The 57,671-nt window shown below is 70.9% G+C and carries 49 protein-coding genes (1 of these 49 running past the window's edge); 34 read left to right on the plus strand and 15 right to left on the minus strand.

What is annotated here, in order from left to right; genetic code table 11:
- Positions 1–505: 505 nt before the first annotated feature.
- Both ACWGIS_RS07475 and ACWGIS_RS07480 read left to right on the plus strand, forming a co-directional pair.
- The gene (locus ACWGIS_RS07475) at positions 506–1,117 is read left to right on the plus strand and encodes a LuxR C-terminal-related transcriptional regulator (protein WP_453361440.1); all 612 of its coding nucleotides are present in this window, start codon (positions 506–508) and stop codon (positions 1,115–1,117) included.
- A gap of 86 nt (positions 1,118–1,203) precedes the next feature.
- Complete coding sequence (locus ACWGIS_RS07480; protein ID WP_453361441.1) at positions 1,204–1,863, plus strand: response regulator transcription factor; 660 nt, start codon at positions 1,204–1,206, stop codon at positions 1,861–1,863.
- A 266-nt stretch (positions 1,864–2,129) separates the two neighbouring features.
- Here ACWGIS_RS07480 and ACWGIS_RS07485 read toward each other — a convergent pair whose 3' ends face one another.
- The 3 genes from ACWGIS_RS07485 to ACWGIS_RS07495 all read right to left on the minus strand — a co-directional run bounded on the left by ACWGIS_RS07485 (position 2,130) and on the right by ACWGIS_RS07495 (position 4,030).
- Positions 2,130–2,870 (minus strand): Type 1 glutamine amidotransferase-like domain-containing protein, encoded by a 741-nt coding sequence (locus ACWGIS_RS07485; protein WP_453361442.1) that lies wholly within the window; start codon positions 2,868–2,870, stop codon positions 2,130–2,132.
- A gap of 133 nt (positions 2,871–3,003) precedes the next feature.
- Positions 3,004–3,786: a 4'-phosphopantetheinyl transferase family protein gene (locus ACWGIS_RS07490; protein ID WP_453361443.1), complete on the minus strand. Its 783-nt coding sequence runs from the start codon at positions 3,784–3,786 to the stop codon at positions 3,004–3,006.
- Positions 3,779–4,030 carry an MbtH family protein gene (locus ACWGIS_RS07495; RefSeq protein ID WP_453361444.1) on the minus strand — a complete coding sequence of 84 codons (252 nt, stop codon included), beginning with the start codon at positions 4,028–4,030 and terminating at the stop codon, positions 3,779–3,781. The genes ACWGIS_RS07490 and ACWGIS_RS07495 overlap by 8 nt, the downstream gene beginning before the upstream one ends.
- 257 nt (positions 4,031–4,287) lie before the next feature.
- Between ACWGIS_RS07495 and ACWGIS_RS07500 the strand changes: the two genes are divergently transcribed.
- The 5 genes from ACWGIS_RS07500 to ACWGIS_RS07520 all read left to right on the plus strand — a co-directional run bounded on the left by ACWGIS_RS07500 (position 4,288) and on the right by ACWGIS_RS07520 (position 11,761).
- Complete coding sequence (locus tag ACWGIS_RS07500) at positions 4,288–6,612, plus strand: lantibiotic dehydratase (protein ID WP_453361445.1); 2,325 nt, start codon at positions 4,288–4,290, stop codon at positions 6,610–6,612.
- A complete protein-coding gene (locus ACWGIS_RS07505; protein ID WP_453361446.1) occupies positions 6,612–8,102 on the plus strand; it encodes an amino acid adenylation domain-containing protein in 1,491 nt (496 codons plus the stop codon). Before ACWGIS_RS07500 ends, ACWGIS_RS07505 begins: the two co-directional genes overlap by 1 nt.
- On the plus strand, positions 8,099–9,133 hold the full coding sequence (locus tag ACWGIS_RS07510; protein WP_453361447.1) for a threonine ammonia-lyase: 1,035 nt from the start codon (positions 8,099–8,101) through the stop codon (positions 9,131–9,133). The genes ACWGIS_RS07505 and ACWGIS_RS07510 overlap by 4 nt, the downstream gene beginning before the upstream one ends.
- A complete protein-coding gene (locus ACWGIS_RS07515; protein ID WP_453361448.1) occupies positions 9,130–9,396 on the plus strand; it encodes an acyl carrier protein in 267 nt (88 codons plus the stop codon). The genes ACWGIS_RS07510 and ACWGIS_RS07515 overlap by 4 nt, the downstream gene beginning before the upstream one ends.
- Before the next feature lie 64 nt (positions 9,397–9,460).
- Complete coding sequence (locus tag ACWGIS_RS07520; RefSeq protein ID WP_453361449.1) at positions 9,461–11,761, plus strand: lantibiotic dehydratase; 2,301 nt, start codon at positions 9,461–9,463, stop codon at positions 11,759–11,761.
- A 61-nt stretch (positions 11,762–11,822) separates the two neighbouring features.
- Here the strand turns inward: ACWGIS_RS07520 and ACWGIS_RS07525 are convergent, their stop codons facing one another.
- Complete coding sequence (locus ACWGIS_RS07525; RefSeq protein WP_453361450.1) at positions 11,823–12,734, minus strand: ArsR/SmtB family transcription factor; 912 nt, start codon at positions 12,732–12,734, stop codon at positions 11,823–11,825.
- A gap of 367 nt (positions 12,735–13,101) precedes the next feature.
- Between ACWGIS_RS07525 and ACWGIS_RS07530 the strand changes: the two genes are divergently transcribed.
- From ACWGIS_RS07530 to ACWGIS_RS07540, 3 genes are all read left to right on the plus strand, one after another.
- Positions 13,102–13,530: a hypothetical protein gene (locus ACWGIS_RS07530; protein WP_453361451.1), complete on the plus strand. Its 429-nt coding sequence runs from the start codon at positions 13,102–13,104 to the stop codon at positions 13,528–13,530.
- Positions 13,531–13,878: 348 nt separating this feature from the next.
- Entirely contained in the window at positions 13,879–14,844 is a 966-nt protein-coding gene (locus ACWGIS_RS07535) for a hypothetical protein (protein WP_453361452.1), read from the plus strand.
- A 108-nt stretch (positions 14,845–14,952) separates the two neighbouring features.
- On the plus strand, positions 14,953–15,417 hold the full coding sequence (locus ACWGIS_RS07540; protein WP_453361453.1) for a hypothetical protein: 465 nt from the start codon (positions 14,953–14,955) through the stop codon (positions 15,415–15,417).
- 411 nt (positions 15,418–15,828) lie between these two features.
- Here ACWGIS_RS07540 and ACWGIS_RS07545 read toward each other — a convergent pair whose 3' ends face one another.
- Positions 15,829–16,494 (minus strand): DUF2637 domain-containing protein, encoded by a 666-nt coding sequence (locus ACWGIS_RS07545; RefSeq protein ID WP_453361454.1) that lies wholly within the window; start codon positions 16,492–16,494, stop codon positions 15,829–15,831.
- 1,661 nt (positions 16,495–18,155) lie between these two features.
- On the opposite strand from ACWGIS_RS07545, the gene ACWGIS_RS07550 reads away from it, so the two are divergent.
- From ACWGIS_RS07550 to ACWGIS_RS07565, 4 genes are all read left to right on the plus strand, one after another.
- Complete coding sequence (locus ACWGIS_RS07550; protein ID WP_453361601.1) at positions 18,156–18,863, plus strand: universal stress protein; 708 nt, start codon at positions 18,156–18,158, stop codon at positions 18,861–18,863.
- 162 nt (positions 18,864–19,025) lie between these two features.
- Positions 19,026–21,395, plus strand: a complete 2,370-nt coding sequence (locus ACWGIS_RS07555) for a glycoside hydrolase family 65 protein (RefSeq protein WP_453361455.1) — start codon at positions 19,026–19,028, stop codon at positions 21,393–21,395.
- A 155-nt stretch (positions 21,396–21,550) separates the two neighbouring features.
- Positions 21,551–22,471 (plus strand): universal stress protein, encoded by a 921-nt coding sequence (locus ACWGIS_RS07560; protein WP_453361456.1) that lies wholly within the window; start codon positions 21,551–21,553, stop codon positions 22,469–22,471.
- 170 nt (positions 22,472–22,641) lie between these two features.
- On the plus strand, positions 22,642–22,872 hold the full coding sequence (locus ACWGIS_RS07565) for a hypothetical protein (RefSeq protein ID WP_453361602.1): 231 nt from the start codon (positions 22,642–22,644) through the stop codon (positions 22,870–22,872).
- A 15-nt stretch (positions 22,873–22,887) separates the two neighbouring features.
- On the opposite strand, the gene ACWGIS_RS07570 is transcribed toward ACWGIS_RS07565, so the two are convergent.
- The 6 genes from ACWGIS_RS07570 to ppdK all read right to left on the minus strand — a co-directional run bounded on the left by ACWGIS_RS07570 (position 22,888) and on the right by ppdK (position 30,953).
- Positions 22,888–23,268, minus strand: a complete 381-nt coding sequence (locus ACWGIS_RS07570; RefSeq protein ID WP_453361457.1) for a hypothetical protein — start codon at positions 23,266–23,268, stop codon at positions 22,888–22,890.
- Positions 23,265–23,930 carry a DUF4389 domain-containing protein gene (locus tag ACWGIS_RS07575; RefSeq protein WP_453361458.1) on the minus strand — a complete coding sequence of 222 codons (666 nt, stop codon included), beginning with the start codon at positions 23,928–23,930 and terminating at the stop codon, positions 23,265–23,267. The genes ACWGIS_RS07570 and ACWGIS_RS07575 overlap by 4 nt, the downstream gene beginning before the upstream one ends.
- Before the next feature lie 189 nt (positions 23,931–24,119).
- Positions 24,120–26,783, minus strand: coding sequence for a bifunctional acetaldehyde-CoA/alcohol dehydrogenase (gene adhE, locus ACWGIS_RS07580; RefSeq protein ID WP_453361459.1), 2,664 nt, complete (start codon positions 26,781–26,783; stop codon positions 24,120–24,122).
- Positions 26,784–27,006: 223 nt separating this feature from the next.
- Entirely contained in the window at positions 27,007–27,624 is a 618-nt protein-coding gene (locus tag ACWGIS_RS07585) for a CBS domain-containing protein (RefSeq protein WP_453361603.1), read from the minus strand.
- A gap of 122 nt (positions 27,625–27,746) precedes the next feature.
- Complete coding sequence (locus ACWGIS_RS07590; protein WP_453361460.1) at positions 27,747–28,127, minus strand: hypothetical protein; 381 nt, start codon at positions 28,125–28,127, stop codon at positions 27,747–27,749.
- Positions 28,128–28,256: 129 nt separating this feature from the next.
- The gene (gene ppdK / locus ACWGIS_RS07595; RefSeq protein WP_453361461.1) at positions 28,257–30,953 is read right to left on the minus strand and encodes a pyruvate, phosphate dikinase; all 2,697 of its coding nucleotides are present in this window, start codon (positions 30,951–30,953) and stop codon (positions 28,257–28,259) included.
- 231 nt (positions 30,954–31,184) lie between these two features.
- Between ppdK and ACWGIS_RS07600 the strand changes: the two genes are divergently transcribed.
- From ACWGIS_RS07600 to ACWGIS_RS07625, 6 genes are all read left to right on the plus strand, one after another.
- On the plus strand, positions 31,185–32,129 hold the full coding sequence (locus tag ACWGIS_RS07600) for a universal stress protein (protein WP_453361462.1): 945 nt from the start codon (positions 31,185–31,187) through the stop codon (positions 32,127–32,129).
- 143 nt (positions 32,130–32,272) lie between these two features.
- The gene (gene pflB, locus ACWGIS_RS07605) at positions 32,273–34,531 is read left to right on the plus strand and encodes a formate C-acetyltransferase (RefSeq protein WP_453361463.1); all 2,259 of its coding nucleotides are present in this window, start codon (positions 32,273–32,275) and stop codon (positions 34,529–34,531) included.
- 17 nt (positions 34,532–34,548) lie between these two features.
- Positions 34,549–35,289 carry a pyruvate formate-lyase-activating protein gene (pflA, locus tag ACWGIS_RS07610; RefSeq protein ID WP_453361464.1) on the plus strand — a complete coding sequence of 247 codons (741 nt, stop codon included), beginning with the start codon at positions 34,549–34,551 and terminating at the stop codon, positions 35,287–35,289.
- A 93-nt stretch (positions 35,290–35,382) separates the two neighbouring features.
- Complete coding sequence (locus ACWGIS_RS07615; RefSeq protein ID WP_453361465.1) at positions 35,383–36,081, plus strand: response regulator; 699 nt, start codon at positions 35,383–35,385, stop codon at positions 36,079–36,081.
- A 165-nt stretch (positions 36,082–36,246) separates the two neighbouring features.
- Entirely contained in the window at positions 36,247–37,272 is a 1,026-nt protein-coding gene (gene gap / locus ACWGIS_RS07620) for a type I glyceraldehyde-3-phosphate dehydrogenase (protein ID WP_453361466.1), read from the plus strand.
- 121 nt (positions 37,273–37,393) lie between these two features.
- Positions 37,394–39,127: a sensor histidine kinase gene (locus ACWGIS_RS07625; protein WP_453361467.1), complete on the plus strand. Its 1,734-nt coding sequence runs from the start codon at positions 37,394–37,396 to the stop codon at positions 39,125–39,127.
- A gap of 16 nt (positions 39,128–39,143) precedes the next feature.
- On the opposite strand, the gene ACWGIS_RS07630 is transcribed toward ACWGIS_RS07625, so the two are convergent.
- A complete protein-coding gene (locus ACWGIS_RS07630; protein ID WP_453361468.1) occupies positions 39,144–40,127 on the minus strand; it encodes an Acg family FMN-binding oxidoreductase in 984 nt (327 codons plus the stop codon).
- A 343-nt stretch (positions 40,128–40,470) separates the two neighbouring features.
- Between ACWGIS_RS07630 and ACWGIS_RS07635 the strand changes: the two genes are divergently transcribed.
- The 9 genes from ACWGIS_RS07635 to ACWGIS_RS07675 all read left to right on the plus strand — a co-directional run bounded on the left by ACWGIS_RS07635 (position 40,471) and on the right by ACWGIS_RS07675 (position 49,349).
- Complete coding sequence (locus ACWGIS_RS07635; RefSeq protein ID WP_453361604.1) at positions 40,471–41,376, plus strand: universal stress protein; 906 nt, start codon at positions 40,471–40,473, stop codon at positions 41,374–41,376.
- A 27-nt stretch (positions 41,377–41,403) separates the two neighbouring features.
- Complete coding sequence (gene adhP / locus ACWGIS_RS07640) at positions 41,404–42,426, plus strand: alcohol dehydrogenase AdhP (RefSeq protein ID WP_453361469.1); 1,023 nt, start codon at positions 41,404–41,406, stop codon at positions 42,424–42,426.
- Positions 42,427–42,431: 5 nt separating this feature from the next.
- The gene (locus ACWGIS_RS07645; RefSeq protein WP_453361470.1) at positions 42,432–43,295 is read left to right on the plus strand and encodes a universal stress protein; all 864 of its coding nucleotides are present in this window, start codon (positions 42,432–42,434) and stop codon (positions 43,293–43,295) included.
- 151 nt (positions 43,296–43,446) lie between these two features.
- The gene (locus ACWGIS_RS07650; protein ID WP_453361471.1) at positions 43,447–46,143 is read left to right on the plus strand and encodes a bifunctional acetate--CoA ligase family protein/GNAT family N-acetyltransferase; all 2,697 of its coding nucleotides are present in this window, start codon (positions 43,447–43,449) and stop codon (positions 46,141–46,143) included.
- A gap of 12 nt (positions 46,144–46,155) precedes the next feature.
- Positions 46,156–46,521: a BON domain-containing protein gene (locus ACWGIS_RS07655; RefSeq protein ID WP_453361472.1), complete on the plus strand. Its 366-nt coding sequence runs from the start codon at positions 46,156–46,158 to the stop codon at positions 46,519–46,521.
- A gap of 16 nt (positions 46,522–46,537) precedes the next feature.
- Complete coding sequence (locus tag ACWGIS_RS07660; RefSeq protein WP_453361473.1) at positions 46,538–47,044, plus strand: flavodoxin domain-containing protein; 507 nt, start codon at positions 46,538–46,540, stop codon at positions 47,042–47,044.
- 366 nt (positions 47,045–47,410) lie between these two features.
- Positions 47,411–47,635: a hypothetical protein gene (locus ACWGIS_RS07665; protein ID WP_453361474.1), complete on the plus strand. Its 225-nt coding sequence runs from the start codon at positions 47,411–47,413 to the stop codon at positions 47,633–47,635.
- On the plus strand, positions 47,632–48,519 hold the full coding sequence (locus ACWGIS_RS07670) for an XRE family transcriptional regulator (protein ID WP_453361475.1): 888 nt from the start codon (positions 47,632–47,634) through the stop codon (positions 48,517–48,519). The genes ACWGIS_RS07665 and ACWGIS_RS07670 overlap by 4 nt, the downstream gene beginning before the upstream one ends.
- Positions 48,520–48,530: 11 nt before the next feature.
- A complete protein-coding gene (locus tag ACWGIS_RS07675; RefSeq protein WP_453361476.1) occupies positions 48,531–49,349 on the plus strand; it encodes a DUF6207 family protein in 819 nt (272 codons plus the stop codon).
- Between the two features lie 482 nt (positions 49,350–49,831).
- Here ACWGIS_RS07675 and ACWGIS_RS07680 read toward each other — a convergent pair whose 3' ends face one another.
- A complete protein-coding gene (locus ACWGIS_RS07680; protein WP_453361477.1) occupies positions 49,832–52,396 on the minus strand; it encodes an ABC transporter permease in 2,565 nt (854 codons plus the stop codon).
- A gap of 51 nt (positions 52,397–52,447) precedes the next feature.
- Positions 52,448–53,218: an ABC transporter ATP-binding protein gene (locus ACWGIS_RS07685; RefSeq protein ID WP_453361478.1), complete on the minus strand. Its 771-nt coding sequence runs from the start codon at positions 53,216–53,218 to the stop codon at positions 52,448–52,450.
- A gap of 245 nt (positions 53,219–53,463) precedes the next feature.
- Between ACWGIS_RS07685 and ACWGIS_RS07690 the strand changes: the two genes are divergently transcribed.
- From ACWGIS_RS07690 to ACWGIS_RS07710, 5 genes are all read left to right on the plus strand, one after another.
- Positions 53,464–53,832, plus strand: coding sequence for a PaaI family thioesterase (locus ACWGIS_RS07690; protein WP_453361479.1), 369 nt, complete (start codon positions 53,464–53,466; stop codon positions 53,830–53,832).
- 185 nt (positions 53,833–54,017) lie between these two features.
- On the plus strand, positions 54,018–54,494 hold the full coding sequence (locus tag ACWGIS_RS07695; protein ID WP_453361480.1) for a hypothetical protein: 477 nt from the start codon (positions 54,018–54,020) through the stop codon (positions 54,492–54,494).
- A 369-nt stretch (positions 54,495–54,863) separates the two neighbouring features.
- On the plus strand, positions 54,864–55,658 hold the full coding sequence (gene uppS / locus ACWGIS_RS07700; RefSeq protein ID WP_453361481.1) for a polyprenyl diphosphate synthase: 795 nt from the start codon (positions 54,864–54,866) through the stop codon (positions 55,656–55,658).
- A gap of 137 nt (positions 55,659–55,795) precedes the next feature.
- Entirely contained in the window at positions 55,796–56,401 is a 606-nt protein-coding gene (locus tag ACWGIS_RS07705; protein WP_453361482.1) for an ABC transporter ATP-binding protein, read from the plus strand.
- A gap of 5 nt (positions 56,402–56,406) precedes the next feature.
- Positions 56,407–57,231 carry an ABC transporter permease gene (locus ACWGIS_RS07710; RefSeq protein ID WP_453361483.1) on the plus strand — a complete coding sequence of 275 codons (825 nt, stop codon included), beginning with the start codon at positions 56,407–56,409 and terminating at the stop codon, positions 57,229–57,231.
- A 109-nt stretch (positions 57,232–57,340) separates the two neighbouring features.
- Here the strand turns inward: ACWGIS_RS07710 and ACWGIS_RS07715 are convergent, their stop codons facing one another.
- A protein-coding gene (locus ACWGIS_RS07715; protein WP_453361484.1) for a polyprenyl synthetase family protein crosses the window boundary here: on the minus strand, positions 57,341–57,671 show its 3' portion. It continues 758 nt past the right edge of the window; 331 of the gene's 1,089 nt are visible here — the last part of the coding sequence; its start codon lies off the right edge, out of view — the gene reads right to left on this strand; the stop codon is at positions 57,341–57,343.

A 57,671-nucleotide genomic window follows, 5' to 3' on the forward strand; every position in this document is an offset into this window, starting at 1 on the left:
ATCGGTGGGGGAAGGCCCGCGCAGGACGCCGCCGGGCGGATGAAATCGCAGGTGAGAGGGACTACCCAGGCGGCTCGAACAGGGCTCGCGGGTGCAGGACACACGCGGACGCAAAGGCGGGTAGGACCTGTTGCACCCCCTCTCCACCGCCTCGCATCCCCATGTTCCGGGTGCGTACCCCCCTCTCCGCGGGCCGCGTTCCGCCTTTCTGCGGGTCGCCCCCGGGCGCACCCCCATCCGCGCGGCGGACGACCCCCACACCCGCCGCCCGTGCGGCCCTCCCGTACGGGCAGGGCACCGCCCGACTCCTCCGTACCGGCTGCGGGCCGCCCGTACGCCGGGCCGGTGGTGGGGGCCGTACGGGAGCCGCGGAGACCGTCGTGCACGAAAGGTGGGGACCGGCTACCGATGTCCGCCCCGCGCCGCGGCGGCCAAGGTGAGGTGCAGTACCCCGGACCGCCCGCAGCACTCATGACCGGGCGGAAGACCTATCAAGGAGCAGCAGATGGGAGCACCCGTACCCGTCGGAGTGGTCGCACTCGACCCGGTGCTGGAGGCCGGCACCCGCAGTACCCTGCTCAGCTGTCCGGAGCTGGCCGTGTGCGAGCCCGACGACGCCCGGGTAGCCGTCCTGACCGTGGACCGGCTCGGCCCGGAGGAACTCGACATGGTGCGCGTCGCCCGCGGCTACCGCCTGCGTCCCGCCGTCGTTCTGGTGGCCGGCGCCCTCGCGTCCGGTGACGCCCTGCACGCCCTCGCCGCCGGTGCCCGCGGCCTGCTCCTGCGCCGGGAGGCCGACGCCTCCCGTCTGCACCACGCGGTGCTGGCAGCGGACCGGGACGACTGCACCCTGCCCCCCGAACTGCTGGAGCAGTTCGCGGACGACCAGGCGAACACCCGCCCGCAGAGCGGCGGTTGGGCCGGAGGCACGCTGTCCGACCGGGAACGCTCGGTGCTGCGGCTGGTCGCCGACGGGCACGAGACGGCGGAGATCGCCCAGCAACTGGCCTATTCGCCACGGACGGTGACGACCGTCGTCCACGACATCACCCAGCGGTTCCGGCTCCGCAACCGGGCCCACGCGGTCGCCTACGCGCTCCGGGCGGGTCTGCTGTGACGGCCACCCTGGTCGAAGCGCCCCCGGCGCCCGCTGCCGCCTCCGGGCCTCTCGCGCCCCCTGCGCCGGCCCCGCCCACTGCCGCCGTGATCGAACCGTCCCCGACGCCCGCTGCCGCCTCCGAGCCCCTTACGTCCCCTGCGCCGGCCGCGCCCACCCCGCCCCTGACCGTCCGTGTCCTGTCCGCACCCGGCGCGGACCGCGTCCGTGCCCTGGCCCGCCGTGCCGGCTTCGCCTGTGCCGCCGAGCAAGGTGTGTGCGGACCGCCCGACAGCGTCACGGTGGTCGTCGCGGCCGACGCCGAACGGGCTCTGCGCGGTGTGCTGGACCCCGCAGGACTGCTGCTCGTGTGCGACACCGTCAGCCGTACGGGCCGGCTGCTGGCCCTGCGCACCGGCGCGGTCGTCCTCAGGGCCGCGGACCTCGGCGCGGAGACTTTGGCGGCCGCCGTACGCCGCGCCGCCCATCCTCATCCGACCATCCCCTACCCGGAGCTCACCCATCTGCTGACCGCACCTCTGGAACCCGGACAGCCGGAACAGGCGTTAGGCAGACAGATGTTGACGGCACGTCAGTCGTCAGTGCTGCGCCTGGTGGCCGAAGGGCACGCCAACGCGGACATCGCCCGCCTGCTGGACTGCTCCGAACACACGGTCAAGAACGTCATCTACGAGATCATGGCGCGTCTGCAGGCCCGCAACCGGGCCCACGCGGTCGCACAGGCCGTACGCCACGGCCTGGTCTGACGCACCGAGGACTCCCACGCGGGGGACGGGAAGCACGGACACCGGGCCGGAAAGGTCCGGGAGGGTCCGCCCGTCACCCCGCGTCGTCGTGCCGAACGGCGGAGCGGAGGGGAGACGGGGCCGGCAGGCAGCGGACCTCCAGGCAGGCGTCGGCGGTGGGGAGCTGCCCGCACGGATGTCAGAAGGCGGGCGCCGGGCAGCGTGGACCTGCGTGCACCGAGGTCAGAAGGCGGGCGCCGGGCAGCGTGGACCTGCGTGCACCAAGGTCAGAAGGCGGGCGTCGGCAGCAGTCGCGGCTCGACACGTTCCTCGACGACCCGCTCGCCCTCGCGGCTCACCAAGTAGGCGGCCTTGCCCGGCAGTTCCGTCACGACCTCGGCCAGTTCGGTGCCCCGGTAGACCAGGCCCACCCCGTCGTCGGTGCAGTGGGCCGCGGTGAAGGTGCCGTCGGCGACCATCCGGTGGATCAGGGGGCGACGGCCCGCGTCGGAGTCGTAGTGCACGCCGTTGCCGTACGGGAGCAGGCCCAACCCTCCTGTGACCGGGCGCAGTTCGGGACCGAAGGAGTCCGTCGCGCCGCCTTCGAACCAGCAGATGGAACCCGCGCTGACCCCGGCCAGCACCACACCCGCCTGCCACGCGCGCCGCATCACCACGTCCAGTGCGTGCACGCGCCACACGGCGAGCAGGTTGGCCACCGAGCCGCCCATCACCCACACCACGTCGTGGTCGAGGACCGTGCCCTCGACGTCCTCGACGTTCGGCATGGGGAAGAGGTGCAGCGGGGTCAGGTCGAAGCCCGCCACACGGGCCGCCTCGGACACCCGCGCCGTGACGTGTTCGGCGTCCCCCACCGCCGTGCCGACGTGGAGGATGCGCGGGCGCCTGCCGTGCACACCGGAGAGGTCGACCGCGTGGTGGACAAGGGCGTCGAAGAGCACCCGGGTACGCGCCCCGACGCGGTGGCCTCCGGAGGTGGCGAGGATGGTCGGTTCGGCGGCGCTCACGCCCGTGATCGTAGCGCGGGCCCCGCACCGGTGAAGTGGGGAAGTCGTGAAAGTGGACCGCCCGTTGCGGCTTTGACGGGAACGGGCGGCGGCACGGCGGGAACCGGTCCCCGCCGTGCCGCCCTGTGTGCCGTCACGGTGTCCGCAGGGCCACGGCCGCCGCGTACCCCGCCGGCACCAGGACGTCCCGCACGGTCCACCCCGGCGACGGAGCGGCCGGCAGCGGACCGGTGCCCACGTAGTCGAGCGCCGGATCCCGCACCAGTCCGGTGCCCAGCCCCTTGAGGTAGGCCTCCTTGCGCACCCAGGCCCGGGTGAACGCGGCAGAACGCTCGTGCGCGGGCAGCCGCGCGAGCTCCTGCGCCTCCGCCACGTGCAGCGCGGACTGCGCACCGAGCACCGCCTGAGCGGTGGCCAGGGCCTCCACGTCGACACCGACCGGCGCGGGGGCGAGCGCCACCATCACCAGGTCCCCGCTGTGCGACAGGGAGAAGTGCACCCCGGCCGTGCGCAGCGCCGGCCGTCCGTGCGGACCACCGCAGCCGGCGCACGGCTCCCGCATCAGCGGCAGCGCCTCGGCGCGGATGCCGAGCAGGACGCTCAGCACGCTGCGCAGCGCCGCGTGCGCCACCACGTAGGCGTCGCGGTCCCGGTCGCGCCGGAACGCCCGCGCCCGTGCCCGTTCCTCCGCGTCCAGGAGCTCCCGCGCCCGCCGCAGCGCCCGCTCGTCCTGTGCGCCGACCTGGGCCAGGTACAGCTCCAGCGGCCCCCGCAGCGCGCGCGGACCGGGCGCGTACGTCCGGTCGTGCAGTCCGGACAGGTCCAGTACGGCCGGGCACAGCCGTTCCGGCGGCGGCAGCGCCGGAGGGGCGTGGGCCGGCAGCGTGAGGAGACGGCCCGGACGGCCCTCAGACATCTGCCCCGGCCAGCCGGCGACGCAGGCTGAGCGGGCGCATGTCCGTCCAGATCACGCCGATGTGGTCCAGGCACTCCTGCCGGCTGCCGCTCAGACCCTCCGGGTACCAGCCCGCGGGCACCTCGCGGTCCGCCCGCCAGATCGAGTACTGCTCCTCGTCGTTGCGCACCACGAGGTACTCCTCGTCGGTGCCCGGGCGGGCTTCCTCGCCGCCCGCGCCGGTGGCGGAGTTGGGTTGCGTCACGGTGAACCTCCCGCAGGTGATGGTGGCCGGCCGCAGGTCAGGGGCCGACGCTGCCAGCGTGCCCGGCACCGGTCCCCGGGGGCAGGGACGAACGCGCCGGACCGGCGGCGTGCGTTGCTGCCGGTTCTTCTCTGGTGACCGAGGGTCGCGGCGCGGGACGGTGCTGTCCGGCCGGGGCGCCCGGCAGCCCGGCGGCGGCTCCCGCCCCGGCCGGGCGGCGGGATTCCCGCGCATCCCCTTTCCGGAAGGAGCACGCGATGTCGGACCAGCACGCACCTGTCCTGCTGCCGGGCGGAGGCTGGCGGCTGTGGGACCAGTTCGCGCTGCGCGGCCCCGGCTTCCCCGCCGACGGCGTGCTGCGCCTGGCCCCGCCCGGACTGGCCGAGGCCGCCGACAAGTTCGGCCCCGGCACGGAGCTGTCCGGGCCGGAGTGGCTGGCGTTCACCGAGGAACTGTCCACGGCCGCCGTACACACCGCCCGCCATCTCCAGGAGGTCGCCGCCCAGCCGCGTTTCCAGGCGGCCCTCGCCTGGCAGAACCCCGCCGTCCTGCGCACCGGCATCGCGCCGTTCCTGCGCTGGACGCCGGGCGTGGACAACCGCAGCAGCATGCCGCGCCAGCGCGAGGAACTGGTAGCGCACTACTGGCAGCGGTTCTGCGTGAAGAACGACACGATCGGCTTCTTCGGCCCCGTCGGCTGGGGCCGCTGGGATCCGTCCGAGCCGGCTGCCGTGACCGTCGACGCGGGGAAGGGCTTCCTCGCCGCGCAGGAGGTCTACTTCTCCGGCTGGGCGATCGACGCCCTGGCCAAGGTGCTCGGCGAGGACCAGCAGCTGATGCGCTGGATCCCGCCGCGACGGGTGTCCTTCGTACGGTGTGAGGACGGCGAGGTACGCATGCCCGGACGCCCCGCCCAGCGGGCCGTCGCACGCGAACTCGCCGTGCTGGAGCGGTGCGACGGCATTCGCCACGCGGAGGCCATCGCCGCCGAGCTGGACCTCGACACCGATGCCGTGCTGCACACCCTCGGCGCGCTGCTGACCCGTCGCTGGGTGCACTGGCGGCTGGAGGTGCCCGCGGCCACCCACCCGGACCGCGCCCTGCGCGCCATCCTGGAGCGGGTGCCCGACGGGTCCGCACGGGAGCGCGCGCTGGACAGGCTCGCCGTACTGGAACGGGGCCGGGACGCCGTCCGCGCCGCCCGCTTCGACGCCGCCGCCCTGACCGCCGCGATCGGTGCCCTGGAGGCCGACTTCGCCGCGCTCACCGACAGCGAGGCCCAGCGCGCCAAGGGCGCCCGCACCGCACCGTGCCGGGGCCTGGTGTACTCCGACGCCCGCCGGGCGGCCACCGCCACCGCCGGTGCGGGACTGCTGGCCCACCTGGAGCCCCTGCAACTGTGCCTGACGGCCGCCCGCTGGATGACGAACCGCTTCGCGAAGGACATCCGCGCCCGGCTGCACACCGTGTACGACCGGCTGCGCGCGAGCGGGGAACGCGTGGACCTCGCCTCGATGTGGCTGCACACCCTGCCCTCCCCGCACCCCGACGCCGGCGACCTGATCGACGCCGCCCAGGCCGAGCTGCGCGCCAAGTGGGCGCGGATCATGGAGCTTCCGCCGGGCGCGCGCCGGGTCCGGCTGAGCACGGCCGAGCTGGCCGAGCGGGTACGGCGTGAGTTCGACGAGCCCGGCGACGGCTGGTCGCTGGCCCGCTACATCAGCCCCGACGTCCTGGTCATCGCCGAGGACGACGCGGCCCTGGCCCGCGGTGACGTCCAGCTCGTCCTCGGCGAGATGCACTGCGCGCTGAACACCATGGGTGCCTCGCTCTTCGTGTACCAGCACCCGGACCGCGACGAACTCCTCGCCGAGACCACCCGGGACTTCCCCGGCTCCCGCCTGCTGCCCACGCTGCCGAAGGAGCTCCCGCTGAAGTGGTCCACGCGCAGCCGGCCCTCACTCGACCGGCCCGAGGACCACTACGTGACCCTGGTCGACCAGACCGGGGACCCGCACCGCCCCCGCACGGTGCTGAGCGCCGACGTCCGGGTCGAGGAGCGGGACGGCCGGCTCAGCGCCGTGCTGCCCGACGGCACCACCCACGACCTGCTCGACGTCTACGCCAACACCCTCACCCAGCGCGTCATGGACCGCTTCACCCTGCGCCCCGAGGGCGAACACACCCCGCGCATCACCATCGACCGCATGATCGTGGCCCGGGAGACCTGGCAACTGCCCGTCTCGGACGTCGATTTCGCCGACGAGAAGGTGGAGGCCGCCCGGTTCGTGCGGGCCCGGCACTGGCAGCGGCGGCACGAGCTGCCGCGGTTCGTGTTCGTCGTGTCCCCGACCGAACCCCGCCCGTTCTACGTCGACTTCGACAGCCCCGTGTACACCACGATCCTCGCCAAGGCGGCCCGCAGGCTCGCCCGCAAGGACCCCGAGGCGCGGCTGAAGGTCAGCGAGATGCTGCCCACCCCCGAGCAGGCATGGCTCACCGACGACGAAGGCCGCCGCTACACCTCCGAACTGCGGTTCGTGGCCGTCGACCAGACCGTCGCCGGCGTGGGGGAGGACTGATGCGTACGGTCGCCGACGACATCGCCGCGCACGCCGCCCGCACCCCGGAGCGGATCGCCCTGACCACCCCCACCCACGAGGTCACGTACGCGCGGCTCGCCGCCCGCGTCGAGGAGATCGCCCGGCTGCTGCACAAGCACGGCGTCCGTCCCGAGACGGTGTGCGCCGTCGCCGTCGAGCACGGCACGGACGCGGTCGCGGCCATGGCGGCCGTCCTTCGCTGCGGCGCCGCTTTTCTCACCCTGGACGTGGGACAGCCCCGGGAGCGGCTGACGGCCTTCGTCCGCAGCGCGGACGCCCGCCTGCTGCTGACCACGTCAGCGCACGCCGGCCTCCTCGGTGAGACCCTGCCCACCGCCCTGCTGGACCGGCCCGCGCCGGCCACGAGCGCCCCGCCGCCGCACCCGGTCGACCCCCGCGCCCTGGCCTACGTCAGCCACACCTCCGGCAGCACCGGGGAGCCCAGCGCCGTCCTGATCGAACACCACGCCCTCGACACCTACCTGCGCGACACCGCCCACGCCTTCGGCCTCGGCCCCGACACCGTGGCCCTGCAGACGGCACCCCTGGGCTACGACGCCTCGATCCGCGACACTTTCGCGCCCCTGCTGGCCGGAGCACGCCTGGTGATCGCGGACCGGGCCACACTGCTGCGCCCCCAGGAGTTCGCCCGTACCGTCCGCGAGCACCGCGTGACCGCCCTGCTCAGCGTCACCCCCTCCTTCCTGTCCCACCTCGCCGGAACGCCGGGCCTCACCGACCCGCTGGCCGGCGTCGCCCTGGCCGCCTCCAGCGGGGAGTCGCTGCGGCCGTTCCTCGCCGCCGGCGGACGCACGCTCGTGCCCGGCCGGCTCGTCAACCAGTACGGACCGACCGAGTGCACGATGACCACCACCCGCCACGGCGTGCCCGCCGAGCCCGACCCGTCCGCCGACCTGGTCGGCCTGCCCCGGACCGGCACCTCCGTGCGGATCCTGGACGCGGAACTGAAACCCGCCGCCGACGGCACGGTGGGCGAGGTGTACATCGGGGGAGCGGGCCTGGCGCGCGGCTACGGCGGGCGGCCGGCCAGGACCGCCGAGTGCTTCGTCCCTGACCCCTTCGGGCCGCCCGGCGCACGCCTCTACCGCACCGGCGACCTCGGGTGGTGGGGCGAGGAAGGGCTGCACTACGCCGGCCGCACCGACCGGCAGGTCAAGATCCGCGGCTACCGCGTGGACCCGGCCGAGGTCGAAGGCGTCCTGCTGTCCCACCCGGGCGTCACGGGCGCCGTGGTGACCCCGCACAGCGACGAGCGGGGGCGCGTGTACCTGCTCGCCCACGTCACCGGCGACCTGGCCGGGACCACGGATGCCGCTCTGCGCGGTCACCTCGCCCGCTCGCTGCCGCCCCACCTGATGCCGCGAAGGTTCCAGCGTCTCGACACGCTGCCCACCACCCGCGGCGGCAAGGCGGACCGGCGCAGGCTGGCCGCCGGGAGCAGCCGATGACCGCCACCGGCCTGCGCGTCGGCACCGACGCCGTCCCCCGCGACGACACCCTCGCCCGCGGCCGCGCGGGCCTCGGCCCCGCCGACCTCGAAGCCGCCGCCGCCCGCATCGCCCCCTACGTCGTCCGCACGCCCCTGCTGCGCGGTCCCGCGACGGCGGCGTACGGCCCGCACCTCCTCCTGAAGGCCGAACACCTCCAGCTCGGCGGCTCGTTCAAGACACGCGGCGCCGCCAACGCCGTCCTCGCCCTGGGCGCCGACCGCGTCGTCACCGGCTCCTCCGGCAACCACGGCATCGCGCTCGCCGGGCTCGCCCGCATCCTCGGGATCCGGCTGACGGTCGTCCTCGCGGCGGGCGCCGCCCCCGCGAAGGCCGCGGCGATCCGGGCCCGCGGCGCCGAGATCGTCCGCGTGGGCGGCGGGGTGGCCGAGCGCGAGGAACGCGCCCGGACGCTCGCGGAGGAGACCGGCGCCGTCCTCGTCCCGTCCTCGGACCACCCCCTGGTGGTCGCCGGGCAGGGCACCGTCGGCACCGAAATCCTCGCCGACGCCCCCGGCACCGAGACGGTGTACGTCCCCACGGGCGGCGGCGGACTCCTCGCCGGCGTATGCCTCGCCGCCACCGGCCACCCCGTCCGGGTGGTCGGCGTCGAACCCGCCCTCACCCCGCGCTACGCCCGCTCCCTCGCCGCCGGCCGGCCCGTCCAGTTGCCGCCCACCACCACCGTCGCGGACGGACTGCGCGGCCAGCGCCCCGGCCGCGTCCCCTTCCCGGTCATCCGGGACCGCGTCGACGACCTGATCGCCGTCGGCGACGCCGAGATCCTCGCCGCCACCGCCCTGCTGCACCGCCACGGCGTCCACGCCGAACCCAGCGGAGCCGTCGCACTGGCCGGAGCGCTGCGCGCCGGCCGCCGCGAACGGGCCGTGGCCATCGTCTCGGGCGGGAACACCCCCGCCCGCCTGCACAGCCCGCACCGCACCCACCCCGACCCGCACACCGCCACCCACCTGAAGGAGTACACGTCATGACCCCCAACGCCGCCACCGCCGCCGCCACTTCGGTCAGCACCGTCGACCTGCTCGTCGACATCTTCCGGGACGTGCTCGGCCTGCCCGACCTCACCGAGGACACCGACTTCTACGAGGCGGGCGGCGACTCGCTCACCGCCTTCCAGATCACCGGCCGCCTGGAGGAGGCGCTCGGTGCGGACGTCCCGGTGTCCCTGGTCTTCGCCTACCCCACGCCGCGCGACCTGGCCGAGGTCGTCGACGCCGACTACGGCACCGCCTGACCCGTCCCGGCGGACCAGCACGGGCCACGACCGTCCACCCACGCTCGCCAAGGAGAGCCGTGCCATGACCGAAGACTTCGTGCCGTCCCTCGGCCGCTGGCGGCTGTGGGAGCAGTTCGCCCTGCGGGGGCCCGGCTTCCCCGCCGACGGGGTGCTGCGCCTGGCGCCGGCCGGACTGGCGCAGGCAGCCGACAAGTTCGCCGACGACGACGCTCTCGACGGTGCCCGCTGGGCGGACTTCGCCGGGCTCTTCGCGGACGCCGCCGTGGAGACCGCGCACACCCTTCAGGACATCGCCCGCCTGCCGGCCTTCCGGGAGGCACTGGCCTGGCAGAACCGGACGGTCCTCACCTCGGGCATCGCGCCGTTCCTGCGCTGGACGCCGGGCGTGGACAACCGCAGCAGCATGCCGCGCCAGCGCGAGGAACTGGTCGCGCACTACTGGCAGCGGTTCTGCGTGAAGAACGACACGATCGGCTTCTTCGGCCCCGTCGGCTGGGGCCGCTGGGACGCCACCACACCCGGCGTCACCATCGACACGGGCTCCGGACTGATCGCCGACTCCACTGTCTACTGGGCCAGTTGGGGCATCGACGCCCTGGCGAAGACCCTGGACGCCGACCCCGGTCTACGGGAGTGGATCGCCCCCCGGCGGGTGCCGTTCGTGGCCCTCGACGGGGACCGCGTGCACGTACCCGGACGCCGCCCCGTGACCGTCTCCGCCGAGGCGGCGGCCGTCCTCGCGGCATGCGACGGCGTCAGGCCGGCCCGGCGGATCGCCGCCGAACTCCCCGACATCGACGTGCCCGCCGTCCTGAACGATCTGGTCACCCGCCGCTGGGTGGCGTGGCGGCTGGAGGTCCCCGCCGGCACCCACCCCGACCGCGCCCTGCGGGCCTGGCTCGACTCCGTCGACGCGCCGGAACCGCGCAAGCGCGGCACGGCCGCCCTGGACCGGCTGGAGCGCGGCCGCGCCAAGGTGGCGGCGGCCCGTGACGTGGACGCGCTGACCGAGGCGATGGCGGAACTGGAACGGGACTTCACCGACCTGACCGCCACGGCCGCTCTACGGGAGAAGTCGGCGTCGACGGCACCCTGCCGGGCGCTGGTGTACTCCGACACCCGCCGCTCCGCCACCGCCGGCCTCGGCCCCGCCGTGCTGGAGGCGCTGCGCCCGCTGCGGCTGCTGATGGACAGCGCCGCCTGGCTCACCTCACGACTGGCCGCGACGGTGACGGCCGAGACGCGCCGCGTGTACGACCGTCTCGCCGCCGAGGGTGAAGTCGACCTGGCGTCCTTCTGGTTCGCCTGCCTGCCGGTACTGCACGGCACCGCCCGCAGCGGCGCCGACGAGCTCCAGCGGGAGTTCGCCGCACGCTGGCAGCGCATCCTGGATGTCCCCGAGGGCGCCCGCCGGGTGGCCGTGGCGACGGCGGACATCGAGGCGCAGGTAGGGGAGGCGTTCGCCGGTGCGGGCGGCGGCTGGACCGCGGCCCGCTACCTGAGTCCGGACGTGATGATCGCCGCCGACGGAGCGGAGGCCGTGGCACGCGGCGACTTCACCCTCGTCCTCGGCGAACTGCACCTCGCCGCCAACACGCTGGGCGCCTCCCTCTTCACCCACCAGCACCCGGACCCCGACGAACTGGTCCGCCTCACCGACCGGGACCACCCCGGCCCGCGACTCATGCCCCTCATCCCCAAGGAGCACCGCTCACGCCTGTCCGCCCGCGTCCGGCACACTCTCGTACGCCCCCAGGACCACCAGGTCGCCCTCGCCGACTTCACCGCGGACCCCGCCCGCCCCCGGACCGTCCGCAGCGCCGACGCGACCGTCGAGGAGCGCGCCGGCACGCTCGTCGTCCGGCTCCCGGACGGCTCCGCCTTCCCGGCGGTGGACGTCTTCTCCCACGTCCTGACCACGCTGGCGATGGACCTCTTCCAGCTCCTGCCGCAGGCGGACCACACGCCCCGGGTGACCCTGGACCGCATGGTCGTCGCCCGCGAGACCTGGCAACTGCCCGCCGCGGGAGCCACGTTCGCCGACGAGAAGGATGAGGCCCGGCGCTTCGTCCGCGCCCGCCGCTGGCACACCGGGCTCGGCCTGCCGCGTCATGTCTTCGTCGTCCTGCCGACCGAGTCGCGGCCCTTCTACGTCGACTTCGACAGCCCCGTCTACGTCACGATCCTCGCCAAGGCCCTGCGCCGCCTGTCCCGCAAGGACCCCGACGGCACCTTCACCCTCACCGAGATGCTCCCGACGCCGGAACAGACCTGGCTCACCGACGACGAAGGGCGCCGCTACACCTCGGAGCTGCGGTTCGTGGCCTTCGACACGGAGCAGAACGCGGAGGTGAACGCCTGAGCAGACGAGAGAGCGCGGGTGAGCGGACAAAGGTGCGCTCACCCGCGCACGCACGGCCTTGTCAGACGCGGGCTTCTTCCAGCAGACCTGCCGCGCGTGCGGTGCGCTGGTACAAGACGTGGCGTCCGTCTCTGACCTTGGTGACGAGGCGTGCGCGGTGCAGGGCGCCGAGGTGGTAGGAGACGGTGCCCGGTGTGTATCCGATCCGGGCGGCGAGTTCGGTGGTGGACCGGGGGGTTTCGAGGTCCGCCAGCAAGGCCGCTCGGGTGTTGCCGACCACTTGCGCGATCCTTTTCGACCTGCGACTCCTGCCGGCCCCGATCCGCTGGGCCGGGTAGTAGAGGACGAACTGTCCGGGAGTGTCGACCTGGATGACGACGGCGGGCCAGTTGAGCACGCCGGGGGCGAGGACCAGGTCCCGGCCGGTGACATCCATGTCGCCGTCCCACGACGTGGCGAGCGTGACCGCGTCGCCTGCCCACTCCACGGTGGGATGAAGTGCCCCGATCGCCCGGCCGAAGCCATGGGTGGCGATGGTCGTCGCGCGGTGGGCGATGTCCCGATCCATGATCGAGCGCAGGTCGGGCCAGCCCTCGGCGAGGACTTCGCGCCAGAAGCGGGCGAGCCCGTTGGCGATACGCCGCTGCATCCGCCCCGACTCGGCGACCCGTCGGGTCGTGGCCGGCAGCGGTCTGCTCCAGTGGGTCCGGGTGTAGGTGAAGACCTGGGTTTCGAGGTCGTCCTGCGCCGCGGCCTCGATCTGCGCGATCTGCTCGTCGAGCAGGTCACCGCGTTGCGCGTCCGCCCCCGGCTGAGGGGTGAGCAGGTCCGGCGTGTAGGTGTCGCCGTCGCGCGGCAACAGGTCCGCGAGCAGGGCAACGTCCGGATGGGCAAGTGACGCGCGGGCGAGTGGCCCGGGATCTCCGAACACCGGGTGCCGTCCCGACGCCGCGGTGAGTCTCAACCACGCCATGGACTCCGACGCCGGTGAAGGGGCGAACCGCGTCCTGGCCACGGTGTCGGCATCTACACGCAGAGTAAACACCACATCGACGCTAGCAGTCGTCGCGGAGGATTTGAACCGGCTCGAATCCTTTCCGGCCCGAGGTGCGCGGATGGTTGAGTCGTGGTGCCGAACAACGGCAGCAGCGTTCACCGCCTGATCCGAGGCGGTCGTCTCCGCACGGCCTGAGGTCGTGCACCCGTCATCCCGAGAACCTGGAGTTGCCATGGTGAGGTTGAAGGACACGTCGAAGGTGGCGAGCCGGACGAGGACGGTAGGCGCTGTCGGCAGGCGAGTTACGCGGACGGGCGCAGGTTCGTCGGTCGCCGTCGCTGCCGTGCTCGGACTGAGTCTGGCAACCGCCGGTCCCGCCGGAGCTACGGAGGCCGGCTCCTGGCGTGCGTACGGCAACACGAATCCGATCACCTCAAGCTCCGCCACGTGGCAGTGCGCCGGCAGCAAGACGGTCGCCACCTCGGTGCTCGCGCAGGTCTGCGCGATCAGGTCGTCGGGCGGGGGCACCGTGCAGGCGGCGGTGATCGTGCGCAACAACCGGTCCAGCCTGTTCAGCGCGAGCGCGAACATGGACCTGTACACCGCCGCCTCGGCCGCCTACCTGGGCGACTGGGCGTGCGCGTCATCGGGGGTCGGGGCGAACTCGTGGTCCGTGTGCTTCGGCAAAACCCTCAGCAAGCCCAGCTCGGTGAAGGTGAACTCGGCAGGTCTCCTCAACAACGTCAACCTCGGCCAGTCACCGAACGTCTGAACCGAACCCACCGGGTGGCGTGAGTCCCGCGCGTCCTGCCCGGTCACCGGCTCCTGAACCTCACGGTGCACGGGAGATGAGCCGGCGGCGATCCGGGCTGACAGGACGCTCGCCGGACCCTCTGTCCGCGGGCCCGGCCATGGCTCCGCTCGGCATCGGGTTCGTCAGCAGCCCGCTTGCCCTTGCCTGAAGGCCGGTGACGCCGACGTCCCGGTCCACGCTCGCGGCGGTGCGCAGCTACGTGGCGCGGACGCCACGAGCAGGGCCTGTGTCGCCAGTTGGGCCACTAGAGTGCGCCGTGGCACACAGGACACCCACGGCAACTGACTGAAATGAACGAGGAGCAGCATGGCAACGGGGGGATGGGGACCGGGCAACGGCCCCGGGCAGCCGGGCGGCAACGGGCCGGGCGGCCAGGGCGGTTGGGGTGCTCCCTACGGCCCGCCGCAGGCGGGCGCCTATGGTCCGCCACCACCTAATCCGGTCCCGTACCCGAACCAGCCTCCGTACCCCTACGGCCGCCGGCCCACGAGACCCGCCGCCCGGCGTTCCCGAGGCTGCCTGTCGTACGTCTCACTCTTCGGGCTGGTCGCCGCGATCCTGCGCTCCGCGCACCACGTCGCCACCAGGCTCTTCGCGCAGGAGGGTGAAGACCGGATCGTGGACCGCGTCGTCGACCGCGTCCAACTGGCACGCACGATGCTCGGTGCGGCCGCCACCATCGCCCTGGTCCTCGCCTACAACGTGGACCGCAACCGCTGGGAGGACGCGGCCTGGGGCGGCGTCGCCAACCTCATCGCCGCTCCGTTCGTGCTGCTGATCGCCGGGCCCTTGGTCATTCTCGGTTTCATCTACTACGCGCCCCCGCACCTGCGACCGGGTCTGCGCTCTCGGCTGCGGGCTCCGCTCAAGGCGGTCGGCTGGTACGTGCTGACGTTGGTCGTCATCGGCGGGGTCCTCGTTCTCACGGCGCAAATCGACGCCCGCGACGGAAAGAGCTGGTGGGAATACGTACTGGCCGTCGCAGCGCTCGTCGTCATCGTGTGGGGTTTCCCCTTCTTCTTCCTGGCGTCGCTGTACTCGGCCCGCAGTGCCTTCAACAGCGCTCAGGTGCACCCGATGCTGCCGCCCGTCCTCACCCTGGCCCTGGTGTGGGTGTTCGCGGTCTTCAACCTGATCGGCGACGGTATGCCGGGGGGCCCACCCGTCGTCCAGTTCTGCTCCATGCTGGGCGGACCGCTGTCCGTAACGGCCGTCTCGCTGTGGGAAGTGCGCCGGATGAAGACCCGCTTCGGCGTCACCCTGCGCGCATGATCCGGCACCCTGGAACGGCAGAGGCGATCATTGGCATGTGCGGCCGATGCCCGGTGCCTGACGAGCCCGTGTCAAGGGAGCGAGAGGGGTCCCTTTAGAGTCCTGTGCATGGACATGCGCAGGATCGTTGCGGTGCTGGCCGAGGACGCCGAGCGGCAAATCCGGGACCAGGTATGGAAATTGGCACCGAGCGACCGCGCACTGGCTCGTGAGGCGGAGTCCGGGCTGCGTGACGCTGTCGGCTCCCCTGACGTCCAGAAGGCCTTACCGCGCATCGAGCGGCTGGCACGGTTGCGGGAGACGCTCGCAGTTCTGGCCATAGCCCTGGCGCGCACTCACGGGCATCTGGCCTGGTTTCTCTCCGGCGCTCTCAACGCGCTGGAGCCGGTCCTGCGCTGGCGTGCCCTGCCGGCCGAGCACGGCGCCACCTTCGGCACCGTTCCGGCGAGCCCTGAGGAGTACACGGAGGCGGAGGATGCCGTCCGCCGGCTCCAGGAAGCCCTGGCCCGGATCACCGCCGAAGTGATAGACCTCGGCAGCGTTCACCCGGATCAGCGGGCAGACGGCGCCTGACCCCTCGCCTGTACGACCGCGCCGGGTCAGTGATTCCCGAACTGCCCCGGTGCCGGGCCAAGATGGTCCTGCTCCGGCACCGTTGTCCGCTTTCGGGATGCCCGCAAGGTCTGTGACCGCGTTGAAGCGTCCGCGATCAGCGCCCGCCCAGCCGGCTCTGTACACGTTCCTTCCCGGAGTTCGCCTCACCGGCCTCGATGAGCTGCGGACCCGTGGCGTCCTGGTGGTGCGTGTCGTAACCCTCATCATCAATGCCTCGCCGTCTCCTTGGAGCCGACGAGGGAACAGGGGAGGGGCCTCAGGCTGAAAAGGCAACAACGTAATCAACTATGAGGTCCTGGGGCCGAGATCACCGGCCGGTCCGACTGAGGTCGAGTGTCGGTGCCGTCCCTGCGAGACGCGCGCTGCCGGTCAGCGGCGGGCGCGATGGGGTCTGCGGCGGGGCGGGCGTCGGTGGGGGCGGGTGAGGGTGATCTGGCGGACGAGTTGATGGAAGCACGTCAGGGCAGTGATAGGCGGCAGGCCACCCGCTGCCATGCCGGTCAGCGTCTTGTCGGCCTGATTGACGCACAAGGCGACCGCGAGGACTGAAAAAAGTACGACCACGAGCCAGGAGTGTGTCGCACGGCGCCGGTGGAGCGCCGCGCGCAGGACGGAAAGCGAGGCGACGAACCAAGGTCCGAACACCAGTAGCGGCCAACAACGCGCGAGGCCCCCCGCCACGGTGGGAGCGGCCACATGGCGCAGTGGGTCATACGAGACGAGGGCGCCGAACACACTGACCATGGCGACGATGAGTGCCGTGAGCGCTGCCAGGCTGATACTGGCCACCCTCAGCCACGGCCATCCCTTTGGTGGATGAACCCGGCGCAGGCGTGGTCTGCGGTGATCATGGGATCCCGACCGGGGGTGGGGCACGGCGGTCTGGATGGTCTGTGGTTCCTCGACGGGGGTGCGCAAGACCTCCGCGAGTTCGTCTTCCAGGCTCAGCGCGTGTTCGAAGACGATCGGGTCCAGCGGGCCGTTCGACGCGCGCGGGGAGAACGCTTCCTGTCCAGGGCTGTAGAGGTCCTGCATGTTCACCAGATTTTCGGGATGCGCCGCAGGGGGCCCCGACTCGGTGGGATACAGAGGCCCGTAGGACGAGTCACGATAGGGATCGAAAACTCCGCGCCGGTCATACATTGCGGTAAAGCTCCCGCCCGGCGCCCTGCGCCTGAGCCGAATTGCGGTCCTGGACTGCGGGTGGCGACGTCAGATGGGACACGGTGCCACGCGAGGGGCAGGTCACCGGTGCCCCCGTACCGCGCCCGCCTGCGGGAGCTGCCCGGCTTCGAAAGTCCGCCTGCAGACGGTCGAGTCTGTGCAGAAATTCTTCCAGCACGTCGGCGAAGTACGTGAGGCCATGCGCCGCGGCCTCGTGTGCGAAGGCCGGGCTCGGGAGTCCTGCGGGGCGCTCTTCCGGTAGAGCCGACGGGGCCCCGGGGCGCAGCGAACGGATCTGCCCCGGGCGCGTGCCCGCTGCTCCAGGGAAGTCCTTTGGTGATGTCACACGGCCTCAACGAGTGCCGCACCCACACCGATGTCCGGCAGTCGAGTGAGCGGCGACAAAGGAGAGTGGAGCAACGGTCACCCGATTGACCGTGATCATAAAAACTTCCATCGGCATATGCGGCTGCCTGGTCCGTCCGAGGGCGGCGGAACTGTGGACCGCATACACCCGGGCCGGTGCGGGTCACGGCGCACTCGCCCGTACACCGTCAACTGCATGAATCGAAAGGGGCCATTGCACCTTCAGTGGCTTCCCGGGGAACTGGCCGTGCCGCTCCGTAGCGGGACGACCGAGGTGCTGCCGCCTTTTGGTCACACGAGGTGATCAGCCGGTAATGGCGCCGTCAGCGTGACTTGCGACCGCGATCGCAACCGAAGAAGGGTGAAGGGGACTCTGCACCACTAATTCCAGAAGTGACGCCGGTAAGGAGACAAAGTTGATCTCTTGTCATCATGAGAGCCTCGGTTCCTGCGTCTTTGTCGACGCTGGCGAAACGTCCAATGACAGCGTATGGCCGGCTCCCGCCCACGTGGAAAGCGACTACTTCCTGCCACCGCCCAACCCCGCTCATCGCCTCCCCTGCACCCTGAGTCCGTGCGACGAGCGCCGCCTGGCTCTTCAGGCGGCACTCACCGCCGCAGGCATTCCGCCTGCGCCCGATGACGGTGCCGTCCTCGATCAGCTCAGCGCTCTGCCCGCACACATCACCACGGCCCTCCAGCGCTGGCTTCACCATCGCGCCTGGTAAAGCGGGGCAGGGGGACGCGTTCCTCCGGTCGGCCGGAGGAACGCGGTCGAGGGAACACCTCTCCGCAGGTGGCATGTCAACGCGCCGCATGTCGCTCAGACGTTCAGCGAACCTGCTGTCGCGGTACACCTGCCGAGACCGGCGAACAGGGAATTATCGTCTCTTCGGAGTGAATTTGATCGACCGCGATCGCTGCGATCGAACAGTCGGTCTTTTACGCCACGGTTCGCCACCCTTCCCGCCGTATCGCAAAGGCCATGAGCATAGTCCAAGGCGTCTGAGCTGCGTTATCGCAGGCATCAGCCGTTCGAAGGTACACGTATTCGATCGATTAGTTGCGAAAGTGTCGTGGATGATTCCTATGTGGAGTCCCTTGTGGATGCAAAGTGTCGAATGGCTTGCTGCGGCGGCCTCTTCCCCCAGGGCATGCAAGCAACAATGGGAGTGCGATCCCGGGACCGCGCTCTTGGAAGCCGGCCGGCTCTGGAACGTCCTCAGCGCACCCGAACATGTCGGTCTGCTTGCCCTGGAAGCGCTCTGGCGCGACCAGGCGCCGCCACCTGGCCCGACCCTGGTGGACCACAGAGCGGGCAGGATGGGCTTCTTCCTGCCGCCCGACAACACCGACGACTGGTTCGGAGCAGGACTGCGCTACGCCCGAGCCGGGTGCTGGGTGGCTGTCCCGCCCCCCTATCGGGACGCGGGACACCGCAAGTGGATCATCCCGCCCGACGGCAGGGGCACTCTGTACTCTCCTTGCCAACTGGCGGCGGCCCTCCGGGCGGCCGCTGCCGCGCACGTGCTGTGGCAGACCGCACTGGGGACGAGCGTGCCCTCACTTCCCCGAGACCGACTGGCGCGTTGAGTGACGAAGCCGACGTCCAACACCACGGACCGTGCCCATCCGAAGGTGTCTGCCCGGACGGAGATCAAGAAGATGCCCGCCGCGATGTGTCGGAGAATGTCCACCGACATCGTCTCCGCCGAAGCGGCTGCTGCCCCCAGCATGCGGGCAACAACGCATGCGCCCTGGTGACCGGGGCACCAGGCGGCGGTGAGCTGGAGGGACTGCTGCTCGGGTCGGTCGGCTTTGCCGTGGCGGCCCGCGCGCACTGTCCGGTGGCGGTCGCTCCACGGTCGGTGTGACCGTTGTCTTGGCCCGCCTCGGAGAGGAGCAGCCATGACCGTCCAGCCCCACGAGGTCGTCGGAGTGAACCGAGCCTGCGGTCCGGAGGCGCGAAGGTCCGAGTGCGGCGCCGACATCCTCGTGCACGACCTCGCAAGGCTGCTTCAGGAGGGAGTGCGGCGGTGACGTCCTGGACCTGGGAGTACAACGGTTACGAGCCCGCCGGTGAGCGTCTGAGGGAGTCCCTGTGCACCCTGGGCAACGGCTACCTCGCCACCCGCGGCACGCTCCCCGAGTGCACGGCGGACGACGTGCACTACCCGGGCACTTACGCGGCCGGCTGCTACAACCGGCTGACCTCGGAGGTGGCGGGACGCCGGGTCGAGAACGAGGACATGGTCAACCTGCCGAACTGGCTGTCGTTGCGCTTCCGCCTCCCGGGACAGGAGTGGATCACGCCGTACACCGCGCAGGTGCTCGAACACCGGCACGTCCTGCATCTGTCCTGTGGGCTGCTGGAGCGCAGGACGCGGTTCGGACTCGGCGCGGGGCGGGTGCTGACCGTACGGCAGCAGCGGCTGGTACACATGGCCGACCCGCATGTGGCCGCTCTGCGTACGGAGTTCACCTCTGATGGCCTCACGGGTGAACTGGAGGTCGAGGCCGCGCTCGACGGGAGCGTGACCAACGCGGGGGTGCCCCGCTACCAGGACCTGGACGGTCGGCATCTCACCCACGTGCACACGGGCAGCGTCGCCCCCGACACCGTGTGGCTGCGCTGCCGTACCCGCACCTCCGACATCCGTATCGCAATGGCGGCCCGACTGACCACGAACGAGCCGGTGTCAGACGCCCTCGAGCCCTCGCGCGCCGTCCAGCGGACGCGCCTGCAGCTGGCGCCTGGCCGAACTGTCAAGGTCGACAAAACGGTCGCTGTGCACACCTCGCACGACCCTGCGATCAGCGACCCACTGCGCGCCGCCAACGACCGCGTCGTCGCGGCGCCCGGATTCGACGAGCTGCTGGAGACACACCTCACGGCGTGGGACCAGCTGTGGCGGCGAGCCGACCTCGACGTGCCCGGGGAGGCCGGCCGCATCCTCCGCCTGCACCTCTTCCACGTCCTGCAGACCCTCTCCCCGCACACGGCGGACCTCGACGTGGGAGTCCCGGCCCGGGGACTGCACGGTGAGGCATACCGCGGGCACGTCTTCTGGGACGAGCTGTTCGTCCTGCCCTACCTCAATCTGCACTTCCCCGAAGTGTCGCGCGCCCTGCTGCGCTACCGCCACCGCCGCCTGGACCAGGCCCGTTCCTCGGCCCGCGCCATGGGCCGGCGCGGTGCCCTGTACCCGTGGCAGAGCGGCAGCGACGGCCGTGAGGAGACACAGAAGCTTCATCTCAACCCCCGTTCGGGGCGCTGGCTTCCGGACCACTCCAGGCTCCAGCACCACGTCGGATCGGCGATCGCGTACAACGTCTGGCAGTACTGCGAAGCGAGCGGCGACGCCGAGTTCCTGCACACCAAGGGCGCCGAAATGCTCCTGCAGATCGCCCGTTTCTGGGCTGAATCCGCCACCTGGGACGACCACCTGGGGCGCCACCGCATCAAGGGCGTAGTCGGCCCGGACGAATACCACGACGCCTACCCGGACAGGCCGGAGCCCGGCCTCGACGACAACGCGTACACCAACGTCGCCGCCGCCTGGGTCCTCAGCCGCGCCCTGGAACTTCTGCGTATCCTGCCCGAACCCCGGCGGCGTGAACTCGCCGAGCGCACCGGCCTGGACGGCGTGGAACTCGAACAGTGGGAGGACGTCTCCCGCACCCTGCACGTGCCCTTCCACGAGGGCGTCATCAGCCAGTTCGAGGGTTACGGCGACCTCGCCGAACTCGACTGGGACGGCTACCGCGAACGGTACGGCGACATCCGCCGCCTGGACCGGCTCCTGGAGGCGGAGGGCGACAGCGTCAACCGGTACCAGGCGTCGAAACAGGCCGACGTCCTGATGCTCGGCTACCTCTTCTCACCGGCCGAACTGCGCTCCCTCTTCGGGCGGTTGGGTTACTCAGTGGACGAGGAGACGTGGCATCGCACGGTCGACTACTACCTGCGCCGCACCAGCCATGGCTCCACTCTCAGCGGCCTGGTCCACGGCTGGATCCTGGCCCGGGCGCGCCGCGCGGATGCGTGGACGTACTGCCAGGAGGCTCTGCGCGGGGACATCGCCGACCTGCAGGGAGGCACTACCGGGGAGGGCATTCACCTGGGTGCCATGGCCGGCACCCTCGATCTTGTCCAGCGTGGCCTGACCGGACTGGAGACCCGCTCCGGCGCCCTGTGGCTCGACCCGGTGCCGGTGCCCGAACTGTCGTCGTACGGATTCTCCCTCCGCTATCAGGGGCACTGGGGCGTCCGGCTGCGCCTGGAGCACAGCTGCCTGGAAATCCAGGTCCCCGCGTCCGACCGCTCACCGATCGACATCCGGCTGCCGGACCGCGCGGTCAGTGTGGAGCCGGGCGAGATCTGCCGACTGGTTCTTCCGGACTGACTGGAGACGGACACCGTCCGCGCCTGCCGAAAGCCGGCAGACGGCGAAGCGGAGAGCCGGGTGCCGGGACGGTCGGCTGCCGACCCAAGGACCAGTGGCCCCTGCTGTCACCGTCTGACGGGACCAAGACTTGAAGCGGCCTGAAGGAGGTTTCCATGACCCGCACCATCACCGTTGGACTGGACGGCTCGCCGGCGAGCCTGGCTGCTGCGGACTGGGCCGCCCACGAGGCACAGCTCAGGGACCTGCCCCTGAGGCTTGTGACCGCGTGGGAGTGGCAAGCCCCCGCCTTCGCACCGGCGACCGGACTCGGTGTGCCGACGCCACCGAGTGACCTCCAGCGGGCATCCGCGCAGCACCTGCTGGCCCAAGCGCAGTCCCGCGTGGGCGCAGTCCGTCCCGGGCTGCGGATCGACACGGACGAAATCCCCGGTCTGCCCGTCCCGGCGCTGCTGAAGGCCGCCGAGGACGCCGAGCTGCTGGTTCTCGGCTCCCGCGGACTGAGCAAGGCGGCGGGATTCCTGCTCGGCTCCATCTCCCATGCCGTCCTGGCCTCGTGCGAGCGGCCCGTCGTCCTCGTGCGTGCCGCCGAGCACGGCGAGGAGGAGGCACCGGCGGAGGCGTGGGCACCCGAAGCCGCCGCCGTCACCGGCCACCGTGACGTCGTCCTGGGCCTCGACCTGCACAAGCCCGACGACGCGGTGATCGACTTCGCGTTCGACGCCGCCTCACGCCGCGCCGCACCCCTACGGATCATCCACGGCTGGACATTGCCGCCCTACTACTACGGCGGCGCGCTCATGCCCGACCTGAACGACGGCATCATCAAGCAGGTACGGAGCGAGCTGTCCGACGTCCTGAAACCGTGGCGGGAGAGGTACCCCGCCGTGGAGATCCACGCCCAGGCCGCGATCGGCGGTGCCGGACGCCACCTGGTCGACGCCTCCTACGACGCCGCTCTCGTGGTGGTGGGCCGGCAGAGCCGTCGGGGCGCGGTCGGCGCTCACATCGGTCCGGTGACCCAGGCGCTGCTGCATCACGCCGCCGCTCCCGTGGCGGTGATCTCACGCGATTGACCGAGAAGGGAGCCCAGGACAGCGAACGCCCTCAACCGTGACGTCCCTACCGCTGTAGCAGTGCCTCGCAGGGCGACGAAGGATGCGCGCCGGTCCCGGCACGCCAAGAAGTTCCTCGACCGGTACATGACGGCGCTGCCCTGCCGACCCCGCACCTGAACGGCTGCAAGATCGTCGCCCCGACGGTGCCGGCCGGGCTGCAGGAGGCCGAACGTGGCGCCATGCCGGGGGGATGGGGCCATTCCCCGATCCACGTCACCGGCGACGACCCGATGACTGCTCCGCCCTCGTGCCCGGTTGGACCAACGAACCGGCGGCCATCGACCGCCCCGGTGGGCTCCTCGCCGGGCTGGGCATCCCCTTCCCGCTGCACGGCGTGCCCACGCCGGATCCGTATCTGACGGAGCGAGTGCGGCTCAGTAAGCGGAGGCCGGCCAAGTGCAGGCCACGGCCACGATGACGCTCACGTCCAACAGCACACCGACACTCAGCCATGGGTCGAACCAGATCCCCTTGAGAATGAGCCCACTTGCGGCACCGACCAGAGCTGCGGTGGGCCACCAATTGCTGCCCACGAACGCCCCGGCACCGGAGATCGTGTAGACGACGGCCGTGTACCAGGCGACCGCCAGGGCGATGGCCCTGGCCGGCGCGGGAGAGACGTGCGTGGCGGCCAGGGCCCACGAGTGTCCGGGGTCGAACGGGGACGGCCGGTCGGGTTGCCGCGGCGCGGTCCAGACACCCAGGTGCAGCAGACCGTGCACGACCAGGAACGTGCCCACCAGGAAGGGGATCACGGCAGCACCTCCGGTTCGTGCGGTTCCGTGCCTCCCATGTCGAGCCGGAACGGTGGATACGAGTCCGTCATCAGGGCGACGTAGGCGGCGACGCGCAGCACCCACCGATTGAGGCCGAGGATCAGGTCGAACAGGCTCCGGGGGTACTTCTGGGTCGAGGCCACGGCCACGGCGGCGATCACGGCCAGGACGGCGATGAGCCCGCCGTTCCACCAGCCGAGGTGCCAGCCGCCGAGGAAGAAGCCGAGGACGATGTAGTGGGGGATGGCCAGCAACCACCACTTCACCAGCACCAGGCCGCGGGAGAGGTGTTCGGGGTAGTCGATCTCCAGCCGGGCCGGGTAACCGGGTTCCTCACCCAGGCTGAAGGGCGGGTAGCGGTCGGTTGCCAAGGCGCCGTACGAGTAGTAGGCGACGCGCCAGGTCCAGCGCAGGACCCCGAGGCTGAAGTCGAACAGGGGGCGTGGGTAGCGCCCGGTGAACAGGACGGCGAAGAACGCGATCACGCTCACCACGGTGAAGGCGATCCAGAGAAAGAACAGCACCACGTAGTGGGGGATGGCCAGCACCCATTTCACCAGCCACAGCCACCGGGACAGCTGCGCATCCAGCACCGCGCTCACCCGGACCGGGCGCTGTGGTGTTCCTGCCAGGGTTGTCATGGTGATCAACTCCTCCGGGCCCGTAGCGACAGCCGCTGAGTCGGGCCCATGACCAGCGTGGCCGCTGTCGGGGCGCCTCGGCAGGGGCCGTCCGGGGACCGTGTGAGGGCCGTCTGTCCTGTCCCGGGGAGCCGCGACGGGCAGATCGGCGCCCTCCTGTTCGCGGATGCCGGTACCGTTCGACCGGGCCTACTCGCGGGTCGCCTCGGCCGTTCCGAAGTAGGCCGCCCGCATGAGTTCCTGCATGTCGTCGAGCATCGGCATGCGAGGGTTGGCCGGCGCGCACTGGTCCTCGTAGGAGTTGAGGGCCTGCTGGGGCAGGGTGTCGAGGAAGGCGCGCTCGTCGACGCCGAGGGCCCGGAACGTCGGCTCGATACCGACGGCGTCGCGCAGTCGCTCGACGGCCGCGGCGAGGGACTGCACGCCCTCGGCCGCAGTGGCCGCGGGCAGTCCGAGGGTGCGGGCGATGTCCTGGAAGCGTTCGGGGGCACGGTAGTCCTCGTATTTGGGCCAGCCGGTCAGCTTCGTCGGAACGGTGCCGTTGTAGCGGATGACATGCGGCAGCAGGACCGCGTTGGTGCGACCGTGCGCGATGTGGAACGTGGCGCCGAGGGTGTGCGACATGGCGTGGACGATGCCGAGGAAGGCGTTGCCGAAGGCCATGCCCGCGATGGTGCCGGCGTTGTGCATCTTCTCCCGGGCCTCCGCGGCGTCCGCACGGTTGTTCACAGCCGCCTCGAGATGGCCGAAGACCAGGCGGATGGCGTGCAGGGCGAGGCCGTCGGTGAAGTCGTTGGCGTAGACGGACACGTACGCCTCGATGGCGTGAGTGAGGGCGTCGAACCCGCTGTCGGCGGCGAGCGCCGGGGGCAGGGCGGTGGTGAGAAGGGGGTCGATGATCGCGACGCTGGGAGTGAGTGCGTAGTCGGCCAGCGGGTACTTCTTACCGGTGGCCGGGTCGGAGATCACGGCGAACGGGGTGACCTCGGCGCCGGTGCCGGAGGTGGTGGGCACGCACACCAGGCGGGCCTGTTTGCCGAGGGTGGGGAAGCGGAAAGCGCGCTTGCGGATGTCGGAGAACTTCTGCCGCATGTCGGCGAAGTCGATGCCGGGCTGCTCGTACAGCAGCCACATGACCTTGGCGGCGTCCATGGGGGAGCCACCGCCGAGCGCGATGATCGTGTCCGGGCGGAAGTCCCGCATCAGGTCGGCGCCGTGCTGGACGGAGTCGATGCTGGGTTCGGGCTGGACGTTGTCGATGATCTGGAGGGTGACCGGTTCGCGGCGCTGTTGCAGGACGCGGCTGATCCGGTCGACGAACCCGAGGCGGGTCATGGTGGTGTCGGTGACGATGGTGACGCGGTGGACGTCCGGCATGGAGGTCAGGTAGCGGATGGCCTGCGGCTCGAAGTAGATCTTGGGTGGGACCTTGAACCACTGCAGGTTGTTGCGGCGGTTGGAGACTCGCTTGATGTTGAGGAGCTGGGCGGCGGAGACGTTGTTCGACACCGACGTGCTGCCCCAGGAGCCGCAGCCCAGCGTGAGGGAGGGCAGCAGGCCGTTGTAGATGCCCCCGATGGCGCCTTGCGAGGACGGGGAGTTGACGATGATCCGCACGGTCTTCATCCGCATGCCGTATGCCTGCGCCACAGCGGGCTCCTCGGTGTGGATGACGGCGCTGTGACCCTGGCCGTGGAAAGCGACCATGTCGGCCGCCAGGTCGAATCCGCGGCGCTCGTCCTCGGCGCGCAGTACGGCGAGGACCGGGCAGAGCTTCTCGCGGGTCAGCGGCTCGTCCGGGCCGACCCGTCCGGCTTCGACCAGGATGATTGAAGTGCCCGCCGGCACCGGGAACCCGGCCTGCTCGGCGATCCACGCCGGGCTCTGTCCGACGGCGGCCGCGTTGACCTTGGGTTCGCAGCCGGCGCCCGAACCGCCGGTGGCGGGGAACAGGAAGGCCTCCAGCTTCGCCTTCTCCTGCGGGGTGGCGAGATGGGCGTGGAGGGTGCGGAACTCGGTGATCGCCGCGTCGTAGATCTCCGTGTCCAGGATGACGGCCTGTTCGGAGGCGCAGATCATGCCGTTGTCGAAGGACTTGGACAGCACCAGGTCGTTGACGGCCCGGCGCAGCTTGGCGCTGCGGTGGACGTAGGCCGGGACGTTGCCGGCGCCGACCCCGAGGGCGGGCTTGCCGGCCGAGTAGGCGGCTTTGACCATGGCGTTGCCGCCGGTGGCGAGGATCAGCGAGACGCCCGCGTGACGCATGAGCGTGCGGGTGGCCTCGACGGACGGGGCCTCGATCCATTGCACGCAGTGCTCCGGTGCTCCGGCGGCGATGGCCGCGTCCCGCACGACGCGGGCCGCTTCGGAGCTGCACCGCTGGGCGGAGGGGTGGAACGCGAAGATCACCGGATTGCGGGTCTTCAGCGCCATCAGCGCCTTGAAAATCGTGGTCGAGGTCGGGTTGGTGACGGGGGTGACCGCGGCCACCACTCCCACCGGTTCGGCGATCTCGATGATGTCCTCGATGTCGTCCCGGCCGATGACCCCGACGGTCTTCATGTGGCCCATGCTGTGCGTGACGTGCTCGCACGCGAACATGTTCTTGGCGGCCTTGTCCTCAAAGACCCCTCGTCCGGTCTCCTCGACCGCCAGGCGGGCCAGCGCGGTGTGCTGGTCCAGGGCGGCGACCGACGCCTTCTTGACGATGTGGTCGACCTGTTCCTGGGAGAGGGTCTCGTAGTCGGCGAGTGCCTTGAGGCCGGCCGTGACCAGACGGTCCACGGCGACGGCGGTGTCGGACGGGGCGTCGGTCTCGACGCGGTCCTTGGTCCGCACGTCCTGTCGGGTCATGGTGGTGTGCCTCCGTTGTCAGGGACCGCCGTGCTGACGAGGCGGCTCGGGACGGCAGGGGCACCGCAGGGGAGCGGCGCCTTGCCCTGACTTCACTGTCCGGCGGAACCCGGCGGTGTGGCAGGCGCCGAAGGGCCCCCCTCGCGTCCGTTGGGCCCGGCTCGGCAGGGACCGTCGGCCGCGGCCCGGTCGAGCCGCGGCACGGCAGCGCCCGCTGCTGCGCTCACGGGCTCCCGGTCCGGTGGGACGGGGTGGGTGCCTCGCAGTCGTCGGTTCGGAAGCGCAGCTGGTTCACCACGCCGACCACGCCGTCGAGGCGCCAGACGGCATGCACGAGCTCCGGCACCTGGCTACGGGCTTCCACCCTGCCGTCGAGGGTGACGACGCCGTCGCGGACGGAGACGCGGACGGCGTCGGCCCGCAGGTGCAGTTCGGTGACGACGATCTCCTCGGTCACCTGGCGGCGGATGTCGTCATCCGCGCGCAGGAAGACCCGGAGCAGGTCGCGGCGGGTGGCGATGCCGATGAGGCGGTCGGCCTCGTCGACCACGGGCAGCCGTTCGACGCCGCGGCGTTCCATGAGCCGGGCGGCGTCCGGCACGGTTTGCTCGGGGTGCACGGTGATGGCGGGGCTCGACATCAGGTCGCCCGCCGTCACGGCGGGCGGGGCGGGACCGTCCCGGTGTGCCTGGACGCGTACCAGGTCGCTGCCGGACAGGACGCCGAGGACCTTGTCGTCGGCGTCGACCACCGGCAGTCCGCTGATCCGGTGCTGGTCGAGCAACCGCACGACCTCCCTGAACGGCGTCGTCCGGCGGGCCTGAACGACCTCCCTGGTCATTACCTCGCCGACGATGTGAGCGGTCACGGCGGATCTCCTTCACGAGCGCGTGCGGGGGAGGGCCGGAGCCGGGGCCGGCTCTCGGGCCCCCGCCAGGTCGGGCGGGGCGCCCCCTTCGGCGCCTACTTCTGCGGGCCGCCGCGCCACGGGGGTGGCGCGGCCGTCCGGCGGGTGGTGTCGCCTCGGTGGGCGACGCGTTCAATGGCCGAGCGCAGCCGGTCGTGGAGCCGGTCGGCGAGTTCGCGGGCGTTCGCCTCGCGGGCGTGGATGACGACGGCGTCCCTGCCGACCCGGATGTCGCTGCGGGCGGACCAGGGCAGTTCGACGTGGTGGGCCGATGCCCGCTGTACGCGTACCTCACCGCTCACGGGCGGCAGGCCGGGGCGGTCGATGGCGGCTGCGACCTTCTCGCGGAGGTAGGCGAGAGATTCCTCGTCCACCTCACCGTCGGCGCGTACCCGCACGGTGGTGGTGTCACGGCCATCGTTGTCCTTGGCAGTCATGTGCTCCACTTCCTGTGATCGTTGTGTCCCCTCAAGACTGCTGCGTTCCCCGGTCCCGTCCCAGGGGCTGACAGCCCTGGGGAAGGAGCGGTCGGTCCCTGGCCTGAGGGCCAAGCGGCCCCGCCCGTCTCACCTGCTGTCGCTGCCTTCGGTCTCCTCCAGCGCCGCCCGCCCCGCCTCCAGGCGCGCCACCGGTACCCGGAACGGCGAGCAGGAGACGTAGTCCAGTCCGGCGGTGTGGAAGAAGTGCACCGAGTCGGGGTCGCCGCCGTGCTCGCCGCACACACCGATCTTGAGGTCCGGGCGGGTGGCGCGGCCCTCGGTGACGGCCAGGCTCACCAGCCGGCCGACCCCCTCGCGGTCGAGCGTCTCGAAGGGTGACGTGGAGAAGACGCCTTTGTCGAGGTAGGCGGAGAAGAACTCCGCCTCGACGTCGTCGCGGGAGAAGCCCCAGGTCGTCTGCGTCAGATCGTTGGTGCCGAAGGAGAAGAACTCCGCTTCCCCGGCGATGCGGCCCGCCGTCAGGGCGGCCCTGGGCAGCTCGATCATGGTGCCGACGGGGCAGTCGACCGTGACCCCCGCTTCCCGGGAGACCTCGCCCAGCACCTGCTGCACCTCCTCGCGGACGAGGCGCAGCTCACGGACGTCACCGACGAGCGGCACCATGATCTCCGCCTTGGGCGTCCCACCGGCCAGCAGGCGCTCGGCCACGGCCTCACCGATCGCCCGGACCTGCATGGCGACCAGACCGGGCACGACCAGTCCCAGGCGTACACCGCGCAGCCCGAGCATCGGGTTCTCCTCGTGCATGCGGTTCACGGCGCGAAGCAACTCGACGTCGTGCGCGCCCGGATCCTCGCCACGGGCCTGAGCGGAGGCGATCCGCACCGCCAGTTCGGTGTGGTCGGGCAGGAACTCGTGCAACGGCGGGTCCAGCAGCCGGATGGTGGCCGGCAGCCCGTCCATGGCCTCCAGGATGCCGACGAAGTCTCGCCGCTGAAGGGGCAGGAGGTCCGCCAGGGCGCGCTCGCGCTCGGCGTCCGTGCCGGCCAGGATCATCTGCTCGACCAGCTTGCGGCGCTCGCCGAGGAACATGTGCTCGGTGCGGCACAGGCCGATGCCCTGCGCTCCGAACCGGCGGGCCCGTTGAGCGTCCTCGGGGGTGTCGGCGTTGGCCCGCACCTCCAGGCGCCGCACGGCGTCAGCGCGGGACAGAGCCCGGGCCACCGCGTCGACCACGCCCTGCGTGCCACCATCGCCCCGGCCGTCCTGCAGATATTGGATCACCGCCGAGTCCACCAGCGGCACCGAACCCGCGTACACCGCTCCGGCGGAGCCGTCCACCGACACGACGGTGCCCTCCTCGACCACGGTGCCGTCCGATGCGGTGAAGCGCCGGGTCTCGGTGTCCACGGTGAGTTCCTCGGCGCCGCACACGCAGACCTTTCCCATGCCGCGGGCGACGACGGCCGCGTGGCTGGTCTTGCCACCCCGGCTGGTGAGGACCGCCTGTGCGGCGATCATGCCGGGCAGGTCGTCGGGGGTGGTCTCCTGGCGGACGAGGACGACCTTCTCGCCGGCCGCGGCGCGGCGTACGGCCTGGGCGGAGTCGAAGACCACGGCTCCGACCGCCGCACCGGGAGAGGCCGGGACACCGTGGGCCAGCGCGGTACCGGTCGTGGAGGTGTCGAAGCGCGGGAACATCAGCCGGGCCAGATTCTCGCCGCTCACCCGGGCCAGCGCCTCGTCCGGGGTGATGAGCCCCTCGTCGGCCAGCTCGGCGGCGAGAACGAAGGCGGCCTCGGCGGTGCGCTTGCCGACGCGGGTCTGGAGCATCCACAGGGTGCCGCGTTCGATGGTGAACTCGATGTCGCACATGTCCCGGTAGTGGCGTTCCAGGGTGCGCATGTGCGTGCACAGTGCGTCGTAGGACGTGGCGTCCAGGCGTTGCAGCTCGGCCAGCGGCACGGTGTTGCGGATGCCGGCGACGACGTCCTCGCCCTGCGCGTCGGGAAGGTAGTCACCGTACAGACCGACGCGGCCGGTGGCCGGGTCCCGGGTGAAGGCGACACCGCTGCCGGAGTCGGCCCCGAGGTTGCCGAACACCATGCGCTGCACGTTGACGGCGGTGCCGAGATCGTCGGCGATGTGCTCACGCCGGCGGTACAGGCGGGCGCGTTCGCCGTTCCAGGATTCGAAGACGGCCAGGACCGCCCGGCGCAGCTGCTCGGCGGGGGACTGCGGGAAGTACTCGCCCGTCTCCAGGCGGATCAGGGTCTTGTACGTCTCGACCAGCTCGGCCAGGTGGGATGCCGTCAGGTGCACGTCGTCCTGCACGCCGCGCAGGTCCTTGAGGAGGACGAGGGACCGCTCGAAACGGGAGGAGTCGACGCCCATGACCGTGCTGCCGAACATCTGGACGAGGCGGCGGTAGGAGTCCCAGGCGAAGCGTTCGCTGCCGGAAACCTTCGCCAGCCCGAGGACGGACTCGTCGTTCAGACCGATGTCGAGGATCGTCTCCATCATGCCGGGCATGGAGAACTTCGCGCCGGAGCGGACGGACAGCAGCAGCGGGTTTTCCGGCTGTCCCAGCGAACGGCCGGCGGAGGCTTCGAGAGCCGACAGGCGTGCGGAGACCTCCTCCCACAGGCCCGCGGGCTCGCTGCCCGTCTCCAAAAAGGCGCGGCACGCCTCGGTGGTGAGGGTGAATCCCGGCGGCACGGGAAGCCCGAGCCGGGTCATCTCCGCCAGGTTCGATCCCTTGCCTCCGAGGAGATCGGCCATGTCACGGCCGCCCTCGGTGAAGTCGTACACGTAACGGACCATGACGCTGCGCTCCTCAAGCGTTGGGGCGTGATGATTCCAGCGTCGGACGGCGGAGGGCTCCACGCGAGGTGCCGGCCGTCCCGCGGAAGGGACCGATCGGCCCGCATTCCCTCCCGGATTCCAGAGGGACCATCGGCGCCCTGCCGGGGGCTGTACGGCCTGTGGACCACCGGCAGGGCCGGGACGAGGCTCGATGTCATCGCACTGCAGAAACCGGTGAGGGGACACGCCATGCCGCACGACATCGTGGTGGGGATCGACGGATCGACCGAAGGACTTGCCGCGGCGCACTGGGCGGCCCAGGAGGCTCAGCGCCGAGGAACCGGACTCGGCATGATCCACGTCTGGCGCCGCCACCCCCGCCCCGCGCCCTACGTTCCCATGGGCAGCACCGAGCGCGAGTGGGCCGCGCAGCTCCTGCGCGAGGCCGTACACAGCGTCCGTGCCGCCCACCCGGGACTACGGATCACCGAACGACTCGTGTGCGACGCCACGGTGGCCGCCCTGCTCAAGGCCGAGGCCGACGCCGACCTGCTGGTCCTGGGGTCCCGTGGCCTCGGAGCCCTGGGCGGCTTCCTCACCGGCTCGGTGTCCCAGCGCGTCATCGGCCGGTCCACCCGCCCGGTCGTCATGGTCCGCGCGGGACGGTCCGCCGCCGACGAGCACCTGCCGGCCACGGACGGCGTCGCCCCGGAGGAAATACCGCGAACGCCCTACCGCCATGTGGTCCTCGGGCTGCAGACGGACCGTCCTTGCGACGAACTGATCGAGTTCGCCTTCGACGCCGCCCGCCGGCGCGGCACCGGCCTGCGAGCAGTCCGCGCTCTGCGGCCCGCTCGCAGGCCCGACCCCGTTCCGTCCGTGCCCCTGGTGTCCGCCGCCCCCGAAGGGCCGCCTCCCGCCCCGTGGCCACAGGCCCAGGCCCTGGCGGACGAAGAGCGCACCGTGACGGCGGTGCTGCGCCCCTGGCGGGAGAAGTACCCGGCCGTCTCCGTGACCGAGACGGTCACCGAGGGACGCGCCGCGGTGGTCCTGGTGAAGGCCGCCCAGGGCGCGGGCCTGCTGGTGGTGGGCCGCCGCGGCATCGATCACCAGGCCGGTGTCTTCACGGGGCCGGTCACGCACGCCGTCCTGCACCACGTCGGATGTCCCGTCGCCGTGGTCCCGCACGACTGACACCACGGCGGCAGGCCGGGACTGAAGGTCCCGGGCCGATCAGGGCCGCACGGGACCGCCCGGTGCCCTGTCCGGCACTCCTCTCCGCGAACCCGCACGACCAGCATCGGAAGTGACAAGACCGTACGACGAGAGGACCTGTGATGACCGCGACGGTGACAGCCGGCCCCCGGACCACCGACGCCTGGCGGCAGTTCGCCGGGGACGGCTGGCGTGAAGGCATCGAGGTGCGTGACTTCATCCAGGCCAACTACACGCCCTACGCGGGCGACGCCTCCTTCCTGACCGGACCCACGGACCGCACCCGCGCGGTGTGGGAGAAGGTCAGCGCACTCTTCCCGGAGGAGCGGCGCAGGGGCGTCCTCGACGTGGACGCCGCCACCCCCTCCACCATCACCTCGCACGCCCCCGGCTACATCGATCGCGACCGCGAACTGATCGTCGGCCTGCAGACCGACGCCCCGCTCAGGCGCGCGATCATGCCCAACGGCGGTCTGCGCATGGTGGAGAACGGACTGAAGGCGTACGGCTACACGGCTGACCCGTTCGTGACGAAGGTGTTCGACACCTACCGCAAGACCCACAACGCGGGTGTCTTCGACGCCTACACGCCCGCCATGCGAGCCGCCCGCAAGGTCGGCATCATCACCGGCCTGCCCGACGCCTACGGCCGGGGCCGGATCATCGGCGACTACCGGCGCGTCGCCCTCTACGGCACCGACCGGCTGATCGAGGCCAAACGCGCCGAGCGCGCCCTGTTGGACACCCGCCCGTCCACCGCCGACGTCATCCGCGACCGCGAGGAACTGGCCGAGCAGATCAGGGCGCTGGGCGAGCTGGCCGAGATGGCCGCGTCCTACGGCTGCGACGTCACCCGGCCGGCGGCCACCGCCCGCGAAGCCGTCCAGTGGCTCTACCTCGGCTTCCTCGCCGCGGTGAAGGAGCAGAACGGCGCGGCCATGTCCCTGGGCCGCACCTCCACCTTCCTGGACGTCTTCCTCCAGCGCGACCTCGATGAGGGACTCCTCGACGAGACCCGTGCCCAGGAGCTGATCGACGACTTCGTCATCAAGCTCCGCATCGTGCGCTTCCTGCGCACCCCCGAGTACGACGCCCTCTTCTCCGGCGACCCGACCTGGGTGACGGAGTCCATCGGCGGCGTCGGCTCCGACGGCCGCCCGCTGGTCACCCGCACCTCCTTCCGCTTCCTGCAGACCCTCTACAACCTCGGCCCCGCCCCGGAACCCAACCTGAGCGTCCTGTGGTCGCCCCGGCTCCCGGCCGGCTTCAAGACGTTCTGCGCCCAGGTGTCCATCGACACCAGCGCCGTCCAGTACGAGTCCGACGACCTGATGCGCCCGCGCACCGGCGACGACACCGCCATCGCCTGCTGCGTCTCCGCGATGGCGGTGGGCCGGCAGATGCAGTTCTTCGGAGCCCGTGTCAACCTCGCCAAGGCGCTCCTTTACGCCGTCAACGGCGGCCGGGACGAGATGACCGGCGACCAGATCACCCCGAAGATGCCCCCGCTGACCGGCGAGTACCTGGATTATGACGAACTGTCGGCCGCCTACGACCGCATGCTGGACTGGCTGGCCCAGACCTATGTCGACGCGCTCAACGTCATCCACTACATGCACGACAAGTACGCCTACGAGCGCATCGAGATGGCTCTCCACGACCACCCGGTGCACCGATTCATGGCCTGCGGCGTCGCCGGACTGTCGGTCGCCGTGGACAGCCTCTCCGCCGTCAAGCACGCCCGGGTGAAGGTCGTCCGCGACGCGACCGGACTGGCCTGGGACTTCCGCACCGAGGGCGACTTCCCGGCATACGGCAACAACGACGACCGTGCCGACGCCCTCGCCGTCGAGCTGGTGGAGTCGTTCATGGCGAAGGTGCGCGAGCACCCCACCTACCGCGACGCCGAGCACACCCAGTCCGTACTGACCATCACCTCCAACGTCGTGTACGGCAAGCACACCGGCAACACCCCCGACGGCCGCCGCGCCGGCCGGCCCTTCGCCCCCGGCGCCAACCCGATGAACGGCCGCGACAAGCACGGCGTGGCTGCCTCCGCCCTCTCGGTGGCCAAGCTGCCCTACGGAGCGGCACGCGACGGCATCTCCCTGACCACCACCATCACCCCCGAAGGACTCGGCCACGTCCCCGAGGAGCGGGCCGGTCACCTGGTCGGCATCCTCGACGCCTACATGGCCGCGGGCGGCTTCCACATGAACGTCAACGTGCTGGACCGCGCCGTGCTGGAGGACGCGATGGAGCACCCGCAGAAATACCCCGAGCTGACGATCCGGGTCTCCGGCTACGCCGTGAACTTCGTCCGCCTGACCCGCGAGCAGCAGCTCGACGTGATCAGCCGCACCTTCCACGGATCGCTGTGACCACCATGCCCCCGACCATGGCACCGGGATCGGTCACCGGTCGCATCCACTCCTGGGACCTGTCCACCGGCGTGGACGGCCCCGGGACCCGGTTCGTCCTCTTCACCAGCGGCTGCCCCCTGCGGTGCCTCTACTGCGCCAACCCCGACACCTGGCACATGCGCGACGGCCGGGAGGCCACCGTCGACGAGGTGATGGCTGAGATCGACAAGTACCAGGGCTTCCTCACCACGGCAGGCGGGGGCGTGACCCTCACCGGCGGCGAGCCCCTGCTCCAGCCGGCGTTCACCGCAGCGGTCCTGCGCCGCTGCAAGGAGGCCGGCCTGCACACCGCCCTGGACACCTCCGGATTCCTCGGCGCCCGCGCCACCGACGAGCTCCTGGCCGATACCGACCTGGTGCTGCTGGACATCAAGTCCTTCGACGTCACGACCTACCGGAAGCTGACCGGCGGCGCCCTCGCCCCCACCCTGAACTTCGCCACGCGTCTCGACCGGCTGGGCCAGCGCGTGTGGATCCGGTACGTCCTGGTGCCCGGCTGGACCGACGATCCGGAAGCCGTCGACGGGCTCGCCGAATTCCTCTCCGGCCTCGACTGCGTGGAACGGGTGGACATTCTGCCGTTCCACAAGCTCGGCGCCGCCAAGTACGACGCCTTGGGCGTCCCCTTCCCGCTGCGTGACGCACCGGTCCCCGACACGGCGCTGGTGGACCGGGTACGGAGGCAGTTCCGCGAACAAGGCCTCATGGCCCACTGAACAGGGCGAAACGAGGGCCGACCGGCCCTGGACCTCGGCCGTTCCGAGTAGAAAGGATGGCGACACAGACCGAGGCATCGCGAGGAGCATGTGATGGCGCACAGCGAGCAGGGCGACCGCGCGAAAGGCCCGATCAGGGTTTTCCTCCTGGACGACCACGAAGTGGTGCGGCGCGGGGTGCACGACCTGCTGGACGACGAAGCGGACATCACCGTGGTCGGCGAAGCAGCGACGGTGGAACAAGCGTTGGTCCGGGTCCCCGCCCTGCGCCCTGACGTGGCCGTCCTCGACGTGCGTCTGCCCGACGGCGACGGCGTGAGCGTCTGCCGCGAGCTGCGGTCACAGATGCCGGATCTGGCCTGCCTGATGCTGACCTCCTTCGACGACGAGGAGGCACTGCTGGACTCGATCATGGCGGGGGCGGCCGGATACGTCCTGAAGCAGATCAAGGGTTCGGACCTCGTCTCAGCCGTGCGTGCGGTGGCGGGCGGCCAGTCGCTGTTGGATGCCAGCGCCACGGCCAAGCTGATGGCCCGGCTGCGAGGCGGCGGACAGCAGGCGGCCGAGGAGCCGGAGATGCTGCCCGGTCTCACCGACCGGGAACGCGAGATCCTGGAACTGATCGGCGAGGGGCTCACCAACCGGCAGATCGGTCAGCGGCTCTACCTGGCCGAGAAGACGGTCAAGAACCACATCTCGCGGCTGCTCGCCAAGCTCGGCGTGGAACGCCGTATCCAGGCCGCCGTCATCGCCACCCAGGCACGGGACCGGATGCGCCCCCAAGGCCAATAGCGGGATGGGCCCGCCGATCGGCCCGCACCCGCTCCTGGCAGGGGACCGAAGGTCCTCACAGTCCACCCCCGCCCGGCCCATACCCGCACGGACGCCCGGGCGGCAGGCTGAGAGCAATCCCGGAAGACCGCCGGGCAGCGCCGCACCAAGGGGAGGACGAAAGACATGACCGTGCGAGTGGGCATCAACGGCTTCGGCCGCATCGGCCGCAACTACCTGCGCTGCGTCCTGGAACGCACCGGAGCCGCGCCGGCGCCGTTGGAGGTGGTGGCAGTGAACGACGTCACCTCCCCGGCGGCGCTCGCGCACCTGCTGACCTACGACTCGACGTACGGGCGGCTGAACCGTCCCGTCGAGCACGACGAGAACTCGCTGACCGTGGACGGGCACCGCATCGCCGTGACCAACGAGCGCGACCCGGCCGCGCTGGCCTGGGGAGACCTCGGCGTGGACGTGGTGATCGAGTCCACGGGCCGCTTCCGCACCCGCGAGCAGGCCGGCCTGCATCTGGCGGCCGGCGCGCGCAAAGTGCTCCTGTCCGTGCCCGGCAAGGACGTCGACGCCACGATCGTCATGGGCGTCAACGAAGAGACGTACGACCCGGAGCACCACCACGTGATCTCCAACGCCTCGTGCACCACCAACTGCGTAGCGCCCATGGTCAAGGTCCTCGACGACCACTTCGGCCTCGTCAAAGGACTGATGACGACGATTCACGGCTACACCAACGACCAGGTGGTCCTCGACGGACCCCACAAGGACCTGCGCCGGGGCCGCTCGGCGGCGGTCAACATCATCCCCACCACGACCGGCGCCGCCCGCGCCGTCGGCCTGGTGCTGCCGGAACTGGCGGGCACGCTGGACGGCAGCGCCGTCCGCGTCCCGGTCGAGGACGGCTCGCTGACCGACCTGACCGTGGTCCTCGAGCGGTCAGTGACCGCCGAGGAGATCAACGCCGCCTACCGCGAGGCCGCCGCGGGACCGCTGAAGGACGTTCTGCGGGTGTCCGACGCCCCGATCGTCTCCCGTGACGTGGTCGGCGACCCTGCCTCCTGCGTCCTGGACGCCCTCCTCACCCAGACCCACGGCGACCTGGTCAAGGTCTTCGGCTGGTACGACAACGAATGGGGCTACACCAACCGCCTGCTCGACCTCACCTCCTACGTCGCGGCCCGACTGCAACAGAGCTGACAGTTCCGGCCAGTTGGTCCCGCGGCGACGCTGATCGTTTATCGTCTCCCTGTTCGAGCCGCTACCGTGGCAGGCGCACAGGACGGCTGCCGGCAGGCGGTGAGGCGTTGGAGGAGCAGCGGTGGAGAACGCCGAGCGGGCCCGCGAGGCACTCGTACGCCTGCCACAGTTGCGGCTGGACGAGCTGCTGGAAGAACTGCAGGCCCGGCTCGACGCGGCGCGCGGCACCCGGGACCGGGTGCACAGCCTCCTGGAAGCCGTGCTGTCGGTCGGCCGCGAGCTCGATCTGGAGCAGGCGCTGCGCAGCATCGTCGAGGCCGCGGCGGCCCTGGTCGACGCGCAGTACGCGGCGCTCGGGGTGATCGGCCCGGACGGCAGGCGACTGTCGGCCTTCCACACGGTGGGCATCGACGCAGAGCAGATCGCACGCATCGGTCCGTACCCGGAGGGCCACGGCATCCTGGGCGAGTTGATCCGCCACCCCGAGCCGCTGCGTCTGGCCAAACTCTCCGATCACCCCGCTTCCTACGGGTTCCCGGCCCACCACCCGCCGATGAACACCTTCCTCGGCGTTCCGATCCGGGTGCGCGACCACATCTTCGGCCATCTGTACCTGACGGAGAAGCGCGGCGGGCAGCAGTTCGACGAGGACGACGAATCAGTGCTGGCCACGCTGGCCGTGGCGGCCGGTGTGGCCATCGACAACGCCCGCCTCTACGAGGAGTCCCGGCTGCGCGAGCGCTGGCTCCAGGTGAACGCGGAGATCACCCACACGCTGATGTCCGGCGCGGATCAGGGCGGGGTGCTGCCCCTGATCGCCGAACGTGCCAGGGAGATCACCGCTTCCGCCCTGAGCGCGGTGGCCCTGCCGGTGGACGGAACCGACACGCTTGCCGTGGAACTCGCCATAGGCCAGGGCGCCGAGGCATGGCGCGGCATCGTAATGCCCAAGGAGGGAACCCTCATCGGGCAGGCGTTCGTTCAGCGCGCACCGGCCTGCAGCCCGGACATGTCATCCGACTCCCGGGTCTCGGCCGGCCCACCGCGCTTCGAGGGGCTCGGACCGGCCGTCGCCGTGCCGATCGGCACGGGCGAGGAGGCCCGCGGTGTGGTGCTGCTCGTCCGGCACTCGGGCGGCCAAGAGTTCTCCGAGAAGGAGACCGAGCCGCTGCAGGTCTTCGCCGCGCAGGCCGCCGTCGCCATGGAACTGGCGAAACGACGCGAGGACTCCGAACAGATCACCCTGCTGGAGGACCGCGACCGCATCGCACGCGACCTGCACGACCTGGCCATCCAACGGCTCTTCGCCACCGGCATGACCCTGCAGAGCGCCGGTCGCCGCGTCCAGGACTCCATGGCCTCCGAGCGGATCATGCGGGCCGTGGACGACCTCGACGAGACCATCAAAATCATCAGGTCGACGATCTTCGGTCTGCGCTTTCGCGGCGACGAGACGGCGCCCGGCCTGCGCTCCCGCGCGGTGCGCGCGATCGGCGAGGCCGCTCCGCTCCTGGGCTTCGCTCCCAGCGTCCGCATGGAGGGGCTGCTCGACACACACGTGCCCGGTCGGATCGCCGACCACATCACGGCTGTCCTCACCGAGTCCTTGACCAACGTCGCCCGGCACGCCGCCGCCGACCGCACGGACGTCGAGCTGGAGACGGACGGCAAGCAGGTCCGCCTGACGGTCACGGACAACGGCGTCGGTATCCCGGACGCAGGCCGCCGCAGCGGTCTGACCAACATGGCCGAGCGAGCGCAGAAGCTCGGCGGCGGCATGGAGCTGGAAAGTCCCGGCGGAAAGGGGACACGACTGGTCTGGCACGCGCCGCTGGCTCAATCGCTCGTCGACTGAATCGAGCGGCACGTGATCAGTCGTCGCCCTCCACCGCCTCCTCCGCCGGGCGGCGCGGCGAGGCAGGTCCTTCCGGGCCGTAGCCGAGCCGGATCACCATCTGCGTGTGCTCGCGAGGGCCGTCGACCGGGAGACCGTCGAGGGTCCGGCGCAGATCGGGCCACTCCATGGCCTGGTGGAGAAGTGACGCGCGCACTCCGCGCCGGGTGGCCAGCAGAAGTACGCGTTCCAGGGCCTGGCCGGCTCGCAGCCAGTCCGTCCGCCGGTCGTGTGCCGTGGCAAGCAGCGCGAGGTTCGGATGCGTCTCAAACGCGCGGGCAGGCAGCATCTCCGGGCGCCGGTGTGCCGCGAAGTCCCGCATGGGCATGCGCTCCAGCGCGTCCTGCGGCCCCAGAGCCGCTGACGGAAGGCCCAGCGCCTGTGAGTGCGGGCCACTGACCAGCCGCCGGCTCTCGGCTGCGCGGTCGGCATCCGCTCGGTTGCGCCACTCCGCCTCCCGCGTGGCGCGCAACACCTGGTCAGTCTCGTTGCGCCCGGGGAACCGCAGCATCGCACCCTCCAGGTGGGCGGCCTCGGTCAGCTCGGCGAGCAGGTCCGACGGCAGAGGTCGCCCGGAGAAGGGGAAGCGACTGCTGTGCCTGCGCCACACCGCCTCGTACAAGCCGGTTGACGGTGCACCGCGCACCGATTCGGCGAGCCGGACCGTGGCGAGCAGAGCGGGACGGTCCGGGCACGGGAGGAGTCGTGTCACCGGCTCCCAGCCGAGCTGGGCGGCGGCGACGCGCAGATTGAGGACCGCGCAGCCCACTGACAGATGAACGGCACGGCCCACCGGGTCGGTATGGCACAACGCCCGGTCCGCGGCGGCGTGGATGCGTACCGTCCGGGTGTCGGTATCGAGCCGGAAGCGCCAGGGCTGGCTGTTGTGCAGGGACGGTGCGGCCACGGCCGCCGCGACCAACCGCTCCAGGGCCGGGGCGTCGAGGGTCGTCGAGCTCATGGGGACTCCTTCCCGCCCACGTTCGAGGCCGGCTGGGCTGGTGAGTGAACCCTTCCCAGCCTTGGCCCCCGCCGGCGCCCGCGTAAGGGGCCGTACGGGCACCACCCGGCACCGCTCGGCCTTCTCGTCCGGTGGCGGCCGCAGGTCTTCGTGCTGTGGGGCTGTTGAGCCCTTGCACGCGGACCTTGAGCGCGCCGGGTGCGGGCTTGTGGAAGGTGAGTGAGCCCCCGTCGGCCTGCCGACAGGGACTGTCGGCCCGATCCCGGGACCACAGGCCCCTGCCCCCCGGGGCCGCCCGAAAGAGACGCTGATAACAGAGCGAATGACACAGGAGGTGGCCACCATGGCCCGCACGATCACCGTGGGACTCGACGGCTCGCCCGAGAGCCGCGCCGCCGCGGAGTGGGCAGCCCGCGAAGCCGCGCTGCGCCAGGTGCCGCTACAGCTGCTCCACGTGTGGCAGCCGGTACCGGAGCCCATGGCCCAGGCCCCGCTCCTCGGCACCGAGACCCATCAGCACTGGACCGAGCGCATCCCCCGGGAAGCCGCCGAGGGTCTGAGGCAGCGACACCCGGGCGTCGAGGTGACCATCCAGCAGCGGACCGGGGCTCCGGCCGAGGTCCTGCTCGACACCGCCCGTGACGCGGACCTGCTGGTCCTGGGCTCGCGTGCGCTGAGTGGCCTCACCGGCTTCCTGGTCGGGTCCGTCGGCCAGTCGGTGATCGCCGGCGCCGAGACGCCCGTCGTCCTCGTCCGGGCAGGCGAACAGGCCGCCGACGAACACGTCAAAGATTCTGTCGGCATCCCGTCGGCCGCGACCGGCTTCCGACCCGTGGTCGTGGGACTGGACACCGGCAGCCCCGACGCAACCGTCCTCACCTTCGCCTTTGAGGAGGCGCAGCGCCGTGGCGCCCCACTGACCGCCCTCCGCATCTGGAATCTGCCGCCCTCCTACGCCCACGCCCTGGCCGCCGGCTACGACCCGCGCGAGGACCTCGCCCGAGCCCAGGCAGAAGCTCTCACCGAGGCAATGCTGCCCTGGCGGGAGAAGTACCCGGACGTCGAGGTGACCGAGGAGTCCCGGCTCGGCAGCCCCGCGAACCACCTCATCGAAGCGGCCCGTGACGCCTCCCTCGTCGTCGTCGGCCGCCGCGTCCGCCGCAGTCCGTTCGGTGTGCACATCGGCGCCGTCGCCCACGCGGTCATGCACCACGCCACCACCCCCGTCGCCGTCGTCGCCCACGACTGACGTGGCCGGCACCGAAGGAGAAGCACCATGAAAGCAGCGGTCGTCAAGGAGTTCGGGGCCCCTCTGGTCATCGAGGAGCGCCCCGACCCCGAGCCCGGCCCCGGCCAGGTCCGCATCCGTGTCGAGGCATCAGGTCTGTGCCACACCGACATCCACGCCGCGCACGGCGACTGGCCGGTCAAGCCCACCCCGCCGTTCGTCCCCGGCCACGAGGGCGTCGGCCTCGTCGAGAAGCTCGGCGACGGCGTGACCCACCTCTCCGTCGGGGACCGCGTCGCCGTTCCCTGGCTCGGCAAGGCGTGCGGACGGTGCGAGCACTGCCGGTCCGGCTGGGAGACCCTCTGCGAATCCCAGATCAACACCGGCTACGGCTGCGACGGCGGGTACGCCGAGAAGATGCTGGCCTGGGCCGACTTCGCCCAGCCGGTGCCCGAGGGCGTCAGCGCCCTCGACGCCGCCCCGCTCACCTGCGCGGGCGTCACCACCTACAAGGCACTGAAGGTCGCGAACGTCCGGCCCGCCCAGCTCGTCGCCATCTCGGGCGTGGGCGGACTGGGTCACCTCGCAGTGCAGTACGCGAAGATCGCCGGGGCGCGTGTCGCCGCGATCGACGTCACCGACGACAAGCTGCAACTCGCCCGGGAACTCGGCGCCGACATCGTCATCGACGCCCGAACCCAGGACGTCGGCGCCGAGCTGAAGCGCCACGGCGGTGCTCACGCAGCCCTCGCGCTCGCGGTGAACCCGGCCGCCTTCCAAGCCGTCAACTCCGGTCTGCGGCGCGGCGGAAAGCTCGTCATGGTCGCCCTGCCGGCCCACGGCACCCTCGAAGTCCCGATCTTCGACACCGTCCTCAACGGCACCTCGGTCATCGGTTCCATCGTCGGCACCCGGCAGGACCTCGCCGAGGTCTTCCAACTGCACGCCGAGGGCCGCACGAAGGTCATCCGGGAGACCCGCCCGCTCGCCGCCGTCAACGACTGCATCGACGAGGTCCTCGGCGGCCAGGTCAAGGCACGGATCGTGTTCGACTTCAACGCGGAAGGCTGACAACGATGCACCCGCCCATGGTCGTCGGAGTCGACGGCTCCGAATCGAGCCTTCGGGCCGTCGACTGGGCGGCCGACGAGGCCGCCCTGCACGGAACACCCCTGCGGATCGTCCACGCCTACCGCTGGGACCGCTACGAGGGCGCCGCGCTCGCCCGGGAACTCGGCACGTCACCCGGCCGGGTGACCTCCGACGACATCCTCGTCGTCGCCACGCGCCGTGCCCGTCGTCACCACCCGGAGCTCGCCGTCAGCACAGAAGCGGTGGCCGAGGAGGCGGAGTACGTCCTCCTGCGCGAGGCCCGCAACGCCTCCGCCGTGATCGTCGGCACCCGCGGGCGCGGTGAACTCGCCGACCTCCTGCTGGGCTCCGTCAGCCTGACCGTGGCCACCGCGGCGCACTGCCCGGTCATCGTGATCCGCGGAAGCCACGACAACCGGGCCGCCGACGCCCGGCACGGCCGCATCGCCGTCGGCGTGGCCGACGCCCCCACGGCGTCGGTGCGCTTCGCCTATGAGGAAGCCCGGCGGCGCGGGGCCACTCTGGACGCGGTGCGGGCGTGGCGATGCCCCACCCATGACACGGCCGACCACCCGCTGCTCGCGGGCACGCCCGAGCGTGTGCACGAGGAGCAGGCGGCCAAGGAACTGGAAGCCGCGCTCGCCGACGCTCCGGCGGACGTGCGGCTGCGCCGGCACACGGTCGAGGGGCCCGCCCGCCGTGTGCTGCCGGCCGCCTCGCACGACGCGGACCTGCTGGTCGTCGGCCGACGGCGTCCCGGGCAGTTCGGGCACCGCCTCGGCCGGGTCGCCCACACGGTCCTGCACCACTCCGCCTGCCCGGTCGCGGTCGTACCCGACACGGCGTGACGGTCCCAGGCCACCACGCGCGCGACGACCGGCGTGGACGCGGGGGGCCGACCGGCCCTCCACGTCCCCCCGGTCGGTCCATAGGCGTGACCACCGACGCGACAGATGCTCGACACATCAGAAGACCTGAGCGGCTCGGAGGAGAACCGACATGAAGGACGACACGTCCCACCGCCCCGCGGTTCACGCGCTGCTCAAGGACGGCACCACCGTACGCATCCGCACCGTCGAGCCCGGGGACCACGACCAATTGGAAGGGCTCTACGCGGAGATGTCCCCGGACAACCGTCGCCTGCGCTTCTTCTGCGTCGGCTCCCGCTCCGCCGGCCTGGCCGCGGACACCGTGTGCGCGCCCGCTCGACGCGGGCACCGGGCCCTGCTCGCCGAACGCGCGGGACAGGTGATCGGCCTTGTCGAGTACCACGCCGACGACGACGTGCCGCATGCCGCCGAACTCGCCGTCGCGGTCGCAGACGGGCTGCACCACCGAGGCGTGGGAACCCTGCTGGTCGAGCACCTCATCTCCGTAGCCGCGGCCGACGGCATCACCGCCTTCACCGCCGACGCCCTCAGCGAGAACCACGAAGTGCTGCGACTCTTCAACGACCTCGGCCTCACCGCGACCCGGCGCTTCGACGGCCCGGAAGTGCACTGCGTCATCGACCTGCGCGTCGACGAAACCTACCTGGCGACCTCCGAAGCCCGGGGACGGGCCGCCGACGTGGCCAGCCTGGAGCCGCTGCTGAAGCCGCGGACCATCGCCGTCGTCGGGGCCGGCCGCCGTCCCGGCTCGGTGGGACGAGCCCTGCTGCACCACCTTCACGAGGACGGGTTCACGGGCCGCCTGTTCGCGGTGAATCCGGCCGCGCGGGCGATCCTCGGGATACCGTCCCATCCCTCCGTCACCGCCGTTCCCGTCACCCCTGACCTGGTCGTCGTGGCGAGCCCGGCCGAGACCGTGCCCGCCGTTGCCGAGGAGTGCGGCAAGGCGGGCGTCCGCGCCCTCGTCGTGGTCTCCGCCGGACTCGACACCGAGCAGTCCAAGGCCCTGCTCACCGCCTGCCGGGACCACGGGATGCGTCTGGTCGGCCCCAACTGTCTCGGCGTGGCCAACACCGCCCCCGGGTACCGGTTCGACGCCACCTTCGCCGCCGCACACCCGCGCGCCGGGACCGCAGGTGTCGCGGTTCAGTCCGGCGGCGTCGGCATAGCGCTCCTGGAGGGGCTGTCCCGGCTCGGCATCGGTGTCTCCACGTTCGCCTCGCTCGGCGACAAGTACGACGTGAGCGGCAACGACCTGCTCCAATGGTGGGAGAGCGACGGCCGCACCGACCTCGCCCTGCTTCACCTCGAATCCTTCGGCAACCCGCGGGCCTTCTCCCGCACCGCCCGGCGTGTCACCCAGCGCATCCCGGTGCTGACCGTCGACGCCGGACGCACCGACGCGGGTCGCCGCGCCGCCGCCTCGCACACCGCCGCCGCGGCCACCGGCACGATGACCCGCCAGGCACTCTTCACCCAGGCCGGAATCACCGCGACGCGCTCCGTCGGCGAACTGCTGGAAGCGGCGGCCCTGCTGCACGCACAACCGCTACCGGCCGGTACCCGCGTCGCCGTCGTCACCAACGCCGGTGGCGCGGGGGTCCTGGCCGCCGACGCCTGCGCCGAAGCCGGCCTGACCCTCAACCCGCCCAGCCCCGAGCTGGCCGACGACCTGCTCGCCGCGCTCCCCGCCGGAGCGGGCGCCGGCAACCCCGTGGATGCCACCGCCGCCGTGACCGAAGACGCATTGAGCGCCTGCATCGAGCGGCTCGCGGAGCACCCGACCGTCGACGCGGTTCTGGTGGCCCTCGTCCCCACCGCGGTCGCCGCGGCGACCGGCGACGACCTGGTCCGAGCCATCACCCGAGGGCCCGGCCGCCGGACCAAGCCCGTCATCGTCGTACGCCTGGAACAGGACCTGCCGGTCACCTTCCTGACCGTCACCGACGGCGAGGCGATCCCCTCGTACGCCGAACCGCAGGCGGCGGCACGGGCGCTGGCCCACGCGGCCCGCCGGTCGGCCTGGCTCGCCCGGCCCATCGGTACCGTGCCGGACCTGGACGACGTCGACACCTCCCGTGCGCACGCCCTCGCGGACGACTTCCTCGCCCAGCATCCGGACGGAGGCTGGCTGGACCCGCGTGCCTGCGCCGACCTCCTCTCCTGCTACGACATCCCCCAGCAGCCCTGGGCATGGGCCGAGACGGAGGACGACGCCGTACGCGCCGCCGAACACCTGCGCGGCACCGACGGCCGAGTGGTCCTCAAGGCGCACTGGCCGGGACTCGTGCACAAGAGCCTGCACCACGCCGTCCACCTCGACCTGCGCGACGAGGCCCAGGTACGCGCCGCCTTCCAGGACCTTCGGACCCGCTTCGAAGGACTCATGACCGGAGTCGTCGTCCAGCGGCTCGCACCCCGCGGCACCGAGCTGTTCGCCGGCGTCGTCCAGGACGGCGTCTTCGGCCCGCTCGTCGTCTTCGGCCTGGGAGGCACGGCGACGGAAGTTCTCGCCGACCACGCCGCCCGCCTCGCCCCTCTCACCGGTCAGGACGTGCACGACCTGATCACCGGCCCGCGCTGTGCCCCCCTGCTCTTCGGCGAGCAAGGAGGCGGCCCCGTGGATCTGGAGGGACTGGAACAGATACTCCACCGGCTCTCCCGGATGGCCGTCGACCTGCCGCAGCTCGCCGAGGCCGACTTCAATCCGGTCCTTGCCACACCCGGCGGCATCACCGTTCTCGACGCGCGACTGCGCCTGCTGCCCCGCCGGCCGCAGGACCCCTACCTGCGCCGACTGCGCTGAGGAGGAACAGACATGAGGAACGTCCCGGTCCTCGACAAGGACGACCGTCTGGTGGCCATCGTCACCCGGCACGACCTGCTGCAGACCCTCCTGCGTCCCGACACGGAGATCCGTGAGGAAGTGGTCCGCGAGGTGCTGCAACGCGGACTGTGGCTGATGACCGACACCATCGACGTCGCCGTGACGGAAGGAGTCGTCACCCTGGAAGGCGAGCCGGAGCGAAAGAGCGAAACCGCGATGGCGGTGGCCATGACCCGCAAGACCGACGGCGTCGTCGACGTCGTGGACAGGCTCACCCACCGCTTCGACGACTCCGGGTTCCGGGACGCCACGCGCGTGCCCGGCGGCGTCGCGGACGACTGGCTGCGGCGCCTGTGAAAGGAGGCGGACGACCATGGAGCAGAAGGTGCTGGTCACCTACGGGTCGACCAACGGATCGACGAAAGAGATCGCCGAGAAAGTGGCGGATGTACTGCGGACGGCGGGGATCACGGCAGAGGTGCTGCCCGCCCGGTCCGTGACCGACGTGGATGCCTACGAGGCCGTGCTGGTCGGCGGCGCACTGTACGCCGGGCGCTGGCACAAGGACGCCAGGCGCTTCACACGGCGGCACAGCGGGGCGCTGGCGCAGCGACCGGTGTGGTTCTTCAGCTCCGGGCCGCTCGACTCGACGGCCTCGCAGCGGGACATCCCGCCCGTGCCCGGCGTGAAGAAGGCCATGGTCAGGCTGGACGTCCGGCAGCATGTCACCTTCGGCGGTTGCCTCACCGAAGGCGCGCACGGTCGCATCGCCCGCATGATTCTCCGCAACGGCAAGGGCGGTGACTTCCGCGACTTCGCCGCGATCGAGAACTGGGCGCAGGGAGTGGCCAAGGAGCTCGGTGTCATGGTTCACCGGTGAACAGTCGTGCCGGTACGGCGTGCCGTGCGGTCCCCTCTTGGGTGGTTCTTCAGCACAGGGGACCGCACGGCAGGTGCGGCGTCGAGTGGCGCCCCGGCTTTCCATCATGGGCCATGCGTCGTCGGGTGTGGGCAGAAGTGATGTTTCCCCCTCAAAGGGCTGAAACTTCTGCTGTTACGGCCGGGATCGAAGGTGGCAGGGGGTAGCGGGCCCTGGCTGTCACAGCGGCATTGTTCCGTAACTTCATGATCACGTGGCGTGCGACGGCCGGGCGCGCAATGCTGGCGTCCGCCTCCCTGACGGCGCTTCAGCACCGCTGCCAGGAAGCGCTGTTGGTGTGTGAACCGCTCACAGAAACCGAGTGCGATGTCGAGTAAGAAGGTGGTGACCGTTGCCGTATTGGCGACGGTCCTCACGTGGAGCACGGTGATGACCGTGCTGGGACAGGTGACGGCCGTGGCCGCCCTGCTCCCGTCCCTGGGCCTGCTCGTGCAGCAGATCGTCCAGGCCCTGACCGCGCCCGACGGCTCTCGCCCGCCCGCGGGCCCCGGACCTGCCGCAGCCGGCAGCGGACAGGAGCCGCCCCGATGATCTGGTCCCCGGATGCCGACCGGCCGCCCCCACCAGACACCTACGGCAGACGTGGCCGCAAGCCGGCCCCGATCGCCGACACCGCCGGGCTCTCACACCGGGCGTGGCTGGAGCCTGTCCGCGGGTTCCTCTTCGCGAGTGGCCTGACCCTGGACGACCTCGTCGAGCGCTCCGGCTACTCCAAGACCCGCATCAGTGAACTCCTGCGCGGTAACGGCTACTACCCAGCCTGGGAAATCACCTTCAGCGTGATCCGTGCACTGGGCCTGCCCGTTCAGCCGATGCGCCGCCTGTGGACCGCCGCAGCCCGTGAAGCAGACAAGGACCCCGCCTGGATATCCCACTGCATCCAACAGGTCGCCCTCCAGTCGGAGCCTCCGCCCCTGGCCCACCAGGCGTTCGCCGAGGCGGTGGCCGACACCTACACCGCCTACGCGAGCGCCTTTCTGCTCACCGACCACCGCGCGCGCTGGGTGGTGGCGGAAACACTCGACATCCTGTGGCTGTGCTGGAGCGAGGCGGCCACGAGTGAGAACATCCGCCGCTACGCCTGGAGGCTGCTGCGCTCACGCGTCATGGCCCGCGCTCACCGCCACCCTGACGACACACCCGACCTGCGCGCCGCCGTCTTCTCCACCGCCGAAGTCCATGACGCCGTGCCCGGTCACCTGGTGGTCCTCAGTGAACTGCTCGACCTGTTCGACGCCATCGGCCGGCTCCCACATGACCAGATGGACGTCGCCGTACTGCACCACCTGTGCGCCACTCCGTTAGAAGAGATCCCGGACATCGTGGGCCTGAGCCCCGCTCTCACCCATGCCGTCGACCACCACGCCCGCGCCGCCCTCGAGCACCTGCTGCACGTACACAGTCCCCGGGAGTGAACCCAGCCGCCATGACCGCCATCGACGCCCTCCTCGCCCGCGCCCGTCTTCACCACCACCCCCGCGTGCCCGCCGACACCATCGCCTACGAGGACAGCAGCTACTTCGACGCCGCCCCGGAGGCGAGCGCCCCGCTGCCTGAAGAGCTGGCCGACGACGCCACCGCCACCCAGCATCTGGACCACCTCTGCGAAATCGTCGTCACCGCCGCCGCCCCCACCACCTTGGAGTTCCTCACCGACCAGGTCCCCGAACCACCCGGTGCCTGGCTGCTGGGATGCGCCCTGCACTTGGCCGGCGTCGACGACGGCGCCCGGTTCTGGTGGCAGTACGCCGCAGGCGCCGGCCACCGCCAGGCCGCCTACTGTCTCTTCCTGCACCACCACGCCCGCGGCGAAGCCCACGCAGCCGCCTTCTGGTACGACCAGGCCGACCTCGAGAGGGCGGGGGAGTCCGACATGTTCACGGTCTCGGGTGCCTGCCCGCCGGCGCACTACGACCGCTTCGACGCCAGCATCCCCACCGTTTTGCGGGTTCTCAGCCACCTCACCGCCGCCGGCCGGCGTCCACGCACACACCGTGCGGAGGCCATCACCAACTACGTCGCCAATGCCGTCACCCGCGGACAGCGCCGTCACCCGGAAGTCGAGATACCGGTGCCGGAAGCCCGCTTCGCCGACCGTGTGGGGTTCATCCTCGCCGCGACCCCGCCCTGGACCCGCCGCATGGCCCGCGTCTTCAACGCCCCTGCCCTGCCCCATCGTCGGCGCACCACGCGAGCGAACGGTGCCAGGCCGCGTAACGCGGCCGTCGAAGGCGCGACATCCTGAGGTGAACACAGACACGCAGAACTGTTGCACCCACCAAGCGGGGAGTCTCGGGGCCGACGTGGAAGCGTCAGCTTGCCATCCAGCAGCTCGAGAAGGTGCCGCCTTCGGTGAGGACGTGGGCGGGGTGGCTGCTCAGCCCGCCGACCAGGTTGCGAGTCAGCGCTCGATGCGCCGGAGCGTCGTCACCGCGGTGAAAAACAAAGGGATGGCCTCCCGGCTCTGAAGACGCTGCGTCCTCGATCACTTCGCGCCTGAGCCACTCGGGACGGGAGGCGTCGGTCGCGGAGTGCTGTGGCTGTACCCGGCCGCCTGAGCCCTCTCCTGCGAGCACGACGAGGTTGGCGTCGACCAGGTCCTGGCCGTGTGTGTCCCGCCGGGCGGGGAGGGGGACTTTCGTCGTGCACTGGCCACTGGCGTTGACCCGGTACGTGAAGGGCCCCGCGACACCTGACCGGTCGCGGGGCCCCTGTGCGTACTGGCGGCTACTCCGTCTTGATCGCCGTCAGCATGTTCAGCCGCGCGGCGCTCCGGGCCGGCCACAGCGAGGCCAGCACACCGACGACTCCGGCCAGCAGCAGGAAGATGCCGATCCGCTCCCACGGCAGGACCAGTGTGTAGTTCGGCACGCTGGAGCGGATCGTTTCGCCGATCGCCCAGGCCAGGAACGTACCGAGACCGACGCCGATCACCGCGCCGAAGAGCGAGATGACGACCGCCTCCAGGCGGATCATGCGCTTGACCTTGCCGCGGTCGAGGCCGATCGCCCGCAGCATGCCGATCTCCTGCTGGCGTTCGAAGACGGACATCGCGAGGGTGTTGACGACGCCGAGCACCGCGATCAGGAGGGCCATGGCGAGCAGCCCGTACATGATGTTCAGCATCGTGTTGATCATGCCGCCGAACATGTCGCGGATGCCCTGACGGTCCATGACGCTTATCGCCGGGTTGTCGCCGAGCGCGTCCACGAGCGCCTGCTCGTTCGCCTCGCTCGCGCCACCGTCCGTCTTCACCCAGATCTCGGGGATGTAGGGCTTGGGCTCGAAGGGCGCGACCAGCGAGGTCGGCACCACCACAGGCGAGAGGAACTCGTTGTCCTGGTAGATCGCGCCGACCGTCATGGTCGTCGTCGCCGACTTGCCGCCGTCCTGGTCGTCGCCGACCGTCACGGGCAGCTTGTCGCCGGTTTTCCATCCGTTGGACTTCGCGGTCTTCTCGGCGACGGCGATTCCGCCCTTGCCGAGGGTGTCCAGCGATCCGGAGAGGAGCTTCAGGTCGAAGACCTGCTGCACGTCGCCGGGGGTGACCGCGGAGGCGGAGTGGTAGGTGCCCTTCACCTTCACCGAGGTGGCTTGCTGCGGAGAGACCGCGATGACGCCGTCGGCCTTCTCCAGCGCGGTCAGCGCCGACTTGTCGAGGGCACCGCCGGCGGCCATGGTGACCATGTAGTCGGCGCGGATGTTGTCGGTGGTCATCTTGTCGATGGCCTGGCCCAGCGTGACACCCATGACGGTGAGGCCGGTGACCAGCGTGAGCCCGATCGCCAGCGCCGAGGCGGTGGCTCCGGTACGGCGCGGGTTGCGCACCGCGTTCTTGCCGGCGAGCTTGCCGGACACTCCGAACAAACGGTGCAGCAGCGGCCTGGCGAGCGCGATGACCGGGCGGGAGAGCAGCGGGATCAGCACGATGATGCCGATCAGCGCCAGGAAGGCGCCGGCACCGATGAGCATGCGGCCGGTGCCCTTGCCGACGGCGGCGCCGCCGAAGATGGCCGCGGCGCCGCCCAGTGTGATGATGCTGCCGAGGGTGTTGCGTACGACCAGCGATTTGGTGCTGGCGGGCAGGTGGGCGCTGCCCATGGCCGCCACCGGCGGGATCTTCGCGGCCCGGCGGGCGGGCAGCCAGGCGGCGAGAACGGTGATGAGAACACCGACGCCGAGGGCGGAGAGTACCGCGGTGGGGGAGATGATCAGCGGTCCGGCCGGGACCTTGGCGCCGAACGAGCCCATGGCGGACCGCAGTCCGGTGGCGAGTCCGATGCCGAGCGCGAAGCCGACGACGGAGGCGATCACGCCGACGACCATGGCCTCGAGGATCACGGAGCGCTTCACCTGCCTGCGGGAGGCGCCGACCGCTCGCAGCAGGGCGAGTTCCCTGGTGCGCTGGGCGACCAGCATGGTGAAGGTGTTGGCGATCAGGAAGACGCCGACGAACAGGGCGATGGCGGCGAAGGCCAGCAGCATCGTGTTGAGGTTGCTCAGCTCTGACTCGATGTCCTTCGCCTGCTTGTCGGCGAGCGCCCGGCCGGTCTGCGCCTCCGAGTCCTTCGGCAGCAGCGGCCGGACGGCTTCGAGGAGCTTCGCGTCGGACGCGCCCGGTTCGGCGGCGATGGTGACGTCCTTGTAGTACCCCGGCTGGAGGTACAGCTTCTGTGCCACGGCGGTGTCGAACAGCACGAGGCTGCCGCCCGCGTTCACGGCGCCGTCCTCGGTGGTGAAGACACCGGCGAGGGTGTACTCCTTCACGGGCCCGTTGGTGGCGACCCGCACGGTGTCGCCGACCTCGTACTCGCCCTTGGTCGCGGAGTCCTTGTCGAGAGCGATCTGGTCGTCCTTCACCGGGCCGGAGCCGTCGGTGAAGGTGTACGCCCGATCCTCTGCGTTCTTGCCGTTCTTGCCGTTCTTGCCCGGGGCGTAGTTGGAACCGGTGTTGGACCAGCCGTTGCCGATCAGCTTGCCGTTCTGGTCGGCGACCCCGGCGAAGCCGGAGACCCGCCCGGTGGCCTCGGCGACGCCGTCCAGGCGACTGATTCTGTCCAGGGTCGCGCTGTCGATGCCGGACTTCTTGCCGTCGTCCTGGGCGCCGTAGGTGGTGACGGCGACGGCGACGTCGTCGTAGCTCTTGGCCGACTGGTTGCGGTAGGCGTTGCCGAGGGTGTCGGTGAAGACGAGGGTGCCGGAGACGAAGGCCACGCCGAGCATGACGGCGAGCACGGTCATCAGCAGTCTGGCCTTGTGCGCGAGCACATTGCGCAGGGCGGTACGGAACATGTCTGTGTCAGTCCTGTGGTGAGAGCCGGAGGTCGACGGATCGGCGGATGGTCAGCTGGTCCGGCCCTTGGCGTCGAAGGCCTTCATGCGGTCGAGGACGCCGTCCGCGGAGGGCTGGATCATCTCGTCGACGATCCGGCCGTCCGCGAGGAAGATCACGCGGTCGGCGTAGGAGGCGGCAACGGCGTCGTGGGTGACCATGACGACGGTCTGGCCCATTTCGCGTACGGAGTTGCGCAGGAAGCCGAGCACCTCGGCGCCCGCTCGGGAGTCCAGGTTCCCGGTCGGCTCATCGCCGAAGATGATCTCCGGCTGGGAGGCCAGGGCGCGGGCGACGGCGACGCGCTGCTGCTGGCCGCCGGAGAGCTGGGTCGGGCGGTGACCGAGACGGTCGTGCAGACCCACCATGTCGATGACCTTCTGGAGCCACTGCTTGTCAGGCTTGCGGCCCGCGATGTCCATGGGGAGCGTGATGTTCTCCAGGGCGGTCAGGGTCGGCAGCAGGTTGAACGCCTGGAAGATGAAGCCGATCTTGTCCCGGCGCAGTTGGGTGAGCTGCTTGTCCTTGAGCGAGCCGAGTTCGGTGTCGCCGATGCGCACGGAACCGGACGAGAAGGTGTCCAGGCCGGCCACGCAGTGCATGAGCGTGGACTTGCCGGAGCCCGAGGGACCCATGATCGCGGTGAACTGCGCCTGCTGGAAGTCGACGGTGACCCGGTCGAGGGCGACCACCTGGGTCTCGCCCTGGCCGTACACCTTGGACAGGTCCGTGGCGCGGGCGGCCACGGCGGTGGCGCGGTGAGCGATGGGCGTGGTGGTCACGGGGAGGGCTCCTGTCACAGGGGGCGAGCATCAGGGACCACCCCATCGTGTCTGCCCCGCGGCCGTGGATCGTCAGTCCCCGTGCCCGTTCCCGGGGCCCTCTTGAGTCGGACCAGGCACTCCGTTTCTCCTCCTCTGGTATGACGGCGCCCCCGAGAGGGGCGATGTCCAGGGGGTCGTTGCCGTACAGGTGACCAACTGGGCTGTGGCCAGGGGGCTGAGCGAGACGAGACGCGACAACGGCTGTGGGGGACAGGCAGCCTCAAGGCGGTCCTTCGGGCTGTGCTCTCACCCGGCCATACCCGCATCGCCGCCACCCCGACTTCGCCAACCCCCTGGGCGCCGTCCACGGCGGCATCGCCGGGCCCCTCCTCGACTCCGCCATGGACTGCGCCGTCCACACCACCCTCCCTGCCGGCAACGGCTACACCACCCTCGAACTCAAGGTGAACCACATTCGCGCCGCCCGCACCGACGGCCAGACCCTCACCGCCGAAGGCACCGTCATCCATGCCGGCCGCCGCACCGCCGCCGCCGCCGCCGCCGAAGGCAAGGTGCTCGACGACCGGGGGAAACTCGTCGCCCACGCCACCACCACCTGCGTGATCCTGTAGGCCGCTCACTGAGGCACGACGACGGCCGCGGACCTCACGCCTGCTCAATACGCGGCCCTGCCGCCCCATTTGGGAACAATCCTCGATCACCGTCGGCCGGACGCCGGCGACCCAGTCCTACGACGGCGCACCGAAGACGTCAGTCAGCTGGTCACCGTCCTACGGTCTTGCGTGCACCTGGCACGATGACCACCATGTCAGGTCAGCTCTGGGTGTCACTCATATCACTGGGCGGCGTTGTCCTCGGCGGCTCATTGTCCTACCTCGTCCAGCACCGGACCCAACTCTCAGCGGAGCGCGCTGAACAGCGACGGCAGCAGATCGCCCTGTCCGAAGCTCGGCGCGCGGAGCGACTGGCGTTGCTGGAACGGTTCATCGAGGTGGGCGCCGAGGCCGAACGCGCTGCGTTCAGCCGACCACGCGAATGGCAGGACACTGATGATTGGTTTCTCACCACCCAAGACGTCATGAACAGGTTGTGGGTCGCGGAGCGGCTCGTCCGCATTCAGTTCCCCCTGCCCGTGCATGGTGCGGCGCGCGCGTACTTCCTCGACCTCAACCGGGTGGTGTGGGAAGGCTTGCCCGACGGCGAGAGCGTGCGCGACTACCTGGAGGACAATCGACTGGCCTTTCTGGACGGAGCTCGGGCGGTCATGGGATAGCGCCCCCCGCAGATCTGTTGACGGACACCTCTGGCCGAGCCGCTTCACGCCTCTGGTTCGGCGGCGTTGCCCAGGTGTCTGCGCTTCCCGTGCGGCGAGTACGCCGTGTCGGCAGGACCCATCCGGCCTGGTTCGGGCCCGTCCGTGGCCTCGGGGAACGTACATGCGGCCGTGACGTCGGTGATGGTCGGGGCGTCACCGGCCTGTCCCGTGAGAACGCACACCAAAGGCCGGCAGTGGTCCTCGGCGGCGCAAGGGCCGCGTCCGGCGGGCGTTGCGTGAGAAGGGGATCGTCGTTGTACGGGTGGGCGACCGGCGGGATGGAACTACGGTCGGCCCAAAAGACCGGCTGTCGACGAGGAGTGAATCATGGCGAGCGCAGGTTCCTCGGGCGGGCGAAGTCCCGTAGCTGAAAGCGCCTTGCCTCTCGCCTCCGGCGCACGCCCTGCCGATCCACCCGCTGTCGTCCCCTCGCTTCGTCATCTGGCCGTCATTCCCGACGGCAACCGGCGATGGGCCGAGGACAAGGGCCTGCCGAGCCTGGAGGGCCATCGACGCGGCTGTGAACGGACGCTGGAACTACTCGACCGGTGCCGTACGCGCACCGGGATCGAGGTCCTCACGCTGTGGACGACGTCCGTCGAAAACCTCAACCGGTCCCGTGCAGAGGTCGTCCAAGGGCTCCCTGTGATCGCCGAGTTCGTGGGGCACGTCGCCTCGCTGGGACAGTGGCGCATCGGATTTCTCGGTGATCTGGATCTCCTGCCGCTCCCCATGGCGGCGGAACTGCGTGACCATGCCTACCGCGTCAGTACTGTGCAGGGTCCGCTGGTGAACTTCGCCATTGCTTACAGCGGGCAGGACGAGATCACTCGAGCGGTGCGCAGGCTTCTGGACACCAGGGCCGCAGACGGTCACCTCCTGCCGGCGCAGGAGCCGTTGAGCCCTCGGGAACTGGCTCGGCACCTCGACACGGCAGGCCTTCCCGATCCGGATCTGGTGATCCGAACCTCCGGCGAGACCCGGCTGTCGGGCTTCATGCCGTGGCAGACACTGCACTCCGAGCTGTACTTCTCGCCTCGCCTGTGGCCGGACTTCGATGGGTCTGCCCTGGACGAAGCGTTGGAGGACTACCGGGGCCGTCGACAGCGCAGGGGACTGTGACGGGCCCGGCCGGGGCGCGAGCCGCGCCAGGGTGTGACGAGGGTCGAGCAGAGGGGGCGCACGTGATGCGAACGGGCGGCAACCACGCGCGTGCACCGTATCGGGGTCCCTCGGCCCAGTGCCCGCCGAGTCTGCGCATGAGGGAGGTGCGCAAGAGCTATCGCAGCCGCCCCGTCCTGCGGGGCGTCTCTTTGGACCTGTTCCCGGGGCAGCTGGTGGGCGTGGTGGGTGAGAACGGCGCTGGGAAGAGCACTCTGCTGAGGATCCTCACCGGTGACCTTGCTGCGGACAGCGGAGTGGCGGAGTGCCGGGGGACGGTGGGCAGTTGCCCGCAGGACGCGGTGCTCCACGGGGCCTTCACCGTCGAGCAGCATCTGCGGTTCTTCCAGACGGCCTACGGCCTGAACAGCCTCGACCGGGCCTTTGAACTGTTGGAGCAGCTGAACTGCGCCGGCTACCGCAACCAGCGCGTGGAGACGCTCAGCGGTGGGACCCGGCAGAAGCTCAACCTGGCACTGGCCTTGATGCACGATCCGCAGGTGCTGCTTTTGGACGAGCCGTACCAAGGCTTCGACTGGGACACCTACCTGCGCTTCTGGGACCTGGCCCGGGCCTTGTGCGACAGGGGCTGCGCGGTGCTGGTCGTCTCCCACCTCGCCTACGACGCCCGCCGCCTGGACAGCCTGTACCGCCTGGACGCCGGGGTGCTGCGCGAAGCGGAACAGTCGGGCACGGGCGGGTGAGGTTGGTGAACCGGTGGTGGACGTGCCTGCGGACGGCGCTGCACTTCGCACTCGTCGAACAGGCCCGCAACCGGCTGGCACTGCTCATCGTGCTGCTGTTCGTCCCGCTGTGGACGACCCTGGCGTTCGAGGTGGTGGCCCGGACGCCGCTGCGTTTCCACGTGCGCTCGGTGGACCGCTGGCTGGTCATGGACGCCAACGTTCTCACGCAGATCACCGGGGCGCTGCAAGCTCTGACCCTGGTCATCGCTTTCATGATGTTCATCGCCACCGCCCGCTCCGCGCTTTTCGACCGGCGCCTGGTGCAGGCCGGCTATCCCCGGTCCTGCCTGGCGGCGGCGAAATGCGCCACCCTGGTCCTGGTGGCCGCCGTGGTCGCCGTCTACGCCACTGCCTGGACCCACCTGCTGTGGCACCCGGCGCAGCCCATGGTGTTCGCCGCGGGCATGTTCACCGGCGCACTCACCTACGGAGCGTTCGGCATCCTGCTCGCGGCCGTGCTGCGCAGCGAACTGGCCGGGATGTTCCTGGCCATCATGACCAGCTCCATCGACCTGTTGCTGCAGAATCCGATGATCAACCCGAACGCCGACAGCCCCGTCGTGCGCTACCTCCCGGCCCACGGCGCGGTGCAGGCCTCCGTCGCAGCCGGCGGGCTGCACACCGTGCCGTGGGACTCCTTGCTCCTGGGTGCCGGTTGGGCTCTGGGCATGGCCGCGCTGGGCATGGCGGCCTTCGCCGTACGGACCCGCACGCAGCGTCTACCGGCCGCTAGGACCGCTGATCAGCACACCACCAGAGACGCCACCGCCTCTGTTCCGACACCGTGAACTGCCATCCGCTCGCGCACCGTCAGGTACTGCTCTCCCTTGATCGCCGCGGACGGCGTGAGGCCACCCCGGACTCTGGCCAGGCGCCGTCGCTGGTGTCCGGCGGGTGCTATCGGCTGCGTTCCATGGCCCACTGAGGCAGGTACTCGAAGAACGCGACCGCCTCCGGGCGCCACCTCGACCGCCAGTCGGCCGCCTCCGCTGAGGCCAGGTCCGCGTAGCGCTGCATGTCGCTGCGCATCCTCGCCGGCACCCCCCGGCGCTCGGCGATTTCGCGGACGGCCGCAATGGTCTCCTCGGTGCAGTTCGGGTCACCCAGCGCGGACTCCACCACGGTCTTCTCGGCATCCGTAGCGGCTGCGAGCAGGGCATGGACGGTGTAGTTGCGCCGCCCAGCCCGGATGTCCGCCCCCGTGGGCTTGCCCATGGTCTGTGCGTCA

The organism is Streptomyces sp. NPDC054842 (genome assembly GCF_053611025.1).

Bases quoted from the DNA above. Each gene is read 5' to 3' on its own strand.
- gap (WP_453361466.1), top strand. From the start codon at position 36,247: ATGACCGTGCGAGTGGGCATCAACGGCTTCGGCCGCATCGGCCGCAAC.
- pflA (WP_453361464.1), top strand. From the start codon at position 34,549: ATGGCACCGGGATCGGTCACCGGTCGCATCCACTCCTGGGACCTGTCC.
- adhP (WP_453361469.1), top strand. From the start codon at position 41,404: ATGAAAGCAGCGGTCGTCAAGGAGTTCGGGGCCCCTCTGGTCATCGAG.
- ACWGIS_RS07655 (WP_453361472.1), top strand. From the start codon at position 46,156: ATGAGGAACGTCCCGGTCCTCGACAAGGACGACCGTCTGGTGGCCATC.
- uppS (WP_453361481.1), top strand. From the start codon at position 54,864: ATGGCGAGCGCAGGTTCCTCGGGCGGGCGAAGTCCCGTAGCTGAAAGC.
- ACWGIS_RS07575 (WP_453361458.1), bottom strand. From the start codon at position 23,930: ATGACAACCCTGGCAGGAACACCACAGCGCCCGGTCCGGGTGAGCGCG.
- ACWGIS_RS07535 (WP_453361452.1), top strand. From the start codon at position 13,879: ATGGCAACGGGGGGATGGGGACCGGGCAACGGCCCCGGGCAGCCGGGC.
- ACWGIS_RS07630 (WP_453361468.1), bottom strand. From the start codon at position 40,127: ATGAGCTCGACGACCCTCGACGCCCCGGCCCTGGAGCGGTTGGTCGCG.
- ACWGIS_RS07540 (WP_453361453.1), top strand. From the start codon at position 14,953: ATGGACATGCGCAGGATCGTTGCGGTGCTGGCCGAGGACGCCGAGCGG.
- ACWGIS_RS07585 (WP_453361603.1), bottom strand. From the start codon at position 27,624: ATGACCAGGGAGGTCGTTCAGGCCCGCCGGACGACGCCGTTCAGGGAG.
- adhE (WP_453361459.1), bottom strand. From the start codon at position 26,783: ATGACCCGACAGGACGTGCGGACCAAGGACCGCGTCGAGACCGACGCC.
- ACWGIS_RS07645 (WP_453361470.1), top strand. From the start codon at position 42,432: ATGCACCCGCCCATGGTCGTCGGAGTCGACGGCTCCGAATCGAGCCTT.
- ACWGIS_RS07615 (WP_453361465.1), top strand. From the start codon at position 35,383: ATGGCGCACAGCGAGCAGGGCGACCGCGCGAAAGGCCCGATCAGGGTT.
- ACWGIS_RS07525 (WP_453361450.1), bottom strand. From the start codon at position 12,734: ATGGCGTGGTTGAGACTCACCGCGGCGTCGGGACGGCACCCGGTGTTC.
- ACWGIS_RS07545 (WP_453361454.1), bottom strand. From the start codon at position 16,494: ATGCAGGACCTCTACAGCCCTGGACAGGAAGCGTTCTCCCCGCGCGCG.
- ACWGIS_RS07515 (WP_453361448.1), top strand. From the start codon at position 9,130: ATGACCCCCAACGCCGCCACCGCCGCCGCCACTTCGGTCAGCACCGTC.
- ACWGIS_RS07705 (WP_453361482.1), top strand. From the start codon at position 55,796: ATGAGGGAGGTGCGCAAGAGCTATCGCAGCCGCCCCGTCCTGCGGGGC.
- ACWGIS_RS07660 (WP_453361473.1), top strand. From the start codon at position 46,538: ATGGAGCAGAAGGTGCTGGTCACCTACGGGTCGACCAACGGATCGACG.
- ACWGIS_RS07695 (WP_453361480.1), top strand. From the start codon at position 54,018: ATGACCACCATGTCAGGTCAGCTCTGGGTGTCACTCATATCACTGGGC.
- ACWGIS_RS07500 (WP_453361445.1), top strand. From the start codon at position 4,288: ATGTCGGACCAGCACGCACCTGTCCTGCTGCCGGGCGGAGGCTGGCGG.
- pflB (WP_453361463.1), top strand. From the start codon at position 32,273: ATGACCGCGACGGTGACAGCCGGCCCCCGGACCACCGACGCCTGGCGG.
- ACWGIS_RS07665 (WP_453361474.1), top strand. From the start codon at position 47,411: ATGTCGAGTAAGAAGGTGGTGACCGTTGCCGTATTGGCGACGGTCCTC.
- ACWGIS_RS07505 (WP_453361446.1), top strand. From the start codon at position 6,612: ATGCGTACGGTCGCCGACGACATCGCCGCGCACGCCGCCCGCACCCCG.
- ACWGIS_RS07475 (WP_453361440.1), top strand. From the start codon at position 506: ATGGGAGCACCCGTACCCGTCGGAGTGGTCGCACTCGACCCGGTGCTG.
- ACWGIS_RS07675 (WP_453361476.1), top strand. From the start codon at position 48,531: ATGACCGCCATCGACGCCCTCCTCGCCCGCGCCCGTCTTCACCACCAC.
- ACWGIS_RS07635 (WP_453361604.1), top strand. From the start codon at position 40,471: ATGGCCCGCACGATCACCGTGGGACTCGACGGCTCGCCCGAGAGCCGC.
- ACWGIS_RS07550 (WP_453361601.1), top strand. From the start codon at position 18,156: ATGGGAGTGCGATCCCGGGACCGCGCTCTTGGAAGCCGGCCGGCTCTG.
- ACWGIS_RS07680 (WP_453361477.1), bottom strand. From the start codon at position 52,396: ATGTTCCGTACCGCCCTGCGCAATGTGCTCGCGCACAAGGCCAGACTG.
- ACWGIS_RS07520 (WP_453361449.1), top strand. From the start codon at position 9,461: ATGACCGAAGACTTCGTGCCGTCCCTCGGCCGCTGGCGGCTGTGGGAG.
- ACWGIS_RS07490 (WP_453361443.1), bottom strand. From the start codon at position 3,786: ATGTCTGAGGGCCGTCCGGGCCGTCTCCTCACGCTGCCGGCCCACGCC.
- ACWGIS_RS07670 (WP_453361475.1), top strand. From the start codon at position 47,632: ATGATCTGGTCCCCGGATGCCGACCGGCCGCCCCCACCAGACACCTAC.
- ACWGIS_RS07600 (WP_453361462.1), top strand. From the start codon at position 31,185: ATGCCGCACGACATCGTGGTGGGGATCGACGGATCGACCGAAGGACTT.
- ppdK (WP_453361461.1), bottom strand. From the start codon at position 30,953: ATGGTCCGTTACGTGTACGACTTCACCGAGGGCGGCCGTGACATGGCC.
- ACWGIS_RS07590 (WP_453361460.1), bottom strand. From the start codon at position 28,127: ATGACTGCCAAGGACAACGATGGCCGTGACACCACCACCGTGCGGGTA.
- ACWGIS_RS07650 (WP_453361471.1), top strand. From the start codon at position 43,447: ATGAAGGACGACACGTCCCACCGCCCCGCGGTTCACGCGCTGCTCAAG.
- ACWGIS_RS07510 (WP_453361447.1), top strand. From the start codon at position 8,099: ATGACCGCCACCGGCCTGCGCGTCGGCACCGACGCCGTCCCCCGCGAC.
- ACWGIS_RS07560 (WP_453361456.1), top strand. From the start codon at position 21,551: ATGACCCGCACCATCACCGTTGGACTGGACGGCTCGCCGGCGAGCCTG.